Source organism: Streptomyces neyagawaensis (assembly GCF_023516595.1).
GTDB classification, from domain to species: Bacteria; Actinomycetota; Actinomycetes; order Streptomycetales; family Streptomycetaceae; genus Streptomyces; species Streptomyces neyagawaensis.
Genome location: NZ_JAMGBG010000121.1, coordinates 1 through 55,744 on the forward strand (window position 1 = coordinate 1; position 55,744 = coordinate 55,744).

The 55,744-nt window shown below is 70.6% G+C and carries 54 protein-coding genes, 2 tRNA genes and 1 riboswitch (1 of these 57 cut by a window edge); of the genes, 23 read left to right on the forward strand and 33 right to left on the reverse strand.

The window, feature by feature from the left end:
• Window positions 1-140: 140 nt before the first annotated feature.
• The gene (locus M8J73_RS35195; protein ID WP_055537118.1) at window positions 141-593 is read right to left on the reverse strand and encodes a hypothetical protein; all 453 of its coding nucleotides are present in this window, start codon (window positions 591-593) and stop codon (window positions 141-143) included.
• 138 nt (window positions 594-731) lie between these two features.
• Here M8J73_RS35195 and M8J73_RS35200 point away from each other — a divergent pair, with 138 nt between their 5' ends.
• A complete protein-coding gene (locus M8J73_RS35200) occupies window positions 732-1,703 on the forward strand; it encodes a diacylglycerol/lipid kinase family protein (RefSeq protein WP_055537117.1) in 972 nt (323 codons plus the stop codon).
• A gap of 318 nt (window positions 1,704-2,021) precedes the next feature.
• Entirely contained in the window at window positions 2,022-2,279 is a 258-nt protein-coding gene (locus M8J73_RS35205) for a WhiB family transcriptional regulator (RefSeq protein ID WP_003992873.1), read from the forward strand.
• 198 nt (window positions 2,280-2,477) lie between these two features.
• Here M8J73_RS35205 and M8J73_RS35210 read toward each other — a convergent pair whose 3' ends face one another.
• Window positions 2,478-3,953 (reverse strand): sensor histidine kinase, encoded by a 1,476-nt coding sequence (locus M8J73_RS35210; RefSeq protein WP_206187758.1) that lies wholly within the window; start codon window positions 3,951-3,953, stop codon window positions 2,478-2,480.
• 509 nt (window positions 3,954-4,462) lie between these two features.
• Window positions 4,463-5,095, reverse strand: a complete 633-nt coding sequence (locus tag M8J73_RS35215) for a TetR/AcrR family transcriptional regulator (protein WP_055537115.1) — start codon at window positions 5,093-5,095, stop codon at window positions 4,463-4,465.
• Window positions 5,096-5,191: 96 nt separating this feature from the next.
• Here M8J73_RS35215 and M8J73_RS35220 point away from each other — a divergent pair, with 96 nt between their 5' ends.
• Window positions 5,192-5,941 (forward strand): SDR family oxidoreductase, encoded by a 750-nt coding sequence (locus M8J73_RS35220; protein ID WP_055537114.1) that lies wholly within the window; start codon window positions 5,192-5,194, stop codon window positions 5,939-5,941.
• A gap of 148 nt (window positions 5,942-6,089) precedes the next feature.
• A complete protein-coding gene (gene nagB, locus M8J73_RS35225; protein WP_055537113.1) occupies window positions 6,090-6,875 on the forward strand; it encodes a glucosamine-6-phosphate deaminase in 786 nt (261 codons plus the stop codon).
• 164 nt (window positions 6,876-7,039) lie between these two features.
• Here nagB and M8J73_RS35230 read toward each other — a convergent pair whose 3' ends face one another.
• The 4 genes from M8J73_RS35230 to M8J73_RS35245 all read right to left on the reverse strand — a co-directional run bounded on the left by M8J73_RS35230 (window position 7,040) and on the right by M8J73_RS35245 (window position 11,951).
• The gene (locus M8J73_RS35230; protein ID WP_055537112.1) at window positions 7,040-8,572 is read right to left on the reverse strand and encodes a glycoside hydrolase family 3 protein; all 1,533 of its coding nucleotides are present in this window, start codon (window positions 8,570-8,572) and stop codon (window positions 7,040-7,042) included.
• Window positions 8,573-8,579: 7 nt separating this feature from the next.
• The gene (locus tag M8J73_RS35235) at window positions 8,580-9,422 is read right to left on the reverse strand and encodes a carbohydrate ABC transporter permease (RefSeq protein ID WP_055537111.1); all 843 of its coding nucleotides are present in this window, start codon (window positions 9,420-9,422) and stop codon (window positions 8,580-8,582) included.
• On the reverse strand, window positions 9,419-10,411 hold the full coding sequence (locus tag M8J73_RS35240; protein ID WP_055537110.1) for a carbohydrate ABC transporter permease: 993 nt from the start codon (window positions 10,409-10,411) through the stop codon (window positions 9,419-9,421). The genes M8J73_RS35235 and M8J73_RS35240 overlap by 4 nt, the downstream gene beginning before the upstream one ends.
• Window positions 10,412-10,673: 262 nt before the next feature.
• Window positions 10,674-11,951, reverse strand: coding sequence for an extracellular solute-binding protein (locus M8J73_RS35245; RefSeq protein ID WP_055537109.1), 1,278 nt, complete (start codon window positions 11,949-11,951; stop codon window positions 10,674-10,676).
• 368 nt (window positions 11,952-12,319) lie between these two features.
• Between M8J73_RS35245 and M8J73_RS35250 the strand changes: the two genes are divergently transcribed.
• The 7 genes from M8J73_RS35250 (at window position 12,320) to M8J73_RS35280 (ending at window position 20,804) form a co-directional block, all read left to right on the forward strand.
• Window positions 12,320-13,084, forward strand: coding sequence for a GntR family transcriptional regulator (locus M8J73_RS35250; RefSeq protein ID WP_055518975.1), 765 nt, complete (start codon window positions 12,320-12,322; stop codon window positions 13,082-13,084).
• Window positions 13,085-13,320: 236 nt separating this feature from the next.
• The gene (locus M8J73_RS35255; RefSeq protein ID WP_055537108.1) at window positions 13,321-13,602 is read left to right on the forward strand and encodes a DUF3311 domain-containing protein; all 282 of its coding nucleotides are present in this window, start codon (window positions 13,321-13,323) and stop codon (window positions 13,600-13,602) included.
• Window positions 13,599-15,227 (forward strand): monocarboxylate uptake permease MctP, encoded by a 1,629-nt coding sequence (gene mctP, locus M8J73_RS35260; RefSeq protein ID WP_055537107.1) that lies wholly within the window; start codon window positions 13,599-13,601, stop codon window positions 15,225-15,227. Before M8J73_RS35255 ends, mctP begins: the two co-directional genes overlap by 4 nt.
• 204 nt (window positions 15,228-15,431) lie before the next feature.
• On the forward strand, window positions 15,432-16,421 hold the full coding sequence (locus M8J73_RS35265; protein WP_055537106.1) for a nucleoside hydrolase: 990 nt from the start codon (window positions 15,432-15,434) through the stop codon (window positions 16,419-16,421).
• Between the two features lie 122 nt (window positions 16,422-16,543).
• Complete coding sequence (locus M8J73_RS35270) at window positions 16,544-17,050, forward strand: GNAT family N-acetyltransferase (protein ID WP_055537105.1); 507 nt, start codon at window positions 16,544-16,546, stop codon at window positions 17,048-17,050.
• Window positions 17,051-17,112: 62 nt separating this feature from the next.
• A riboswitch (cobalamin riboswitch) is annotated at window positions 17,113-17,236 on the forward strand.
• Between the two features lie 125 nt (window positions 17,237-17,361).
• On the forward strand, window positions 17,362-19,794 hold the full coding sequence (locus tag M8J73_RS35275; protein WP_055537104.1) for a ribonucleoside-diphosphate reductase subunit alpha: 2,433 nt from the start codon (window positions 17,362-17,364) through the stop codon (window positions 19,792-19,794).
• Window positions 19,794-20,804, forward strand: a complete 1,011-nt coding sequence (locus M8J73_RS35280) for a ribonucleotide-diphosphate reductase subunit beta (RefSeq protein ID WP_055537103.1) — start codon at window positions 19,794-19,796, stop codon at window positions 20,802-20,804. The genes M8J73_RS35275 and M8J73_RS35280 overlap by 1 nt, the downstream gene beginning before the upstream one ends.
• A 56-nt stretch (window positions 20,805-20,860) precedes the next feature.
• Here the strand turns inward: M8J73_RS35280 and M8J73_RS35285 are convergent, their stop codons facing one another.
• Window positions 20,861-21,661 (reverse strand): hypothetical protein, encoded by an 801-nt coding sequence (locus tag M8J73_RS35285; protein ID WP_055537102.1) that lies wholly within the window; start codon window positions 21,659-21,661, stop codon window positions 20,861-20,863.
• Window positions 21,662-21,727: 66 nt separating this feature from the next.
• The gene (locus M8J73_RS35290) at window positions 21,728-21,943 is read right to left on the reverse strand and encodes a hypothetical protein (protein WP_249829512.1); all 216 of its coding nucleotides are present in this window, start codon (window positions 21,941-21,943) and stop codon (window positions 21,728-21,730) included.
• 93 nt (window positions 21,944-22,036) lie between these two features.
• Here M8J73_RS35290 and M8J73_RS35295 point away from each other — a divergent pair, with 93 nt between their 5' ends.
• Window positions 22,037-23,002 carry a GlxA family transcriptional regulator gene (locus tag M8J73_RS35295; protein ID WP_055542199.1) on the forward strand — a complete coding sequence of 322 codons (966 nt, stop codon included), beginning with the start codon at window positions 22,037-22,039 and terminating at the stop codon, window positions 23,000-23,002.
• Between the two features lie 75 nt (window positions 23,003-23,077).
• On the opposite strand, the gene def is transcribed toward M8J73_RS35295, so the two are convergent.
• The 8 genes from def to M8J73_RS35335 all read right to left on the reverse strand — a co-directional run bounded on the left by def (window position 23,078) and on the right by M8J73_RS35335 (window position 30,120).
• Window positions 23,078-23,728: a peptide deformylase gene (gene def / locus M8J73_RS35300; protein WP_249829513.1), complete on the reverse strand. Its 651-nt coding sequence runs from the start codon at window positions 23,726-23,728 to the stop codon at window positions 23,078-23,080.
• 135 nt (window positions 23,729-23,863) lie between these two features.
• On the reverse strand, window positions 23,864-24,871 hold the full coding sequence (locus M8J73_RS35305) for a tetratricopeptide repeat protein (protein WP_055542094.1): 1,008 nt from the start codon (window positions 24,869-24,871) through the stop codon (window positions 23,864-23,866).
• Between the two features lie 125 nt (window positions 24,872-24,996).
• Window positions 24,997-26,253, reverse strand: coding sequence for an HD-GYP domain-containing protein (locus tag M8J73_RS35310; RefSeq protein WP_372504071.1), 1,257 nt, complete (start codon window positions 26,251-26,253; stop codon window positions 24,997-24,999).
• The gene (locus M8J73_RS35315; RefSeq protein WP_249829514.1) at window positions 26,250-27,704 is read right to left on the reverse strand and encodes an HD-GYP domain-containing protein; all 1,455 of its coding nucleotides are present in this window, start codon (window positions 27,702-27,704) and stop codon (window positions 26,250-26,252) included. The genes M8J73_RS35310 and M8J73_RS35315 overlap by 4 nt, the downstream gene beginning before the upstream one ends.
• A gap of 212 nt (window positions 27,705-27,916) precedes the next feature.
• A complete protein-coding gene (locus M8J73_RS35320; protein ID WP_249829515.1) occupies window positions 27,917-28,306 on the reverse strand; it encodes a roadblock/LC7 domain-containing protein in 390 nt (129 codons plus the stop codon).
• A 58-nt stretch (window positions 28,307-28,364) separates the two neighbouring features.
• Complete coding sequence (locus M8J73_RS35325) at window positions 28,365-28,547, reverse strand: hypothetical protein (RefSeq protein ID WP_249829516.1); 183 nt, start codon at window positions 28,545-28,547, stop codon at window positions 28,365-28,367.
• 392 nt (window positions 28,548-28,939) lie between these two features.
• The gene (locus M8J73_RS35330) at window positions 28,940-29,782 is read right to left on the reverse strand and encodes a DUF4388 domain-containing protein (protein WP_249829517.1); all 843 of its coding nucleotides are present in this window, start codon (window positions 29,780-29,782) and stop codon (window positions 28,940-28,942) included.
• Window positions 29,779-30,120, reverse strand: a complete 342-nt coding sequence (locus M8J73_RS35335; RefSeq protein ID WP_055542121.1) for a hypothetical protein — start codon at window positions 30,118-30,120, stop codon at window positions 29,779-29,781. The genes M8J73_RS35330 and M8J73_RS35335 overlap by 4 nt, the downstream gene beginning before the upstream one ends.
• Before the next feature lie 187 nt (window positions 30,121-30,307).
• Between M8J73_RS35335 and M8J73_RS35340 the strand changes: the two genes are divergently transcribed.
• Window positions 30,308-30,673 carry a hypothetical protein gene (locus tag M8J73_RS35340; protein ID WP_055542118.1) on the forward strand — a complete coding sequence of 122 codons (366 nt, stop codon included), beginning with the start codon at window positions 30,308-30,310 and terminating at the stop codon, window positions 30,671-30,673.
• Window positions 30,674-30,787: 114 nt separating this feature from the next.
• On the opposite strand, the gene rsrA is transcribed toward M8J73_RS35340, so the two are convergent.
• The 4 genes from rsrA to M8J73_RS35360 all read right to left on the reverse strand — a co-directional run bounded on the left by rsrA (window position 30,788) and on the right by M8J73_RS35360 (window position 33,604).
• The gene (gene rsrA, locus M8J73_RS35345; protein WP_055542117.1) at window positions 30,788-31,099 is read right to left on the reverse strand and encodes a mycothiol system anti-sigma-R factor; all 312 of its coding nucleotides are present in this window, start codon (window positions 31,097-31,099) and stop codon (window positions 30,788-30,790) included.
• Window positions 31,096-31,767, reverse strand: coding sequence for an RNA polymerase sigma factor SigR (gene sigR / locus M8J73_RS35350; RefSeq protein ID WP_055523577.1), 672 nt, complete (start codon window positions 31,765-31,767; stop codon window positions 31,096-31,098). The genes rsrA and sigR overlap by 4 nt, the downstream gene beginning before the upstream one ends.
• A gap of 375 nt (window positions 31,768-32,142) precedes the next feature.
• Window positions 32,143-32,778, reverse strand: coding sequence for an alpha/beta hydrolase family protein (locus M8J73_RS35355; RefSeq protein ID WP_055542120.1), 636 nt, complete (start codon window positions 32,776-32,778; stop codon window positions 32,143-32,145).
• A gap of 10 nt (window positions 32,779-32,788) precedes the next feature.
• Window positions 32,789-33,604 (reverse strand): SOS response-associated peptidase, encoded by an 816-nt coding sequence (locus tag M8J73_RS35360; RefSeq protein WP_055542119.1) that lies wholly within the window; start codon window positions 33,602-33,604, stop codon window positions 32,789-32,791.
• A 290-nt stretch (window positions 33,605-33,894) separates the two neighbouring features.
• Here M8J73_RS35360 and M8J73_RS35365 point away from each other — a divergent pair, with 290 nt between their 5' ends.
• The 4 genes from M8J73_RS35365 (at window position 33,895) to M8J73_RS35380 (ending at window position 37,606) form a co-directional block, all read left to right on the forward strand.
• Entirely contained in the window at window positions 33,895-34,617 is a 723-nt protein-coding gene (locus tag M8J73_RS35365; RefSeq protein ID WP_249829518.1) for a M50 family metallopeptidase, read from the forward strand.
• 134 nt (window positions 34,618-34,751) lie between these two features.
• Window positions 34,752-36,089 (forward strand): 3-phosphoshikimate 1-carboxyvinyltransferase, encoded by a 1,338-nt coding sequence (gene aroA / locus M8J73_RS35370; protein WP_055539797.1) that lies wholly within the window; start codon window positions 34,752-34,754, stop codon window positions 36,087-36,089.
• Window positions 36,090-36,105: 16 nt separating this feature from the next.
• The gene (gene rsgA, locus M8J73_RS35375) at window positions 36,106-37,119 is read left to right on the forward strand and encodes a ribosome small subunit-dependent GTPase A (protein WP_055539796.1); all 1,014 of its coding nucleotides are present in this window, start codon (window positions 36,106-36,108) and stop codon (window positions 37,117-37,119) included.
• Between the two features lie 163 nt (window positions 37,120-37,282).
• Complete coding sequence (locus M8J73_RS35380) at window positions 37,283-37,606, forward strand: DMT family transporter (protein WP_055539795.1); 324 nt, start codon at window positions 37,283-37,285, stop codon at window positions 37,604-37,606.
• Between the two features lie 14 nt (window positions 37,607-37,620).
• Here M8J73_RS35380 and M8J73_RS35385 read toward each other — a convergent pair whose 3' ends face one another.
• Window positions 37,621-38,241, reverse strand: coding sequence for a TetR/AcrR family transcriptional regulator (locus M8J73_RS35385; RefSeq protein WP_055539794.1), 621 nt, complete (start codon window positions 38,239-38,241; stop codon window positions 37,621-37,623).
• 257 nt (window positions 38,242-38,498) lie between these two features.
• Between M8J73_RS35385 and hisN the strand changes: the two genes are divergently transcribed.
• The 3 genes from hisN to M8J73_RS35400 all read left to right on the forward strand — a co-directional run bounded on the left by hisN (window position 38,499) and on the right by M8J73_RS35400 (window position 40,572).
• Window positions 38,499-39,299 (forward strand): histidinol-phosphatase, encoded by an 801-nt coding sequence (gene hisN, locus M8J73_RS35390; RefSeq protein WP_055539793.1) that lies wholly within the window; start codon window positions 38,499-38,501, stop codon window positions 39,297-39,299.
• Between the two features lie 193 nt (window positions 39,300-39,492).
• Complete coding sequence (locus tag M8J73_RS35395; protein ID WP_055539792.1) at window positions 39,493-39,885, forward strand: CBS domain-containing protein; 393 nt, start codon at window positions 39,493-39,495, stop codon at window positions 39,883-39,885.
• A gap of 270 nt (window positions 39,886-40,155) precedes the next feature.
• The gene (locus M8J73_RS35400; RefSeq protein ID WP_055539791.1) at window positions 40,156-40,572 is read left to right on the forward strand and encodes a Fur family transcriptional regulator; all 417 of its coding nucleotides are present in this window, start codon (window positions 40,156-40,158) and stop codon (window positions 40,570-40,572) included.
• 189 nt (window positions 40,573-40,761) lie between these two features.
• Here M8J73_RS35400 and M8J73_RS35405 read toward each other — a convergent pair.
• The 4 genes from M8J73_RS35405 to M8J73_RS35420 form a co-directional block, all read right to left on the reverse strand.
• Window positions 40,762-40,835, reverse strand: a tRNA-Met gene (locus M8J73_RS35405).
• Between the two features lie 122 nt (window positions 40,836-40,957).
• Window positions 40,958-43,156, reverse strand: a complete 2,199-nt coding sequence (locus M8J73_RS35410) for a tetratricopeptide repeat protein (RefSeq protein WP_206187895.1) — start codon at window positions 43,154-43,156, stop codon at window positions 40,958-40,960.
• Window positions 43,157-43,327: 171 nt separating this feature from the next.
• A tRNA-Met gene (locus M8J73_RS35415) sits at window positions 43,328-43,401 on the reverse strand.
• 44 nt (window positions 43,402-43,445) lie between these two features.
• Window positions 43,446-46,409, reverse strand: coding sequence for a UPF0182 family membrane protein (locus tag M8J73_RS35420; RefSeq protein WP_240501399.1), 2,964 nt, complete (start codon window positions 46,407-46,409; stop codon window positions 43,446-43,448).
• A gap of 164 nt (window positions 46,410-46,573) precedes the next feature.
• Between M8J73_RS35420 and M8J73_RS35425 the strand changes: the two genes are divergently transcribed.
• A complete protein-coding gene (locus M8J73_RS35425; protein WP_055539789.1) occupies window positions 46,574-47,116 on the forward strand; it encodes a PPA1309 family protein in 543 nt (180 codons plus the stop codon).
• A gap of 89 nt (window positions 47,117-47,205) precedes the next feature.
• Here the strand turns inward: M8J73_RS35425 and M8J73_RS35430 are convergent, their stop codons facing one another.
• The 4 genes from M8J73_RS35430 to M8J73_RS35445 form a co-directional block, all read right to left on the reverse strand.
• On the reverse strand, window positions 47,206-48,303 hold the full coding sequence (locus M8J73_RS35430) for a YlbL family protein (protein ID WP_055539788.1): 1,098 nt from the start codon (window positions 48,301-48,303) through the stop codon (window positions 47,206-47,208).
• Between the two features lie 117 nt (window positions 48,304-48,420).
• Entirely contained in the window at window positions 48,421-48,585 is a 165-nt protein-coding gene (locus M8J73_RS35435) for a hypothetical protein (RefSeq protein ID WP_169797864.1), read from the reverse strand.
• Between the two features lie 197 nt (window positions 48,586-48,782).
• Window positions 48,783-49,244, reverse strand: a complete 462-nt coding sequence (locus M8J73_RS35440) for a molybdenum cofactor biosynthesis protein MoaE (protein ID WP_055539787.1) — start codon at window positions 49,242-49,244, stop codon at window positions 48,783-48,785.
• A 141-nt stretch (window positions 49,245-49,385) separates the two neighbouring features.
• Window positions 49,386-50,498, reverse strand: a complete 1,113-nt coding sequence (locus M8J73_RS35445) for an SDR family oxidoreductase (protein ID WP_055539786.1) — start codon at window positions 50,496-50,498, stop codon at window positions 49,386-49,388.
• 189 nt (window positions 50,499-50,687) lie between these two features.
• Here M8J73_RS35445 and M8J73_RS35450 point away from each other — a divergent pair, with 189 nt between their 5' ends.
• Both M8J73_RS35450 and M8J73_RS35455 read left to right on the forward strand, forming a co-directional pair.
• Window positions 50,688-52,136: a zinc-dependent metalloprotease gene (locus tag M8J73_RS35450; RefSeq protein WP_055539785.1), complete on the forward strand. Its 1,449-nt coding sequence runs from the start codon at window positions 50,688-50,690 to the stop codon at window positions 52,134-52,136.
• Window positions 52,133-52,654: an NUDIX hydrolase gene (locus M8J73_RS35455; RefSeq protein WP_055539784.1), complete on the forward strand. Its 522-nt coding sequence runs from the start codon at window positions 52,133-52,135 to the stop codon at window positions 52,652-52,654. The genes M8J73_RS35450 and M8J73_RS35455 overlap by 4 nt, the downstream gene beginning before the upstream one ends.
• 110 nt (window positions 52,655-52,764) lie before the next feature.
• Here M8J73_RS35455 and M8J73_RS35460 read toward each other — a convergent pair whose 3' ends face one another.
• The 3 genes in view from M8J73_RS35460 to M8J73_RS35470 are tightly spaced (at most 27 nt apart) and all read right to left on the reverse strand, a layout consistent with a single transcriptional unit that may run on beyond the window.
• Complete coding sequence (locus M8J73_RS35460) at window positions 52,765-53,517, reverse strand: AIM24 family protein (RefSeq protein WP_055539783.1); 753 nt, start codon at window positions 53,515-53,517, stop codon at window positions 52,765-52,767.
• A gap of 27 nt (window positions 53,518-53,544) precedes the next feature.
• On the reverse strand, window positions 53,545-54,222 hold the full coding sequence (locus tag M8J73_RS35465) for an AIM24 family protein (protein ID WP_055539782.1): 678 nt from the start codon (window positions 54,220-54,222) through the stop codon (window positions 53,545-53,547).
• Window positions 54,223-54,230: 8 nt separating this feature from the next.
• Window positions 54,231-55,744, reverse strand: the 3' portion of a protein-coding gene (locus M8J73_RS35470; RefSeq protein ID WP_249829519.1) for a TerD family protein. It continues 115 nt past the right edge of the window; only the last 1,514 of its 1,629 coding nucleotides appear in the window; its start codon lies beyond the right edge, outside the window — the gene reads right to left on this strand; its stop codon occupies window positions 54,231-54,233.

Below are 55,744 nucleotides of genomic sequence, written 5' to 3' on the forward strand. Positions count from 1 at the left end.
CCCGGCCGGGATCAGACCCCGGCACGTCTCCCACACGTCTGGCCCGACCGTCTCGCCGACCCACTCACCCATCGCCACAAGACGAGTCTGGCCCTGCCGCTGACGCGGCAGGGCCAGAACCCAAGATCTTCATGAGCCTTCTAGCGCTTGCTCTCCTCCGTCCGACCAGGCCCTTGGATTCCGAGGGCCTGGGTCGTCGCCGGGTTGATCAGCAGCACCAGCGCCGCGATCGCGACCACGGCCAGGACGATTCCCGCGGGGATCGCGACGCTGTCCGCCCGGAGCAGGTTGTACGCCACCGGCAGCGCCATGATCTGCGTGATGACGGCGGGCCCCCGGCTCCAGCTGCGCCGCAGCAGCAGTCCGCGCGCGGCGATCAGCGGCAGCAGGGCCAGCGCGATCAGGGTGACGCCCCCGGTGACGCCGGTACTGAGGTCGCCGGAGTCGCCGGTGAAGCCCACGACCAGCATGGCGCCGCCGCCGACCAGCAGGGCGATCCCCTCCAGCGCGGCCAGTGCCGCCGCGGCGGTCAGCCGCCCGGGGCGGGGCTCGGCGTCGGAGGTGTCCGGCGTGGGGGTCTGCTGAGGGCTCACCCCTGAAGGGTAGCCCCGGCGCCCGGACGCACACCGGCGCCCCGTACGCCCCCACGTGCTCATCGTCACTACACGATCTCCCCCGTGATCCGCACCTCGGTATGGGACGAGTACCGCTCAGTAGGTACGCTGCAACTCATGCGTGCACTTCTCGTGGTCAATCCGGCGGCAACCACCACAAGCGCACGTACGCGCGATGTCCTGATCCACGCGCTCGCGAGCGAGATGAAGCTCGAGGCGGTCACCACCGAGTACCGCGGCCACGCCAAGGACCTCGCCCGCCAGGCGGCCGAGGGCAAGGACGACATCGAGCTGGTCGTCGCGCTCGGCGGTGATGGCACGGTCAACGAGGTCGTCAATGGCCTGCTGCACCACGGCCCCGACCCGGACCGCCTCCCCCGCCTGGCCGTGGTCCCCGGCGGCTCCACCAATGTCTTCGCCCGCGCCCTCGGCCTGCCCAACGACGCCGTGGAGGCCACCGGCGCCCTGCTGGACGCCCTCCGTGAGAACCGCGAGCGCACGGTCGGGCTGGGTATGGCCTCGGGCACCCCGGGGACGGAGGACGAGGCGGTCCCGTCCCGCTGGTTCACGTTCTGCGCGGGCCTCGGTTTCGACGCCGGTGTGATCGGCCGGGTCGAGCAACAGCGCGAGCGTGGAAGGAAATCCACACACGCTCTTTACCTGCGCCAGGCATTCCGGCAGTTCCTGGAAGAGCCTCACCGCAGGAACGGCACGATCACTCTGGAGCGGGCCGGCGAGGAGCCGATTTCCGATCTTGTGCTGTCCATAGTCTGCAACACGTCCCCGTGGACGTTTCTCGGCAATCGCCCGGTGTACGCGTCGCCTAAGGCCTCGTTCGATAAAGGTCTCGACGTGCTCGGCCTCAGCCGCATGTCGACGCCCGCGCTTGCCCGTTATGCGACACAGTTGCTCACTTCGTCCCCCGAGCGGGGACCCCATGGCAAGCACGCCACCACCGTGCACGACCTGACCGACTTCACCTTGCATTCGAAGGTGCCCCTCCCCCTCCAGATGGACGGCGACCACCTCGGACTGCGTACGAGCGTGACGTTCACAGGCGTACGCCGTGCACTGCGTGTGATTGTGTGAGCGGAACGGGCAAAAGTCCTTCCACTCGAACGTTTAGGCCAGGGTCCACCCCATGGAAGTACGGCTGTGACACAGTCGACACCGAGGAATCAAAAAAAACTTTCTGGAAGGGGTTGTATCCGCCGCTGAGGTTTGCGAGTCTCTACGTGGCGCTCGGGACAGCCCGCAACACCGGCTCAAGCAAGCGCCAGAACCCCTCCTCACAACAAAGGACCACACCAGTCCGTCTGGTGGTCGGCCCTTCACTTGTTGAGGGATTCGTGAAAGCGTTCACATTCACAAGCAACGTGCATGTAATACCAAGGAGAGGTAGCAGCCATGGACTGGCGTCACAACGCCGTTTGCCGCGAGGAAGACCCCGAGCTCTTCTTCCCCATCGGCAACACCGGTCCTGCGCTGCTGCAGATCGAGGAAGCCAAGGCTGTCTGCCGTCGCTGCCCGGTTATCGAGCAGTGTCTGCAGTGGGCGCTTGAGTCCGGCCAGGACTCCGGCGTCTGGGGTGGTCTCAGCGAGGACGAGCGCCGCGCCATGAAGCGCCGCGCCGCCCGCAACCGGGCCCGTCAGGCCTCCGCCTGACAATCCCACCCAGCAATAGCCTGAGCTTGGCGGCGCGTACAGCGAGTACGCATCTCCCGCCCCCGAGCCGCAGCGCGCAGTGCCCCCGGTGCGCCTAATCAGCGACGACACTGAGCCCCGGACCACATGATGGTCCGGGGCTCAGTGCTGTCCGCCGTGGACCGGCATCCGTGCCGGGGTCGTCCGTATGCCCCCGCCCTACTTCTGGGCGCGGACCGGGATGTCGAGGATGACCTGCGTTCCCCGCTCCGGAGCCGGGACCATGTCGAAGGTGCCGCCCAACTCGCCCTCCACCAACGTCCGTACGATCTGCAGGCCGAGGTTGCCGGAACGGTGCGGGTCGAAGCCCTCGGGCAGGCCCACGCCGTCGTCCTGGACGGTGACGAGGAGACGGGCCTCCTTGGTGGTCCCGCCGCGCACGGCCGACACCTCCACGGTGCCGGTCTCGCCCTCGCGGAAGCCGTGTTCGAGGGCGTTCTGCAGGATCTCGGTGAGGACCATGGACAGCGGGGTGGCCACCTCCGCGTCGAGGATGCCGAAGCGTCCGGTGCGCCGGCCGGTGACCTTGCCCGGTGAGATCTCGGCGACCATGGCGAGCACCCGGTCGGCGATCTCGTCGAACTCCACCCGCTCGTCCAGATTCTGGGACAGCGTCTCATGCACGATCGCGATCGACCCGACCCGCCGTACGGCCTCCTCCAGGGCCTCGCGGCCGCGCTCGGACTCGATGCGCCGGGCCTGGAGCCGCAGCAGCGCGGCGACCGTCTGGAGGTTGTTCTTCACCCGGTGGTGGATCTCCCGGATGGTCGCGTCCTTGGTGATCAACTCGCGTTCGCGACGGCGCAGTTCGGTGACGTCCCGCAGCAGCACGAGCGAACCGATGCGCGGGCCCTTGGGCTTGAGGGGGATCGCCCGGAACTGGATCACGCCTTCATTCGACTCGATCTCGAACTCGCGCGGCGCCCATCCGCTCGCCACCTTCGCCAGCGCCTCGTCCACCGGCCCGCGTGACGGGGCGAGTTCGGCGGTGGTACGGCCGAGGTGGCAGCCCACGAGGTCGGCGGCGAGACCCAGGCGATGGTACGCGGACAGGGCGTTCGGGGAGGCGTACTGGACGAGGCCGTCCGCGTCGAGCCTGATCAGGCCGTCACCGACACGTGGTGAGGCGTCCATGTCGACCTGCTGGTCGGAGAACGGGAACGCGCCGGCGGCGATCATCTGGGCCAGGTCGGACGCGCTCTGGAGGTAGGTGAGCTCCAGCCGGCTGGGGGTCCGTACGGTCAGCAGGTTGGTGTTGCGTGCGATGACGCCGAGGACCCGGCCCTCCCTGCGGACGGGGATGGACTCGACCCGTACGGGCACCTCCTCACGCCATTCCGGGTCGCCCTCGCGGACGATGCGGCCCTCGTCGAGCGCGACGTCCAGAAGAGGACGGCGACCGCGCGGGACCAGGTGGCCGACCATGTCGTCCTGGTACGAGGTGGGGCCGGTGTTGGGGCGCATCTGGGCCACGGAGACATAGCGGGTGCCGTCGAGGGTGGGGACCCAGAGGACGAGGTCGGCGAAGGAGAGGTCGGAGAGGAGCTGCCACTCCGACACCAGCAGATGCAGCCACTCCAGGTCGGAGTCGCTGAGAGCGGTGTGCTGGCGGACGAGTTCGTTCATGGAGGGCACGTGTGCGAGCGTACCTGGCGGTACGGACATGCCTGGAAACGGCGGGCTGTGCCCCGCTGGACCCCGGCCCGGGGGCTGACGCGCCGGCCCCGGAAGCACCCGCGGGCCGCGGCGCCTGAGAGGGACCCTCAACCCTCCCGGCACCGCAGCCCGGAGCAACATCGGCCGTGGGGTGTGCGGTCCCGCGACCGAAGGATGAGGAGCCGGAGCAGTCAGGGCAGAGAGCGCCGGTTCCTCGGTCCGCCTTCCTGTGCGGGGAAGACGGAGGCCTGTGGTGTTCACAACTGATCGCCAACGTCGGAGCGCTGATCGATCAGATGGCCTATCACGCCATTCTTGACTAGACCACTGCGTGTGTCCATGCGTTGGCGGATGTTTGTTGTTGTTCCCTGGCCGACCCTCCATCGAGGGCGGGGCAAGGGCTTATACGCAGCGTAGCCCGGTTCGGCGGGCCGCCGGACCGGAATGCCGTCGCCCGGCGGATTTCCAGCGGGGTGGGCCGAGGCGTGTCAGGCGTGGGTCGGGGTGTCGGTGCGGGCCGGGCGGGGCCAGATCGCCATCGCCAGGTCGGCCACCGCCTCCAGTTCCTGCCTGGTCGCGCCGTCCCGCGCCTGCTGGGACATGCCTTGAATGATCACGCCCGTGTGGCGGGCGAGTGCGGAGGCGTCCGTGTCGGCGGGCAGTTCGCCCGCCGCGATGTCCGCTCTTATCCGGCTCTCGAAGACGGTGATCCACGCGTTGCGCCGGGCGCGAAGGGATTCCTCGACCTCGCGGCTCGTGCAGTTGGTGGCCGCGTGGATGACCAAGCAGCCATGAGGGTGGGCAGGGTTCGTGTACTCGACGGCGGCCTCACGCAGTATCCGCTCGACGGCGGCCCGCGCGGTGGGCTCCTCCTCCAGGGCCCGGTCGGTGAACGAGCCGTAGCGGACGCCGTACTCGCGGACCACCTCTTCGAAGAGGGACTGCTTGTCGCCGAACGCCGAGTACAGGCTCGGTGCGCCGATGCCCATGACGCGGGTCAGGTCGGCGACCGAGGTGGCCTCATAGCCGTTCTCCCAGAACGCCAGGATCGCCTTCTCCAGGGCGGTCGCGCGGTCGAAGGAGCGGGGTCGGCCACGCTGCTTGCTCTCCTTGGTCACCATGGAACGGATTTTATAGCGGGCACTAGACAAATGTCAGCGGCCTGATCTACGGTGATTTTTGTAGCGACCGCTAGGAAATGTGGAGGGGGAGCCGACATGGGCGTGCTCACAGGCAGGACGGCGCTCGTCACCGGGGCGAGCAGGGGCATCGGGCGAGGCATCGCCGAGCGGCTGGGACGCGACGGCGCACGGGTCGCGGTGCACTACGGAAGGAACGAGGCCGCGGCGAAGGAGACCGTGGCCGCGATCGAGGCCGCCGGCGGCTCCGCGTTCACCCTCGGGATCGAGCTGGGCCTGCCGGGGGACGCCGAGGCCCTGTGGGAGGAGTTCGACCGGCATGCGGACGGGCTGGACATCCTGGTGAACAACGCGGCGATCGGCGACTCCCGCCCGATCGAGGAGATCGACGAGGAGGGGTACGACCGCCTCTTCGCGGTGAACGTGAAGGCGCCCTTGTTCCTGGTCAAGCACGGCATGCCCCGGCTGCGCGACGGCGGCCGTGTCATCAACATCTCGTCGGGGCTCGCACGGACCGCGGCGATGCCGCACAACATGGCCTACGCGATGACGAAGGCGGCGCTGGACGTCCTCTCCCGCGACCTGTCGAAGGTGCTCGGCCCGCGGGGCATCACGGTGAACTCGGTGGCACCGGGCCTGACGACGACCGACAACACCGCCGAGTTCCTGAGCACCGAGGCGGGCCGCGCGATGGCCGAGGAGATATCGGCACTGGGCCGGGTCGGGGCGGTGGACGACATCACGGACGTGGTCGCATTCCTGGCGTCGGACGAGAGCCGTTGGGTGACAGGCAGCTGGGTCGACGCCACGGGAGGTTCCCTGACGTAGGGCGGGCTCGTAACCGGGGAAGAAGGCCGTATCCACGTGACGCGGGACACATCCGTGCGAAGCCCGCTCTGCTGCTAGATTGGTCTAAACCACACAGTATCTCCCCCACTCCCAGTGGAGTCCCTCTCTCCAGATCGGCAGGGCCAGCGTGGAAGTTGTCATCGTTCCCGATGCCAAGGCGGGTGGCGAACTCATAGCCGAGGCGATGGCGCGGTTGCTCCGGCGGAAGCCCGACGCGCTGCTCGGCGTCGCCACGGGATCGACCCCACTGCCCATCTACCAGGCGCTGATCGCGAAGGCGCGATCCGGTGCCGTGGACGCCTCTCGGGCGCGGATCGCCCAGCTCGACGAGTACGTGGGGCTGCCGGCCGACCACCCCGAGTCGTACCGCTCGGTGCTGCGCCGGGAGGTGCTGGAGCCGCTGGGGCTCGGTATGGAGGCGTTCATGGGGCCGGACGGCACCGCCGAGGACATACCGGGGGCCTGCGAGGCGTACGACAAGGCGTTGGCCGAGGCGGGCGGTGTGGATCTGCAGCTGCTCGGGATCGGGACCGACGGGCACATCGGGTTCAACGAGCCGTGCTCGTCCCTGGCCTCCCGGACCCGCATCAAGACACTGACCGAGCAGACGCGGATCGACAACGCGCGGTTCTTCGGCGGGGACATCGAGCAGGTGCCGCACCACGTCATCACCCAGGGCATAGGCACGATCCTGGAGGCACGCCACCTGGTGCTGCTCGCGACGGGCGAGGGCAAGGCGGACGCTGTCGCGGCGACCGTGGAGGGACCGGTGGCGGCGGTGTGCCCGGCGTCGGCGCTGCAACTCCACCCGCACGCCACGGTGGTGGTGGACGAGTCGGCCGCGTCGAAGCTCAAGCACGCCGACTACTTCCGGCACACCTACAACAACAAGCCCGACTGGCAGGGGATCTGACGAGGCCGGCATGCGCGAAGGCGCCACGGCCCGGGGAGGAGGGGCCGTGGCGCCTTCGTGTCGTGCGGCTGGGGGCCACATGCCGGGGCCCGCATGCCCCGCCTTCGGTGGCGGGGCATGTCACCCCCGGCGGCCGCTCCGGGGCCGTCCGGCGGCAGGCCGCGCTACTCGGCGCTCATGATGACCTCGGCCGCCGCTCGTCCGCAGACCCGCGCCGCTCCGTGGGTGGCGACATGGAGGGCGCCGCGGGGCGGTGACTGGGGGACACCCATCTCGACGACGATGGTGTCGGGGCGGGTGGTGAGGAGGACGTCGAGGGCGTCACTCATCCAGGGATGGCGGTGCTCGTCGCGGACCACGGCGACGATGCGCCGGGTACCTGCCACCGCGAGGGCGGAGGCGCCGGCGCTGTCACCCGCGAAGGTGCCGGTCTCGGTGCCGGGAAGGAACCGCGCGAGTTCCGCGCCCACGCCCCAAGGGGTCTCGTCGCCGACGGCGATGTTCGCCACCGGGGTGAAGGCCGCGACATACAGGGGCTGGACGGGGGGCTCGTACGGCAGCGGGGCGAAGGTCGCCCTCAGCGCGCGTCGGGCGGCCACGAGGCCGACCTCACCCAGGTCGGCTCGCCCGGCGTCCGCTTCCCGGCCGTCCGCTCCCCCGGTCGCCCGGCGAGTCCACCCGGCCAGGGCCCGGACCCGGTTCGCCGCGTCCGCCAGGCGTTCCTCGGGGAGGGTGCCCGACCGCACGGCGGCGACCAGGGCGTCCCGCAGGCGCCGTACGGTCTCGTCGTCGGCGAGGCCGCCTCCCACGCAGATCGCGTCGGCACCGGCGGCCAGGGCGAGGACACTGCCGTGCTCAATGCCGTACGTACCGGCGATGGCCCGCATCTCCATGCCGTCCGTGACGATGAGGCCCTCATAGCCCAGCTCGCCACGGAGCAGATCGGTGAGGATGCCGTGGGACAGGGTGGCCGGGCGGTCGGGGTCGAGGGCCGGGACGAGGATGTGGGCGCTCATGATGGCGCGGGTGCCGGCGGTGATGGCGGCGTGGAAGGGAGCCAGTTCGCGGGCCTCGACCAGGGGGCGGTCGGCGTCGATGCGGGGCAGGGCCAGGTGGGAGTCGACGGCGGTGTCGCCGTGGCCCGGGAAGTGCTTGGTGCAGGCGGCGACCCCGGCGGCCTGGAGGCCGGTGACATAGGCGGCCGTGTGGCGGGCGACCAGATCGGGATCGGCGCCGAAGGAGCGGACGCCGATGACGGGGTTCGCCGGGTTGGAGTTCACATCGGCGGAGGGGGCCCAGTTGAAGGTGACGCCGCATTCGGCGAGGCGGCGACCGAGGGCGAAGGCCACGTCCCGCGTGAGGTCGACGTCGTCGACGGCACCCAGGGCGTGGTTGCCGGGGACGGAGGAGCCGGTGCGGACCTCCAGACGGGTGACGTCGCCGCCCTCCTCGTCGATCGCGACCAGGACGTCCTCGCGCTCGGCGCGCAACTGGGCGGTGAGAGCGGAGAGTTGTTCGGGGGAGGTGATGTTACGGCCGAAGAGGCCGACGGAGGCGAGGCCCTCGCCGAGGCGGCGCAGCAGCCAGTCGGGGGCGGCGGTGCCCGCGAATCCGGGCTGGAGGACCGTCAGCGCGTCCCGGGTGAGGGCGTCCGGCCCCGAGTGGGAGCCGGTCGAGCCGGTGGCGAATGTCGTCATCGGGTGGTTATCCCTTCACGGCGCCCGCGGTGAGGCCCGCGGCCATCTTGCGCTGGACGAGGAGGAAGAGGACGACGATCGGCACGGCCATCATGGTGGAGCCGGCCATCATCGGGGCGTATTCGGTGCCGTGTTTGGTGGTGAAGTTGCCGAGCCACACGGTGGCGGTCTGGTTCTGCTGGCTCATCAGCATCAGGGCGTACAGGTACTCGTTCCACGCCTGGATGAAGCCGTAGACCGAGGTCGCCACCATGCCGGGCGCGAGCAGGGGGAAGACCACGCGGAGGAAGGCGGTGGTGCGGGAGCAACCGTCGACCATGGCGGCCTCCTCCAGCTCACGCGGGATGTTGACGATGAAGCCGCGCAGGGTCCACACCGTGAACGGGAGGATGAACGTCAGATAGGTGATGATGAGGCCGGTGAGGCGGTCGTACTGGCCCAGGTCGTTCAGGAGCAGGAACACCGGGATGATCATCGCGACCAGCGGGACCATCTGTACGGCCAGGATGCCGACGATCACCACCTTCCGGCCGCGGAAGGCGAAGCGGGAGATGGCGAGGGCCGCCAGCATGCCGACGACGATACCGATCACGACGACCGTCAGGGACACCACGAGGCTGCGGCCCACGGGGCCCCAGAAGTCGGCGATGTCCAGCGCGCGGCTGAAGTTGGAGAAGGTGACGGACGTCGGCAGGAGGCTCGGGTCCGGGTCGATGGCGTCTTTGGCCGGTTTGAACGCGGTGTTCAGCATCCAGTAGACCGGGAAGCCGGCCGTGACGAAGACGAGGAGGCCGAGGAGGTTCCAGCCGAGCCTGGACCCGCGGCGACCGGAGGCAGTGGCTGTGCTCATTCGACCTCTCCGATCTTCAGCATCTGGCGCATGTAGACGCCGATCACGCCGAGCAGCAACAGCACGGTGAGGAGTGCGATCGCGGAGCCCTGCGCGTAGTCGTTGACCACGAAGGCCCTGTCGTACGAGTAGGTGGTGAGCAGTTGGAACTCGGCCTCCGGGTGGCCGTTGCGCATCACGAAGACCTGCGGGAAGACACCCATGTCCCAGATGACGGAGAGCGTCGTGAGCATCACGACGATCGGCTTCAGGATGGGGAGGGTGACGTAGCGGAAGACGCCCCACGCGCCGGCGCCGTCCAGGCGGGCGGCCTCCTCCATCTCCTTCGGCACCTGGGTGAGTCCGGCGCTGAGGGTGATGACCACGAACGGCACGGCGCCCCACACCACCAGCAGTGTGATGACGGCGAGTCCTTCGGGGCCGCTCGCGAACCAGTTGTGGCCGATCATGTCGACGCCGGGGAGCTTGCTGAGGAGCGCGTTGAAGATGCCGTAGTCGGAATCGAAGAGCCACTTGAAGACGGTGGTGGCCACGATGATCGGCATGCCCCAACTCGCCACGAGCGCGATGTTGATGAGGGTCTTCACCCAGCCGGAGACCCGCTGGAGCAGGAGCGCGATCAGCATGCCGATCACCATGGTGAAGATGACGCAGGCTGCGGCGAAGACGATGGTCCGTACGACGACCGTCCAGAACTCGCTGTCGCCCAGCACCTTGGCGAAGTTGTCGAAGCCGACCGACTCCGCCGGCTGGAAACCCCACAGCTGGGACTGGCCGAACGTCTGGAAGGAGAGGGTGACCAGACGGACCAGCGGATAGCCGAGGACGACGGCGAGGATCAGCAGGCAGGGGGCAAGGAGCGCCCAAGGGACAGCGGCGCCACCGGAACGCTTCGTGCCGGAGGCCCGGCCCGCGGCGGCGGGCGGCGCCGGTGGTACCTGCCGCGGTGGCGGCACCTTGGTCGGAGTGGTCGTATCTGCGGCACTCATCGCGCGCTCCTAAAGCAAATGAAGAGGGGGGCCGATCAGCGCCCCGCCCGCCTCGCCCCGTAGGGAGCCGGGCGGTGAAGCACCCGAAGAGAGGTGCGGGGAGCCGCGCGACCAGCCACGACGCACGGCCTGCGCCCCCGCGCCCCGTCGCGGCACTGTCGTGATGCACCCGCCGGTTCGCCTCATGGCACCCACCGGTCGGGGCTGTGGCACCCCCGGTCGGGCCCGGCCCACGACGCCGGGCCCGACCGGGGGTCGACCGTCACTTGGTGTTGATGACCTTGTCGATCGCGGCGTCCGCGTCCTTCGCGGCTTCCTCGACCGTCTTCTTGCCGGTGCCGATGTTCTGGAGCATGGTCTGGAGGATCTGGGCCTTCTCGACCTGGCCCCAGCCGGGCGCCATCGGGACGAACCAGTTGGACTCGGCCGCGGTGGCCGGGACCGCCGTCGCCTGGTCGTCCTTGAGGGTGGCGAGGTCGGTCTTGTTGTTGGGCAGGTTGCCCTTCTCCATCAGGCCCTTCTGGCCGGCGGGGCCGGTGAAGGCGTTGATCCATTCGGCCGCGACACCCTGCGCGTCGGACTTCACGGGGACGGCGAGGTCGGAGCCGCCGAGGAAGACGGGCAGGTTCTTGCCGGACGGGCCGGGCATCACGAAGTTCTCGACGTGACCGGCGAGCTTGCCGGTCTTGTCGTTCTCCTTGGCCGCGGCGGTCGCGCCCTCCCAGGCGGGAGCGAAGATCATGCCGGACTTGCCCTGGCCGTAGACGATGTACCGGTCCGACTCGTCCTTGGTCTTGTCGCCGTGCATGTAGCTGTCGACGACGTTCTGGAACTCCTTGAGGCCCTTGACGGACTCCGGGGAGGAGAGGCTGGCCTTCCACTGACCGCCCGACTCGACGGCGATGGAGCCGCCGGCGTCGTAGACGAAGGACATGGCCGCGTACCAGTCGCGGGTGGGCTGGTACCAGGCGCTGAACTTGTCGCCCCGCTTCTTCTGGACCTTGTCGAGGGCGGCGGTCAGCTCGTCGTACGTCTTCGGCGGGGACTTGACGCCCACGGCGGCGAAGACGTCCTTGCGCCAGTTGGCGACGCGGCCACCGGCGTAGTACGGGACGCCGTAGGTCTTGCCCTCGTAGGTCACGGAGGCCTTGAGGCCGTCGAGCCAGGCGCCGGAGTTGTCGAACTTCGCCGGGTCCACGGGGGCGAAGGCGCCCTTGACCATGTAGGCGAGCATCTCGGTGTTGCCCATCTCGACGACGTCGGGGGCCTTGTCGGTGGCGAGGACGGCGTCCAGCTTGGCGTTCTTGTCGGGCCAGCCGTAGTACTCGTGCTTGATCGTGATGCCGGGGTGCTTCTTCTTGACCGAGGCGTCGGCGGCCTTGACCAGTTCCGGCCAGTTGTTCTGCGCGTCGACCGTGAGCCAAACGGTCAGTTCCTTGGTGTCGGCCGCCTTGTCCGAGCCCCCGCTCTCGCCCCCGCACGCCGCGATGGAGACCATCATGCCCGCGATACAGATCGCGGTTGTCAGCTTGCGCTTCACGCCACCCTCCTCAGGGATGCCATTCCTCAGGGATGCCACAAACCCCCCTGCTCCCCGCGGTGACAGACGTACCGAGCATGGGGCCGGGACCTGGACCAATGGTGTAGACCAGTACGCCGGAGCTTGGCTCAGACCAATCGGCGTGTCAAGGGTGTGCGAACCCGCTCTCACCAGCCGTTATGCGACCTACATATGCAAGAACCTTTATGTAAGAAGGCAGCGAAAACCGAGCGCTTGAGTCACACTCGTCGGGTAGACCACTGCACCTTCCCGGAGTAGACCAGCGGAGCCCCCTCCATGGACTAGACCAGCGGGGGCTGTGCGGGTATACAGAAGGATCACGCCACTAGGAGCCGGGAAGGCGGAGCATGAGCACCGACGTCAGCAGTGCGGAGAACGAGAACGGGGCGAACGTCCGTACCGCGCGTGTGCCCAAGTACTACCGCCTGAAGAAGCACCTGCTCGACATGACCGAAACACTGCCGCCGGGCACGCCGGTCCCCCCGGAGCGGACGCTCGCCGCCGAGTTCGACACCTCGCGCACGACCGTGCGGCAGGCGCTGCAGGAACTGGTGGTCGAGGGGCGTCTGGAGCGCATCCAGGGCAAGGGCACGTTCGTCGCCAAGCCGAAGGTCTCCCAGGCCCTGCAACTGACCTCGTACACCGAGGACATGCGTGCCCAGGGTCTGGAACCGACCTCCCAACTGCTGGACATCGGCTACGTCACCGCGGACGACACCCTCGCCGGGCTGCTGGACATCACAGCGGGCGGACGGGTCTTGCGGATCGAGCGGCTCCGCATGGCGAACGGCGAGCCGATGGCCATCGAGACGACCCATCTGTCCGCCAAGCGCTTCCCCGCCCTGCGCAGGTCACTGGTCAAGTACACGTCCCTCTACACCGCGCTGGCCGAGGTGTACGACGTCCATCTCGCCGAGGCCGAGGAGACCATCGAGACCTCGCTGGCCACCCCGCGTGAGGCCGGCCTGCTCGGCACGGACGTGGGCCTGCCGATGCTGATGCTCTCCCGCCACTCCGTGGACAAGGAGGGACAGCCGGTGGAATGGGTGCGGTCCGTCTACCGGGGCGACCGCTACAAGTTCGTGGCACGCCTGAAGCGCCCGCAGGACTGACCGGTCCACGGCGATCGATCCTCGCGGCGGCGACCGATCCTCTGTGGCGGTCACCGATCCCTCGCGACGGCAGCCGTCCCGTGCGTCGTCTCCGGCGCACGGGCCGCGGTCGAGCCGCGGTAGGGACGCAGCACCTCCGCAAATCCGTTATGCGAACAGGGGTTACGCGCAGCGGAGCAGTCCCTTAGATTTCCTGCGCATTACTCAGGTGATCAGTGAGGGGACGGAGCCCTGGTATGTCCAATGCGCCCGACGTGAAATCACCGGAGACACCGGCGGTGACACCTGTCAGAGTGGTCATCGCCCTGTTCCTGTTCGCCCCGTTCGTGGCGATGCTCTGGGTCGGTTCGTACGCCAAGACGGACCCCGCGTTCATCGGCATCCCGTTCTTCTACTGGTACCAGATGGCCTGGGTGCTGATCTCCACGGCGCTCACGGCCACCGCCTACGTGCTGTGGCAGCGTGACCAGCGAGCCCGCAGGTCCGCGCGGTCCCAGGACGGGGGTGTCGCGCAGTGAAGGACGGCGTGAACGGCGTGGCACTCGCCGTCTTCATCTTCTTCTTCCTGGCCGTCACGGTGATGGGCTTCATGGCCGCCCGCTGGCGCAAGGCCGAGAACGAGCACAGCCTCGACGAATGGGGCCTGGGCGGACGGTCGTTCGGCACCTGGATCACCTGGTTCCTGCTCGGCGGCGACCTCTACACCGCGTACACCTTCGTCGCCGTACCGGCGGCGATCTACGCGGCGGGCGCGGCCGGCTTCTTCGCGGTGCCCTACACGATCCTGGTCTACCCGCTCATCTTCACGTTCCTGCCCCGCCTGTGGTCGGTGTCGCACCGGCACGGGTACGTGACCACGTCGGACTTCGTCCGCGGACGCTTCGGCTCGAAGGGCCTGTCGCTGGCGGTGGCCCTGACCGGCATTCTGGCAACGATGCCATACATCGCCCTCCAGCTCGTCGGCATCCAGGCCGTGCTGGACGTGATGGGCGTCGGCGGCGGCGAGAACACCAACTGGTTCATCAAGGACCTGCCGCTGCTGATCGCCTTCGGCGTCCTGGCCGCGTACACCTACTCCTCCGGCCTCCGCGCCCCCGCGCTGATCGCGTTCGTGAAGGACACGCTGATCTACATCGTCATCGCGGTGGCGATCATCTACATCCCGATCAAGCTGGGCGGCTTCGACGACATCTTCGCCAAGGCGACCGAGGCGTACGCCCAGACCAATCCGGCGACGGGCGCGCCGCGCGGGGCCCTGGTCCCGGGCGACGCCAACCAGTGGACGTACGCGACCCTGGCCCTCGGCTCGGCGCTCGCGCTCTTCATGTACCCGCACTCGATCACCGCGACGCTGTCCTCCAAGAGCCGCGAGGTGATCCGCCGCAACACCACGATTCTGCCGCTGTACTCGCTGATGCTGGGCCTGCTGGCGTTGCTGGGCTTCATGGCGATCGCGGCCGGAGTCAAGGTGCAGAACGGCCAGTTGGCGATCCCGCAGCTGTTCGAGACCATGTTCCCGGACTGGTTCGCGGGCGTGGCCTTCGCGGCGATCGGCATCGGCGCGCTGGTGCCGGCAGCGATCATGTCCATCGCCGCGGCGAACCTTTTCACCCGCAACATCTACAAGGACTTCATCAAGCCGGACGCCACGCCCGCGCAGGAGACCAAGGTCTCCAAGCTGGTGTCGCTGCTGGTGAAGGTCGGCGCGCTCGTCTTCGTCCTGACGATGGACAAGACGGTCGCCATCAACTTCCAGCTCCTCGGCGGCATCTGGATCCTCCAGACCTTCCCGGCCCTGGTCGGCGGCCTGTTCACCCGCTGGTGCCACCGCTGGGCCCTGCTCGCCGGCTGGGCGGTCGGCATGATCTACGGGACGGTCGCCGCGTGGAACGTCTCCTCGCCGACCCAGAAGCACTTCGGCGGCTCCTCCGCGGAGATCCCCGGCATCGGCGAGATCGGCTACATCGGCCTCACCGCGTTCGTCCTCAACGTCGCCGTCACCGTGGTCCTCACCTTCGTCCTCCGGGCGGCCAAGGCACCCGACGGCATCGACGAGACCAAGCCGAGCGACTACACGGCCGACGCGGGCGACGCGGGAGTCCAGGTGGAACTGCCTCCGGCGACGGCGGGTTCGAGCCACTGAAACTCTGACACGCAGACCCCGCGCCCCTTTGAAGGGCCGAAGGCCCACAAGGGGCGCGGGGAACTGCGCGAGCAACCACGACGAAGCCGCACCCGCCGACACAGCGACCCCCGATCTCATAGGCGCCCAAGGGGCCCGAAGGGGCACAGCCCCTGCTGACGCAAGGGCAGGGGCAGCACGCGCACCCCCGGCTACCCTGACCCGGTGACCGTCCCCACACCGATCGTCCTGGACAGCGACCCCGGTATCGACGACGCCGTAGCCCTGCAGTACCTCCTCGGCACAGGCCTCTGGGACCTCAAGGCCTACACCTCGGTCGGCGGCAACCTCCCCGCCGACGCCACCTACCGCAACGCCCGCGCACTGGCCCGAGCCCTCCGCATCGACACCGACGTCCCCGTCCACCGGGGCGCGGGCCGCCCCCTGTCCCGCCTCCCCTACCGCGAGGCATCCGCCTTCCACGGCCGGGCCGGCCTCGGCGAGGAGTCCCTGCCCGACTCCACCGCCCCGCACCCCACGGAGTCCTCCGCACAGGCCCTGCTGCGCCTGTCCCGCGCGTACGAGGGCGAGCTGACGGTGTGCGCCACCGGCCCGCTCACGAACGTCGCGATCGCCCTGCTGGAGGATCCCGGTTTCGCCCGCCGCGTCGCGAAGTTCGTGTTCATGGGCGGCGCCGCGCAGGTGCCGGGGAACTTCACCCCCGTCGCCGAGTTCAACATCTGGTCCGACCCGGACGCCGCCGAGGTCGTGCTCGCCTCCGGCATCCCGTTCACGATGGTCGACCTGGACGCCTCCCACGGCTGGCTGTTCCGCCCCGCGGACCTCGCGGCGCTGGAGGCGGCGGGCCCGGGCACGGCGCTCGCCGCCCGGCTGATGCGGACCTACATGCAGGCCTACACCCGCCACGGCGGGGACGGCACGTGCCCGCTGCACGATCCGCTGGCGGTGGGGGTGTGCGGGGACGAGGCGTTCGTGACGGCCGCCGAGGGGGCCGTGATCGTGGAGTGCGCGAGCGAACTCACACGCGGCCAGACCGTGTTCGTGCCGGCCGACGCCCGGCGGATCTACTACTCCGAGTCCCCCTCCCTGACGGCCCGCCTCCGCGCCACCGGCCGCGTCACCCTGGGCCCCGGCCCCCGCGACTTCAGCGAGCACTTCGTGACGACGCTGCCGCACTGGCCGGCACTGCCCTGACCGACCTGCCACCACCGCGGCCGCCGCCGCAACGCCGCCCGTTGAACCGACAATCACACAAGCAACCGCCCCTGTGGACAACCGCGGACCTGCCGACCGCCTCCTCGTGCAGACTGCGATCCATGGACATCACGATCAGGCACATCTCCCCCGACGAGTACACCCACCTCGGCGACATCACCGCACAGGCCTATCTGACGGACGGCTTGCTGGACTTCGGAGAGGGCGACGCATACCTCGGCGAACTACGGGACGTGGCGCGGCGGGCCGCCGCGGCCGAGGTGCTCGTGGCAGTGACGGAGGGACGGGTGGTCGGCGGTGTGACCTTCGTCCCGGCCGGAGGCGCCATGGCCGATATCGCCACCCCCGGGGAGGCCGAGATCCGGATGCTGGCGGTCGACCACGCTGCCCGCGGCCGCGGCATCGGCGAGGCCCTTGTGCGCGACTGCGTCGAGCGCGCCAGAGCCGTCGAGGGCTGTGTACGGGTCGTGCTGTCGACCCAGCGGACCATGCACTCCGCCCACCGCATCTACGAACGCCTGGGCTTTGTTCGAACGCCGGCACGCGACTGGAACCCCATCCCGCACCTCCCGGACCTGACGCTGCTCACCTATGAGTTGACGCTATGACACGCTCCGAAGTCACCGCGACACAACATCTGGGGGTGGACCGGCGACCCAACACAAGATGTATGCTCATGCTCGCTGTCGCCGCAGGGGAATCCGGTGCGAATCCGGAACTGTCCCGCAACGGTGTACTTGCGTTTTTTCGCACGCGAGTCCAGTCCGAGGACCTGCCGACAGTGCGCCCGGCCGTCCGGTCCGGGTGCCCTGACGTCCGGGCCTCGTGGAGTGGGCCGGTGGACGCGACGCCCCCGTGCGCTCGTGTGCTGCTGCCTGCCCTCCGCGAGGCCCCGTGCCGAGCGAGGGAGAGCCCCCACGTGACCATCGCGCCAGCCGACCCGGTTTCAGCCACCCCGGCCCCCGCCGGACCGGCTTCCGCCACCCCGGCGACGGAGACCGACGGTCCCGGTGCCGCGTTGCTGCGGACCCTGACCGAGCTGACCGCCGACCTGCCCGACGCCGACCCCGGCCGGGTCGCCGCCGCCGCGCTGCGCGGCCGGTCCGCTCGGGCGGACGAGACGGAGCTGCGCGAGCTGGCCACGGAGGCGGCCGCCGGCCTCATCTCCGAGGACCCCGCCTACTCGAAGCTGGCCGCCCGCCTGCTGACGATCTCCATCCGCGCCGAGGCCGCCTCCCAGGGCGTCACGACGTTCACGGAGTCCGTCGCCGTGGGCCACCGGGAAGGGCTCGTCGCCGACCGCACGGCGGAGTTCACGCGGCTGCACGCCGAGCGGCTCGACGCGCTCGTCGACCCGGCCGCCGACGACCGGTTCGGCTACTTCGGGCTGCGCACGCTCCACAGCCGCTACCTCCTCAGGCACCCGATCACCCGCAAGGTCGTGGAGACCCCGCAGCACTTCATGCTGCGCGTGGCCAGCGGTCTCGCCGAGGACGACACCGCGCGGTCCGTGGACGAGGTCGCCGCTCTGTACCGGCTCATGAGCCGCCTCGACTATCTGCCGTCCTCCCCCACCCTCTTCAACTCCGGTACGCGACACCCCCAGATGTCGTCCTGCTACCTCCTCGACTCCCCGCTGGACGAGCTGGACTCCATCTACGACCGCTACCACCAGGTGGCCCGCCTCTCGAAGCACGCCGGCGGCATCGGGCTGTCGTACTCCCGCATCCGTTCGCGCGGTTCGCTGATCCGCGGCACCAACGGGCACTCCAACGGCATCGTGCCGTTCCTGAAGACGCTGGACGCCTCGGTCGCCGCCGTGAACCAGGGCGGCCGGCGCAAGGGCGCGGCCGCGGTCTACCTGGAGACCTGGCACTCCGACATCGAGGAGTTCCTGGAGCTGCGCGACAACACCGGTGAGGACGCCCGCCGTACGCACAACCTGAACCTGGCGCACTGGATCCCGGACGAGTTCATGCGCCGGGTCAACGCGGACGAGCAGTGGTCGCTGTTCTCCCCGGCCGACGTGCCCGAGCTGGTCGACCTGTGGGGCGCGGAGTTCGACGCCGCGTACCGCAAGGCGGAGGCCGACGGGCTGGCGCGGAAGACCATCCCGGCCCGTGACCTGTACGGCCGCATGATGCGGACGCTCGCGCAGACCGGCAACGGCTGGATGACGTTCAAGGACGCCGCCAACCGCACCGCCAACCAGACGGCCGAGCCGGGCCACGTCGTCCACTCCTCCAACCTCTGCACGGAGATCCTGGAGGTCACGGACGACGGCGAGACGGCGGTCTGCAACCTGGGCTCGGTGAACCTGGGCGCCTTCGTCGACCTCACGACCGGCGACCTGGACTGGCAGCGGCTGGACGAGACCGTCCGCACGGCCGTGACCTTCCTGGACCGGGTCGTCGACATCAACTTCTACCCCACCGAGCAGGCGGGCCGGTCGAACGCCAAGTGGCGCCCCGTGGGCCTCGGCGCGATGGGCCTTCAGGACGTCTTCTTCAAGCTGCGGCTGCCGTTCGACTCGGCCGAGGCGAAGGCCCTGTCCACCCGGATCGCCGAGCGCATCATGCTCGCCGCGTACGAGGCGTCCACCGACCTCGCCGAGCGCAACGGCCCGCTGCCGGCCTGGGAGAAGACCCGGACGGCCCGCGGTGTGCTGCACCCCGACCACTACGGCGTGGAGTTCACCTGGCCGGAGCGCTGGGCGGCCCTGCGCGAGCGCGTCGCCGCCGTCGGCCTGCGCAACTCGCTGCTCCTCGCCATCGCGCCCACGGCGACCATCGCCTCCATCGCCGGTGTGTACGAGTGCATCGAGCCGCAGGTGTCCAACCTGTTCAAGCGGGAGACCCTCTCCGGTGAGTTCCTCCAGGTCAACTCCTACCTGGTGAAGGACCTCAAGGAGCTCGGCGTCTGGGACGCCCGCACCCGTGAGGCGCTGCGCGACTCGAACGGCTCCGTGCAGGACTTCGCATGGATCCCGGCCGACGTCCGGGCGCTGTACCGCACGGCCTGGGAGATCCCCCAGCGCGGCCTGATCGACATGGCCGCCGCCCGCACCCCGTATCTGGACCAGGCCCAGTCGCTGAACCTGTTCCTGGAGACGCCGACCATCGGCAAGCTCTCCTCGATGTACGCGTACGCCTGGAAGTCGGGGCTGAAGACGACGTACTACCTGCGCTCGCGCCCGGCGACCCGAATCGCCCGCGCCGCCCAGGGCCAGGCCCAGACGCAGACGCAGCTGTCCGCCCAGCCCGAGAAGACCATCCCCGTCCAGCAGGCCGCCGACCCCGATGCCGTCGCCTGCTCCCTTGAGAACCCCGAGTCCTGCGAGGCCTGCCAGTAATGCCCAGCAATCAGAACCTTCTCGACCCCGGCTTCGAGCTGACTCTGCGCCCCATGCGCTACCCGGACTTCTACGAGCGCTACCGGGACGCCATCAAGAACACCTGGACCGTGGAGGAGGTCGACCTCCACTCGGACGTCGCCGATCTCGCGAAGCTCAGCCCCTCCGAGCAGCACCTGATCGGCCGTCTGGTCGCCTTCTTCGCGACGGGTGACTCGATCGTCGCGAACAACCTGGTGCTGACCCTCTACAAGCACATCAACTCCCCCGAGGCGCGGCTGTATCTGTCGCGACAGCTGTTCGAGGAGGCCGTCCACGTCCAGTTCTATCTGACGCTGCTGGACACCTACCTCCCCGACCCGGAGGACAGGGCGGCGGCCTTCGCGGCCGTGGAGAACATCCCGTCCATCCGGGAGAAGGCCGGGTTCTGCTTCAAGTGGATGGACTCGGTCGAGAAGCTGGACCGCCTGGAGTCGCGGGCGGACCGTCGCCGCTTCCTGCTCAACCTCATCTGCTTCGCGGCGTGCATCGAGGGGCTGTTCTTCTACGGTGCCTTCGCGTACGTCTACTGGTTCCGCAGCCGGGGCCTGCTGCACGGTCTGGCGACGGGCACCAACTGGGTGTTCCGCGACGAGACGATGCACATGAGCTTCGCGTTCGACGTGGTCGACACCGTCCGCAAGGAGGAGCCGGACCTCTTCGACGACGAGTTGCAGCAGCAGGTGACGGACATGCTGCGGGAGGCCGTGGAGGCCGAGCTGCAGTTCGCCCGCGACCTGTGCGGTGACGGTCTGCCGGGCATGAACACCGACTCCATGCGGCAGTACCTGGAGTGCGTCGCCGACCAGCGGCTGACGCGGCTCGGCTTCGCGCCGGTGTACGGCTCGGAGAACCCGTTCTCCTTCATGGAGCTGCAGGGCGTCCAGGAGCTGACCAACTTCTTCGAGCGGCGTCCGTCCGCGTACCAGGTCGCGGTGGAGGGCACCGTCGACCTGGACGAGGACTTCTAGGACCCGCGAGCCGGCTCCGCCCCGAGGGCGGGCCGGCTCGGCCCGGCCCGCCGGGGTCACTTGAGCGTGATCGTGTCCCCGGCCGAGGTGACCCGCGCGGTCGACGCGAGGCCGGGGAAGTACCAACGCCAGCTGCCCGCCGCGTCGACGGTCACCTTGGTGCTGAGCCTTCCGGCGCTGCCCGACTTCACCGTCTTCACGGTGGTGTAGTGGGCGGCGCTGTTCTTCTTGAACTGGAGCCGCACCGACTGCCCCTTGAAGCCCTGGTACTTGAGGGTCTCCCAGTTGGCCCGGGACAGCGCGCCGGTGACGGTGACCTTCGAGCCCTTGGCGACCTTGTCGGGCGCGATGGTGGTGGTCAGCTTCGAGGCACGCTTGACCTTGTACCGGGCGATGTTGTCGGAGATCCAGTAGTCGCCGTCGTTGGCCTTGACGGTGGCGTTGACCTGCCAGACCCCGGCCGCCTTGTTGCTGTCGGCGTCGCTGTAGCCGGGGATCCAGGCCGGGGTGATCGACATCATGGCCGTGCACACCGACGTGGTCGACGACTTCTTCTTGCAGGTGGCGCCGGTCCAGTCGGCGAAACCGCCGCCCTGGGCGCTGTAGGCGTAGAAGGTGCTGACGCGGGTCAGTCCCTTGACGCCGGAGTTGTCCCGGACGGTGATGGCGACCGGGAACCTGATGGTCTTGGACGTCCCCACGATGACGTTGTGGCCGCCATTGACGACCGCCCTGGTCACCCGGACGTCGCCCTTCCCCTCGGCCTGGGCGCCCGTCGCCGCCAGCAGCACCAGGGCCGCCGCCCCGCCCGCGACGGCCAGGGTGCGGCCGTGCGCGGGGCGCGTTCCGTGTCTCATGATCCTCCCCTTGTGGTCGGGGAGAGGCTACACACGGAGGAAGGCAGGAGTCGTACGGATATGCGATCAGACCGTGCGGGCGAAGCGGCGCGAGGCGGAGCCGGACGTACGCCGCTCGGGCCGCGGCCCGTCGATGGCGGCCTGGCGTTCCGCCGCCTCCCTGAGCTGCCGGTCCACGCGCCGGTCGCGGAGGGCGCCGATGACGGCGGGCAGCGCGATCAGGACGAGCATGCCGAGGACGACCAGCGTTCCGATGAGTGCTTGCAGCTGTGTGGTGTTCATGGACACCACTGTCGCGCGGAACACTCCTTACCAACAGTGGCAGTACTGCCGCGCGCCCTCCAATTACTGCCACTTCCGAGGCACACTGGAGGCATGCTGACCAATGTGGCGGCCGTCCTCATGGACGGCGTGCACCCCTTCGAACTCGGTGTCGTCTGCGAGGTCTTCGGCCTGGACCGCAGCGACGAGGGCCTGCCCGTGTACGACTTCGCGGTCGCCTCGGCGGAGGGCCCGACCCTGCGGACGCACGCCGGGTTCACGATCTCGACGCCGTACGGTCTGGACCGGCTCGACGAGGCCGACCTGGTCGTCGTCCCGGCAGGTGAGAGCTATGTGCGGCGGATCTATCCGGCGGACCTGCTGGAGGCGCTGCGCCGGGCCGCCGACCGGGGCGCCAGGGTGCTGAGCGTGTGCTCGGGGGTGTTCGTGCTGGGTGCGGCCGGTCTGCTGGACGGCCGGCGCTGCGCGGTGCACTGGCGGCACTCCGACGAGCTGTCCCGGCAGTATCCGCGCGCGATGGTGGAACCGGACGTGCTGTACGTGGACGAGGACCCGGTGATCACCTCGGCGGGCACGGCGGCCGGTATCGACGCCTGTCTGCACATCGTCCGCAAGGAGCAGGGACCGGAGGTCGCCAACAGGATCGCCCGGCGGATGGTCGTGCCGCCGCACCGGGACGGGGGCCAGGCCCAGTACGTGGAGCGGCCGCTGCCGCGCTCCCAGTGCGACACGGTCGGCGAGGTGCTGGCATGGATGGAGCGCCACCTCGACGAGGAGGTCACCGTCGAGCAGCTCGCGGCACGCGCCCACATGTCGCCGAGGACGTTCGCCCGCCGCTTCCAGCAGGAGACGGGGACCACCCCGTACCGCTGGATCCTGCGGCAACGGGTGCTGCTGGCACAGCGGCTGCTGGAGGCGACGGACGAGACGATGGACGCGATCGCCTGGCGCACCGGTTTCGGCACGGCGGCGACCCTGCGCCATCAGTTCGTCCGGGCCCTGGGCACGACACCGCAGGCCTACCGCCGTACCTTCCGGGGGCCGGAGGCCGCCGCCTGAGAACGGCGCCGGGGCGCGCGTCCGGGCGGTCGACTGCCGCCCGGACGCGCGCCCGGGATGGGTCCGTGCGGTGGTTCAGTCGTTCGCGACGACGGGGTAGCGGGGCTCGTTCTCGGCCATCTGCCGCAGCGCGTCCTTGCGGTCGCGCTTCGAGAGCCGGTCGATGTACAGGTAGCCGTACAGGTGGTCGGTCTCGTGCTGGAGGCAGCGCGCGAAGTACCCGGTGCCGCGCACCTTGATCGGGTTGCCCTTCTCGTCCTGGCCGGTGACCTCGGCGTAGTCGGGCCGGGCGAGCGGCATGTACGCGGTCGGCACCGACAGGCAGCCCTCGTTGCTGTCGTCCAACCGGCGCTTGTCGGCGGGCAGTTCGACGAGCTTGGGGTTGCAGACGACGCCGGTGTGGCGGTTGCCCTCGTCGTCGGGGCAGTCGTACACGAACACCTTCAGGTCGACGCCGATCTGGTTGGCGGCGAGGCCCACGCCCTCGGCGGTGCGCTGGCTGGCGAACATGTCGTCCACGAGCTTGGCGAGCTCGTCGCCGAACTCCGTGACGTCCTTGCACTCCTTGTGCAGGACCGGGTTCCCGACGACGGTGATGGGCCGCGAGGTGCCGCGCTCGCGGTACGCCTGCTCGCGCTCCTCGCAGTCCTCCGTGTCGACGACGAACCCCTCGTCGTCGACGGGGAGCACGCCCACGTGCTGCTGTTCGGTGTCCTGCTGAGCCATGACAGACGTACGCCTTCCTCACAAAACAAGGGCTGAGTTGCTGATACAGGGTACGGGCAGCGGCGGAGGGGAGCGCGGGCAACCGCGTGACCGACCGGGCGCGGTCCGTGCCCCGGCGTACGACTGCTCGGCCCTCTAGCAGACCTCTTCGAGATCCCGCCAGGCCCTGGAATCAGGACTGTCGGCGACCCACCCGTCGAGCAGCCCCCGCACCAACGACGCCGGCGCGGCGATGCCGCACTCCCGCTCGGGCACCCACAACTGCCCGTCCGTGACATGCCCGAGCGGCCCGGGATGCCCGGGCTCGCTGTGGTCGTGCGGGTCCATGTGGTCCCCGTCGCCCTCGTCGGAGGGCATCCGGGACTCCGAGCACAGCCGACACAGCAGCCGCACCGACGACGACCAGTCCTCGGCGGCGAAGCCCGCGTCGGCAGCGAGCCGTTCCAGCGCGTCCCGGTCGGACTCCGTGGCGGCCTCCAGCAGCACCACCCAGGTCGGCACGGGCGACGGCGCCCACAGTTCGATCTCGTCGAACACCGGGTACGCGTGGCCGGCGGCCGTGGTCCGCTCGCCGTGCGGGACCCCGTCGTGGAGGACGACCTCGCCCCAGCGCCGGCCGGACGACGGCAGCGGAATGGAGAGCACCTCCATACGCGCCGGGTCGAGCCTGCGCCCCCACACGACCTCGGCCTCACCCTCCGGCGAGAGCCGCACGGCGGCGCTGCCCAGGTCCATGCCGACCGGCTCCCCGGTGTCGGCGACGCCGCCCCCGGGCTTCGGCCGGGCCGCGCCGCCGGGTACCCGCAGCCCGTACGCCTGCCAGGCGCGGCGCGCCAGCGGCCAGTCCTGCAGGGCGGTGGCGGCGATGCCCACGTTCCACCAGTCGGGCGCCCCGGCTTCCCTGTCGAGCAGCGCGACGGCCCTCAGCCCGGCCGCTCTGGCCTGCTCCCAGTCGTGCCGGAACTTGTGCAGCAGGGCGAGGTTGAACCAGGACTCGGACAGCCACGGCTCCAGGTCCGCGGCACGGGTCAGCAGGGCCCCCGCGTCCTCGTAACGACCGTCGCCGATGAGCGTGAACGCCTGGTCGGTGGCCTGCCGCCACGAGGCGGAGGGCCGATGCCGTCCCTTGCCGAAGATCCTCACGATTCCCGCCTGCCAGTTACGGTTCCCGCCTGCCGTTTCCGTGGAGTGGGCCGGCCGTCGCCCCCGGGCACCCTCTCCCTCGCATCCAACCACGGACGGAAGGAGAGCCGCTCATTACCCATGGGTTACCCCACCACGGGCACGGTCAGACCGTCTCGTGCGACCACCCTGGCAAGCGATTCGACCACCTCTGGCTGATAGTCGTGTGCTGTCGCGAGCCGCAGTTCCTCCAGTGCCCTGAGCGGCCCTGAGGGCCCTGCTTCCCGGGTCTTCTCCTCGTATGCGTTCACCGCCCGGACGATCCGCGCGCCGACCGGCTGCTCACGGAAGGGGTCGGCCTGGCGCTCCACCACCACGGCGACCTCGGTGTCCACCCCGGTCTGCCGGACGACCGCGCCGCCCAGCAGTGCGATCCGGCGCTGCTGGGCCGTCGGCAGGCCGGCGGTGGCGCCGGCGGGTACCGGGTCGAGCAGGCTGAGCTGCCCGATGTCGTGCATGAGGGCCGCGTACTCCAGGACGGTCAGCTCCCGCTCGCCGAGCCCCAGCTCCCGCCCCACCTCGCGGCTGAGGGCGGCGACCCTGCGGGCGTGGCCGGGCGGGGTGTACCCGGCGATCTCCGTGGCCCGGGCCAGCGAGGCGATGGTCTGCCGGTATGTGGTCCGTACGGCCGCGTACCGCCGGAACGACAGCTGGGTGAGCAGCAGCGGAAGCGACAACACGGGCAGCGCCCACAGCCCGGCGACCCCGACCGCGACGGCCATGACGACGCCGGTCGCGCACACCGCCGAGCCGATCCCGAGGAGGCCCCGCAGTTCGTCCCGCAGCAGCGGCCCGTACGGCCATCGTGTCCGGGCCCGTGCCAGGGCCGCCGCCAGGACGGCGTCGCACAGGGCGGTCACCACGAGCATCCCGACGAGCAGCAGCACGCGCGCGTGCCCGCTCCAGCCCAGCAGCAGTCCGCTGTCGTGCAGGGGCTGGAAGCAGACGGCGGCGAAGGTGACGGTGAGTACGCGCCGGGTGAGGTGGTCGGCGGTGGCCCCGCGCCCTCTCGCCGCGTGGGGCGCGCACCCGAGCAGCGCGCCCACGGCGACGACGGCCACGACCTGCGGCACCCCGTGCTCCGTCGAGCGCCCCGCGCACTCCCCCAGCAGCGCGTACGCGAGCCCTCCGGCCGCGCCCAGGGGCGCCTGCTCCCTGCCCTCCGCCCCGCGCCAGCGGGACAGTTCCCCCGCACCCACCAGCACACCGAACACGAGAGCGACTCCGGGCTCGTCGAGGCCGTACCGGAGGGTGTGTCCGAGCCCCGCGAGCACGAGCAGGGCGGCGAGGCAGCGGAGGAGGACGGGGAGGAGCGGGCCCCGAGGCCCACTCGGGGGACTCACCGGCCCCGCCTCCCGGCGGCATCGCGCTCGACGACTCCCCGATCAGCGGCTCCCCGCTCGGGCGCCCGCTGCTCAGCCGCTCCCCGCTCGGGCGCCCGTTGCTCAGCCGCCCCCCGATCAGCCGCTGCCCCCGTGGCACGCTCAACGCCAGGTGCCCGCGGCGCCGGTACGTTTCCGCGGGGTGCGGTGGTCACCAAGGGCTCCCAGCCGCAGCGGGACAGCGCCTGTCCCAGCGCTCCCACCATCACGGGGTCGAACTGCGTGCCGGCGCAGCGCTCCAGCTCCGCCAGCGCGGCGGCGACCGGGCGCCCCCGCCGGTAGGACCGGGTCGAGGTCATCGCGTCGAACGCGTCGGCCACCGCCACCAGCCGCGCGAACTCGGGGATCTCGCTCCCGACCAGCCCGTAGGGGTATCCGCTCCCGTCCATCCGCTCGTGGTGGTGCAGGACCGCCGCACGCGCCTCACCGAGGAAGGAGATTCCGCGCACCATCTCGTGCCCGTACTCGGGATGCAGTTCGACGATCCGCCGCTCCTCCGGGGTGAGCGGCCCGTCCTTGCGCAGCAGCCGCGTCGGCACCCCCAGTTTCCCCACATCGTGCAGGATCCCGGCGAAGCGCAGCACCTCTGCGCGGTCGTCGTCCATGCCCAGCTCGCGGGCGATCATCTGGGACGCCTGCCCGACCCGTTCGCTGTGGCCGCGCGTATAGGTGTCCTTGATGTCGACGGCCTGCACGAGCGCCCGGATGGTCGCCTGGTGCGCCGCCCGCTCACGGTGGTACTGCGCGAAGACCCAGCAGGACACGTACATCGGCAGCAGGACCAGCAGCGCGGCGGCGGGCCCGTACGGGCTGCGCCAGAGCACGGCCATCATCAGTCCGGCGAGCCCGTGCGCGGCGACCGGTGCGAGTGCCCGGAGGAGGAGCCCCCGCCAGGCGGTGCGCCACGGCACCCGCTCGGCGAGCGCCAGGATGCCGCCGTCGAGGAGGGTGAGCACGGCGCAGAACGTGAGCACGGCGGCCCCGGCGGGCAGCAGCGCGTAGGGGAAGTCGGGGCCGGCGACCGCGTCCCGGCCGCCGAGCGCCCCGTGCGTCCAGGACGCGGCCCAGACCGCGAGGACCAGCTGTGCCGCGCGCCAGACCCGCCGCAGCGCGCGCGGCCGCTGTTCGACGCGGGACATCAGCGCGCCCGGCACCGCGACCAGCGCGGCGACGGGGGGCGGCAGCAGGAAGGCGCCCGCGAGGAGCACCGGGAAGAAGGTGCCCATGCCCCGGGGAGCGAGGTGGCCGACGAAACGGCACCGGGTGATCTGCTCGCACCCGGCGTACAGCGCGGCGAGCAGGGCCACCGCCCACCAGGGGGCCCGTGGGCCCGGAAGGTCGGTGAGACAGGCGAGGGCCGCGAGCACCGTGCAGGCGACGTACGCACGTGCCCATGCCGGAACCGACCTCATGGCGCCCCTCCCGAGATTCAGCTTCCGGAGCGTAGGGCGGGATGGGCCGGGTGGGAGTGACTACGGGTGAATCCGCTGCGCAGCAAGGGCGGGATTAGCTCATTCGGGTGAAATCGGTTCCTGAAGGGAGGTCAGCGCACCGTGCCCGCCGGTGCGTCCGCTGCCCGCCCCGTCCACCCGCCGTCACGACCGGCCGTGTCGGCCCGCCCCTCTCAACCCGCCACGTCCGCCGCGAGGGCCTTGGTGAGTTGGTCCACGGTCGCCGGGGACTCGCGCTGGAACGCGGCGATGTCGAGGCCGTCGTCACCCATGACGGTCAGAAGGGTCCGTTCGCCGACGGCCACGACGATGACGTGGCCGGCTCCGCAGCGGACGACCACCTCGCGGAGCGCGCCGGAGCCGGACTGGTCGGCCATGCGGCGGCTGACGCCGAGCGTCGCGGCGGCCAGCGCGGCGACGGACTCGGGGTGCACCTTGTCGACGTCGGCGACGACGAGGAGCCCGTCCACGGTGGACAGGACGCTCTCGGAGACGCCCAGGACCCGGTCACGCAGCGAGGTCAGGATGCCGGTGAGCGTTTCGGTCGAGGCGTGTGCGGTCATGGGGACGTGCTCCTTGGTATGGATCTCTGCGGTGAGGAGTGTGGGGGTCCGTAGGGGCTCAGTCGGGCGGGTTCCGGTCCGACTCGGGGAGAGCCCGAAGCCCGCGGCGGACGCGCCGCAGCATGTCGAGGGAAGGCTGGTCGGCGAGGAGTTCCTCGGGCGACAGCAGGGACAGGGGAGGGAAGGGCGGCGGTGCGGCGGTCGTCTCCGACGCGTCGCCCCCGGCGGCTGCACCGGGCACGGGCCCAGTGCCGCGCGCGGCTCCGCGCACGGGTAACGGGGGCGGTTTCACAGGTGCGCTGCTCACTTCGGCCGAAGACTGCGTGAGGGCGCTGGGGTCGCGTTGAGCGGACGAGGGCGGTCGGGCGGCGGGATCGGACTCGGTGGGTGCGGCCTGGCTGAGTGCAGCCGGGCTGAGTGATGCCTGGCCGGGTGCGGCCTGGCTGAATGGGGCCTGGCCGGGTGCGGCCTGGCTGAATGGGGCCTGGCCGGGTGCGGCCTCGGAGGAAGGCGTGGGGTGGGTGGTGGAGACCGGCTGGTCGGGGCCCGGCGGGGTTCTGGGGGCCTGTCTCCGCCGGAGGCGGGCGGCCTTGGTGCGTCTGCGGCGCTTGCGGGCCGGGTCCTGGTCTGCGCTCACTCCCCGTCCTTCGCGCCGAAGTCGCCGGTGGGGAAGCCCCCGCCCGGCCTGCGTCTGGGCAGGGGCCCGGCCCTCTGTGACGGTTCGTCGGCCGACGTCGCCGTCTGCGGGGGCAACCGGGGTGCGGTGCTGGGCCGCCCCTCGGGCACGGTCATGGTCTCCCAGCGGACAGCGCCGAGCGCCTCCAGCCGGATCAGGTCCAGCATCACCGCGTAGAGTCCGCGCCCACGGGCGAAGGCGAGGTCGCGTGGGGTGCGACGCCCGTTGGCGCTGTCGACGAGCTCGCGATGACGTGGCGTCAGTCCGCCGCCGGAAGCGGGGTGCGCGCGGTCGACGACCGGGGCGGGCCGGCCCCGGGCGAGATCGCCCGCGGGGCCGCGGAGCCGGGACAGCAGCGCGATACGGCGAGTCGTCTCCTCGGCCAGTGGGCGGGGGTCGACTCCCGGCCGGGCCAAGAGGGTGGGCTCACGGTCGGTCAGTTCCCAGTCCCCCGGCGGGCTCAGCGCCATCGCGAACGCCCCGTCATAGACGGCCGCCGTGCAGACGACCTCCAGTTCAGCGGCGCCGATCAGACCCGCGGCCTCGAGATGGTGGCCCAGCCGGTCCGCGTCGGGCTCGGCCGCGCACGCGGCGAGCCAGGCGTCGTCGTCGATCCGGCCCGAGGCGAGCAGCGTGGACGTCGCGGTCGGCGCGCCCGGTGTCTCGATCGCGCCGACCCGGCCGTCACGGAGATGAATCGTGCCACCTGGGGCACCGGAGACCCGTACCGTGCCGGTGAAGCCCTCCTGGTGCAGTGCCTGGAGCAGGGCCGGCACATTGCGTGCCGAGGGTGTCTTCACGCCAGCACCTCTCGGGCCCGGTCACCGAGGCTGCGCAGCGCCAGGGCCATATTGGCCCGATCCCGGTCGAGGCCGGCCGCGAGCAGCAGCGGGTCGCCGGCCGACCGGGGCACGGAGAGCAGCACCTGATGGCGTCTCCTGCTGGTCATGACCACGCTCTCCAGCTCCCCCACGGCCCCCGCCTCGCCGAGCCGCTCGGAGATGAGGGCGGCGAGGTCGGAGACCTCCGTCCCCGTCCCGACCTGGGCGGCGTCGCCCGCGGTTGCGTAGGTGAGTCCGGTGACGGCGTCGATCAGGGCGACGCCGGTGACGCCCGGAGAGTCGAGAAGCCGGTCCAGGGAGTCCTGGAGCGCGGTCATCCTTTCCCCCATTCGCCCTCCACGTTCACGCGCCGCACAGTACTTTGAGCATCAACTTCCGCAACACGCAACAAAGTTGACGTTTGCGACCCAAGGATCGCTCGCGTTCGATCGTAGATGGCCGGACAGTGACCGGTCAGCAGCACTGAGGAATTGGGGCAGCAAGATGAACATCGAGACCGCACTCAAGGAAGCCATGACGGTCGACGGTGCGATCGGCGTGGCGCTGGTCGACTACGAGAGCGGTATGGCGCTCGGCACCCTCGGCGGCGGACAACACCTCGACCTCGAACTCGCGGCAGCCGGGAACACCGAGGTCGTGCGCTCCAAGATGCGCACCCTGGCCTCGCTCGACATGAACGACGTGATCGAGGACATCCTGATCACGCTGGGCAAGCAGTACCACCTGATCCGCCCGCTGAGCAGCAGCAAGGGCACGCTCTTCCTCTACCTGGCGCTCGACCGCTCCCGCAGCAATCTGGCCCTGGCCCGCCACAACCTGAAGCGCGTGGAGACCGGCCTGGAGGTCTGATCCCTTCCGGCACCGCACACGACTGAGCCCGTTCCGAGGGCGGCCGGACGGCCCTACCCGGAACGGGCTCGGTTCAGGCAAACAGCTTCAGACATACAGCTGATGCGCGGATGCTCAGGTCTCCTGCGGTGTCGCCGGCGAGGCCGTCACCTCGTGATCGGGGACCGCCTGCCCGGAGCGGATCAGATCGATCCGCCCCATGACCTTGGCCCGCAGGTCGGTCGGCACGTCGTCCTGCCCGCAGCACCGCTTGACCAGCTTCTTGACGGCCTGTTCGAGACCGTACTTCTCCAGGCACGGCGAGCACTCCTCGAAGTGGTGCTCGAACTTGGTGCAGTCGGCGTCGGGCATCTCACGGTCGAGGAACTCGTAGAGATGATCGAGGATCTCGCTGCAATCCGTCTCGTGCGGCTCTCCGCAGCTCATGAGCCCGAGCCTTTCGCTTCGTTCGACTCTCCGGCGCCGGCCGGGACCAGCCCGCGGTCACGGGCGTAGTCCTCGAGCATGCCGCGCAGTTGACGGCGGCCCCGGTGCAGCCGGGACATCACCGTACCGATGGGTGTCCCCATGATGTCGGCGATCTCCTTGTACGCAAAGCCCTCGACATCGGCGAGGTACACGGCGATGCGGAATTCCTCGGGGATCGCCTGCAGCGCTTCCTTCACGTCCGAGTCGGGCAGGTGGTCGAGCGCCTGCGACTCGGCCGAGCGCAGACCCGTCGACATGTGCGACTCGGCGCGCGCCAGCTGCCAGTCCTCGATCTCTTCGGCCGCACTGCGCTGGGGCTCGCGCTGCTTCTTGCGGTACGAGTTGATGAAGGTGTTCGTGAGGATGCGGTACAGCCAGGCCTTCAGGTTGGTGCCCTCGCGGAACTGGTGGAAGGACGCGTACGCCTTGGCATACGTCTCCTGCACCAGGTCCTCGGCGTCGGCGGGGTTGCGCGTCATACGCAGCGCGGCCGAGTACATCTGGTCGAGGAACTCCAGCGCGTCCCGCTCGAAACGAGCGTTGCGGTCCGCGGCGGTCTCCGTGCCCTCGGGCTGCTCCGCCTGGCCCCGTTCGGTCCCTGCGTCGGTCCCAGTGACCGGACCCACCTCCTCCAGTGTCTGTGCGGTACCGAAACCGGTACCACCAGATTCGGAGGATAGACGACGATCCGCACCCGCCGCCGCCCGAATAGGGGCGCTCTTCGCCGCGTGCAGCACCGTCCAGTCCAGGTCAGCGCGGCTGCTGCGGGTCGGGCAGATGGTCGAACCCATGCGGCGGACTTCCTCTCCTACGACGGTCAGCACGGTCTCGCGCTGTCTGATCGGCACAACAGGGGACCGTCACGCAACATTCCCGCCTTCCCACCGACTCCTTACCGAGTGACTCATTGCACTCGCCCCGACGGGCGACCTCAGCGCGCGCGTCCCGGCGGGCGCCCTCAGCGGCCCGGCAGGCGACCTCAGCTCGTCCCGGCGGCCGCCTCAGCTCGGGCGGCCCAGCGACGCGATCCACTCCACGACACCGTCGGTGATCACCTTGAGCGCCGCCTCCTGATCGAGGGGCGCCCGCTTCGGTACGGCGAACCCGTGGTCGCCGTACGGCACCTCCACGAGCGCGTGAGGGCCCTCCGGGAACTCCTCCGGCCTCCCGAACGTGTCGTTCCCGCCCTGCACGACCAGGGTCGGCACCCCGGCGCCGAGCAGTTCGTCGGCGCGCGACTTCTCCGGCTTGCCCGGCGGATGCAACGGGAAGCTCAGCGCGAGCACGGCCGCCGCGCCCAGTTCCCGCGCGGTACGGCAGGCCACCCGGGCCCCGGCGCTGCGCCCGCCCGCGATCACGGGCAGCCCCGGCCCCGTCAGCGCGGGCCACAGGCCCCGCCAGCCGACGTCCAGGGTCTTCGGCGCGGGTGCGAGCTTCTTGCCGGCCACCCGCCAGGGCTGCTCGACGAGCGCGACGGTCACCCCGTGCGCGGGGAGGACGGCGGCGAGGGCCTGGAGATCGCGCGCCTCGACGCCGCCGCCCGCGCCATGGCTCACGGCGAGCACCCATCGGGCGTCCCCCGCCTCGTGCCAGGTGACCCGGGCCGTGCCCGCCTCGGTGTCGATCTCTTCTCTGATCCCGTTCACGTCAGAAGAGTGTGCCCTCCTCGGGGCCCTCCAGCTCCTTCAGCAGCTCCGGGGCGTTGTTGCGGACGTTGCTGACGGCCGTGGAGACGGGGTAGGCCCGCATCAGTCCGGCGGGCGGCGGCTCCAGCAGACCGCGCAGATCGTCGGGGTCCGTCCGGGCCGGGTCCAGCCAGCTGTCCCACCGGTCGGGCGTGAGCATCAGCGGCATCCGGGGGTGAATCTCGGCCAGCGTGAAGGGGCCGTCCGCGGGCGCCACGGCCAGCGGGGTCGTCTCCGCCTCCGTCGTGATCACCGAGCAGGTGACCCACCAGGCCTGCGGATGGTCGTCCGGCAGGGTCTTGTCCCGCCAGAACTCGTACAGCCCGGCCATGGCGAACACGGATCCGTCGGCCGGGAGCACGAAGTACGGCTGCTTGCGCGGCCGCTTCTTCTTGCCCTCGACCTCCAGGTCCCGCTCGTGCTTGCCGGTGACCCACTCGTAGTAGCCGTCGGCGGGCAGGATGCAGCGGCGGGACGCGAAGGCGCGACGGTACGAGGGCTTCTCGTGGACGGTCTCCGCGCGCGCGTTGATCATCCGGGCGGCGCCCTCGGGGTTCTTGGACCAGGAGGGGACGAGCCCCCACTTCAGCTTGCGCAGCTGGCGGACCGGCCGCTTGTCGTCGGTGTCCTTGAGGGGGCGGTCGAGAACGGCGTAGACCTCCTTGGTGGGGGCCACGTTGTAATCGGGCTCCAGGGTCTCCTCCGGCTCCCACTTCTCGATCTCGAAGATTCCCGAGAGATCCTCCGGCCTGCGACTCGACGCATACCGCCCGCACATCTCGAACCACCCCTCCGACCCGCACACACCGGATCCTCCACCCGGACGTCTTCCAAGGGTGGCAGACCACGGACGGGGTACGGCGCGAACAGCTGCCCACCGGGCGCCCACCGGTGTCCCCCTCTGTGCCCCCCGTCGGGCCCAAACCCGGACCCCACCCCCGCCGCCACCGCTACGACCAGCCGGTTTCCCCTCAGGAACGATCCCCGGCACCCCGGCGTCTCTCCTACCGTCCGCCCCCGATGCCACACTTCCAGATCCGACGCGACCCGGAGGAGCAACCGCCGACCATGGAAAGCACCGCAGCCACCTCGCTGGCCAGCCTGTGGGACGAGGTCTTCGGCACCCAGCCCGACCCCGACACCTGGGTCGTCATCGCCACCGCGGTGGCCGCGCTCGCCGCGGTCGTCCCACACGGCGTCTGGCGGCTCTCGCGCAACGCGATCACCATCGCGCACGAGGGCGGCCACGGCCTGGTCGCCCTGCTCACCGGCCGCACCCTGACCGGCATACGCCTGCACTCCGACACCAGCGGCCTCACCGTCAGCCGCGGCAAGCCCACGGGCCTCGGCATGATCCTCACCGCGGCCGCCGGCTACACCGCTCCCCCGCTGCTCGGCCTCGGCGCCGCCGCCCTCCTCGGCTCCGGCCGCATCACGCTGCTCCTGTGGCTCGCCACGATCCTCCTGGTGGCCATGCTGATCATGATCCGCAACGCCTACGGCGCCCTCACGGTCGTGCTCACCGGTGGCACCTTCGTCGTCGTCTCCTGGCTCGCCGGCCCCCAGGTCCAGGCGGCCTTCGCGTACGCGGTGGTGTGGTTCCTCCTCCTGGGTGGTGTGCGCCCCGCCTTCGAACTCCAGGCCAAGCGCCGCCGGGGCGGGGCCGGCGACTCCGACGCGGACCAGCTCTCCCGTCTGACCCATGTGCCGGCGACGGTATGGCTGCTGATGTTCCACGTGGTGTCCGTGTGCGCGCTGCTGGGCGGCGGAAGGTGGCTCCTGAGGCTGTGACCGTCGGCTGTGACGGCCGTACGACGCGGCACCGCGCGATCGGCCACGAACCGCCCCGAACGGACGCGTACGCGACGAGCGACGCACGTCAACCGGCTGAGCCTGGCGGAGCGAACCCCCACTAAAGTGGGCCCATGGCCCTGAACGCACAGCCCGCCCTCTGGCCCGCCCCGCACGCGAGCGGAGCCGTCGACGCGACGGTCCACGTGCCCGGGTCCAAGTCCGTCACCAACCGCGCCCTGGTCCTGGCCGCCCTCGCCAGCGAGCCGGGCTGGCTGCGCCGCCCCCTCCGCTCCCGTGACACCCTCCTGATGGCGGCCGCCCTGCGGGCGATGGGCGTCGGCATCGAGGAGACGGTGTCGTCCAGTTCCTCGGCCACGAGCGGCTCCGCCGTCACCGGCGAGGCATGGCGCGTCCTGCCCGCGGGGCTGCGTGGCCCGGCCACCGTCGATGTCGGCAACGCCGGCACGGTCATGCGCTTCCTGCCCCCGGTGGCCGCCCTCGCCGACGGCCCCATCCGCTTCGACGGCGACCCGAGGTCGTACGAGCGCCCCCTGAACGGCGTGATCGACGGCCTGCGCGCGCTCGGTGCCCGGATCGACGACGACGGCCGCGGCGCCCTGCCGCTGACGGTCCACGGCAGCGGCGCCCTCGACGGCGGCCCGGTGGAGATCGACGCCTCGTCCTCCTCGCAGTTCGTGAGCGCCCTCCTGCTGTCCGCACCGCGTTTCAACCAGGGCGTGGAGGTCCGGCACATCGGCTCGACGCTGCCCTCCATGCCGCACATCCGGATGACCGTCGACATGCTGCGCTCGGTCGGCGCCCAGGTGGACACCCCGGAGTCGGGCGGCGAGCCCAACGTCTGGCGGGTCACGCCGGGCGCGTTGCTCGGCCGCGATCTGACGATCGAGCCGGACCTGTCCAACGCCCAGCCGTTCCTGGCGGCGGCCCTGGTGACCGGCGGCAAGGTCGTCGTCCCCGACTGGCCCACGCGCACCACTCAGCCCGGTGACCAGCTCCGGGAGATCTTCACCGAGATGGGCGGCTCCTGCGAACTCACCGAGTACGGGTTGGTGTTCACCGGTTCCGGCGCGATCCACGGCATCGACGTGGACCTCGGCGAGGTCGGCGAGCTGACCCCCGGTATCGCGGCGGTGGCCGCCCTCGCCGACTCCCCGTCGACCCTGCGCGGCGTCGCCCACCTCCGCCTCCACGAGACGGACCGGCTGGCCGCGCTCACCAAGGAGATCAACGAACTCGGCGGCGACGTCACCGAGACCGCCGACGGCCTCCACATCCGCCCGCGCCCCCTGCACGGCGGTGTCTTCCACACCTACGACGACCACCGCATGGCCACCGCCGGTGCGATCATCGGCCTGGCGGTGAAGGACGTGCGCATCGAGAACGTGGCGACGACGGCCAAGACACTGCCGGACTTCCCCGAACTGTGGGCCGGGATGCTCGGGAACTGACGGGCGGACGACGATCATGCGCCGCTATGGCAAGCACACCGACGAGGACGACATCCGGAGCCGTCCCAACCGCAAGGGCAACCGCCCCCGCACGCACATCCGTCCGAAGCACGAGGACGCCGCCGACGGCATGGTCCTCACCGTCGACCGGGGCCGGCTGACCTGCCTCGTCGAGGACCGGATCGTGATCGCGATGAAGGCCCGCGAACTGGGCCGCAAGGCCGCGGTCGTCGGCGACACCGTCGCCATCGTCGGAGACCTCTCCGGCAAGAAGGACACCCTGGCCCGCATCGTCCGCATCGCCGACCGCTCGTCGGTGCTGCGCCGCACCGCCGACGACGACGATCCGTACGAGCGCGTCGTCGTCGCCAACGCCGACCAGCTCGCCATCGTCACCGCCCTCGCCGACCCCGAGCCCCGCCCCCGGCTGATCGACCGCTGTCTGGTCGCGGCGTACGACGGCGGCCTCGAACCCCTCCTCGTCCTGACCAAGTCGGACCTCGCCTCACCCGACAAGCTCCTGGAGCTGTACGGGGCCCTCGACATCCCCTTCGTGGTGACGAGCCGCGAGGAGTTGGAGCAGGGCGGCGCGGCCGACCGGGTGCGGGCGCACCTCGACGGCAAGGTCACGGCGTTCGTGGGCCACTCGGGCGTGGGCAAGACGACCCTGGTCAACGCGCTCGTCCCCGAGGACCGGCGCCGGACGACCGGCCATGTCAACGCGGTGACGGGTCGCGGCCGGCACACCACGACCTCGGCGCTGGCCCTGCCCCTCGCGGACTCCGACGGCGGCTGGGTGGTGGACACCCCCGGCATCCGCTCCTTCGGCCTCGCCCACATCGACCCGACGCGGGTCATCCAGGCCTTCCCCGACCTGGAGGCCGGCACCGAGGGCTGTCCGCGCGCGTGCAGCCACGACGAGCAGGACTGCGCGTTGGACCAGTGGGTCGCCGACGGGCACGCGGACCCGGCGCGGCTGTATTCCCTGCGCAGGCTGCTCTCGACCCGCGAGCGACGGGAAGGCGACTGACCCCGCGGACGGGAAGGCGACTGACCTCCGCGTTGTTTGCGCCCCCCTCCACCCGGTAAGTGCATAATCGCACCAAGTCTGATCCAGACCAGATGAGACCTGAAGAGATCAGGCGAGATCGGACGAAGCGGTCACGGAACGTGGGGACACGGGAGGACGAGACATGGCGTGGCTGCTGGTGGTCGTGGCGGGCCTGCTCGAGACCGGCTTCGCCGTCTGCCTGAAGCTCTCGCACGGGTTCACCAGACTCTGGCCCACCGTCGCCTTCTGCGTCTTCGCCCTCGGCAGCTTCGGCCTCTTGACCCTCTCCCTGAAGAAACTCGACGTCGGCCCGGCCTACGCGGTCTGGACGGGCATCGGCGCGGCCGGTACGGCGATCTACGGGATGATCTTCCTCGGCGACGTGGTGTCCACCCTGAAGATCGTCTCGATCACCCTCGTCATCGCGGGCGTCATCGGCCTCCAGCTCTCGGGCTCGGCCCACTAGGGACTGTGCCTCGGCTAGACCAGGGGCCTGCTCAGCTGGCGTGGCAGTGCGGTCCGTACCAGATCGGTGACCCCGCCCTCGCGCGGGGGCGCCGCAACGCAGGACAGGGCGAGCCGGACGGCGAGTTCGCAGGAACGGGCCAGTTCCACCGTGTCCGCCCTGGCGGTGCCGGGCGGCGACAGTGCGGCGACGGCCCGGTCCCGCACGAGCGCCACGAAGTCCGAGGGCGCGGGCAACGGCCCGTCCGCGCGGCGCTGCGCGGGCACCACGGAGGACGAGGGCACCGCCGAGAGTGTGAGCGCCGGCAGGCGCTCGCTCCAGCAGCCGGTGAGCATGGCCCGTACGAGCAGATTGCTCCGGGAGACCGTCACGGTCCACTCGGCGGTCGCGGCGAGCCGTTCCCGGCTGTCCACGGGGGTGGCCAACGCCCGTTCGACCCCTGCGAGATAGCCGTCCGCCTCCCTGCGGACCAGGGCCCGGGCGAGCCCTTCCTTGCTGCCGAACTCGTTGTACAGCGTCTGGCGTGACACTCCGGCCACCGCCGCCACGTCCACCATCCGCACGGTGGACCACGGGCGGCGCACCAGCGCCGTGTAAGCGGCGTCCAACAAGGATTCCCGCGCTGCAGGCATCATCGCCTCCCTGATACGAGCGGGCGGCTCTGGCCCTCAGATTTGACGCGCATCAACCCACTGTCAAGGGTTCGCGAGAGCGCCTACGGGCGCACTCCGGCCAACATGCGCGGGCCGACGGAACACCCGGGGGGATCCCGTCGGAGTCAGCTACCCACAGCGCCGCTCCGCACTCCCGGGGGCGCCCCGAACCTCTCCGGGCGCTCCTGCCCCGGACCCCCTATGGCCCCGCACCGACCTCGGCGGATACCGTTCGCCCCATGGCCGACTACCTCGACGACCTCCGCTTCGCCCACGTCCTCGCGGACGCCGCCGACGCGAGCACCATGTCCCGCTTCAAGGCCCTCGACCTCAAGGTGGAGACGAAGCCCGACATGACTCCGGTGAGTGAGGCCGACAAGGCCGCCGAGGAACTCATCCGCGGCCATCTCCAGCGCTCCCGACCCCGGGACGCGATCCTCGGCGAGGAGTACGGCGTCGAGGGCACCGGCCCGCGCCGCTGGGTGGTCGACCCGATCGACGGCACCAAGAACTACGTCCGCGGCGTGCCCGTATGGGCCACCCTGATCTCGCTGATGGAGGCGGGCGAGGGCGGCTACCAGCCCGTCGTCGGCGTGGTCTCGGCGCCCGCCCTCGGCCGCCGCTGGTGGGCGGCGAAGGGCCACGGCGCGTTCACCGGCCGCAGCCTCAGCTCGTCCTCCCGCCTCCACGTCTCCCGTGTCTCAAAGCTGTCGGACGCGTCCTTCGCGTACTCCTCGCTCAGCGGCTGGGAGGACCGCGGCAGCCTGAACGGCTTCCTCGACCTCACCCGCGAGGTGTGGCGCACGCGCGCGTACGGCGACTTCTGGCCGTACATGCTGGTGGCCGAGGGCGCGATCGACCTGTGCGCCGAACCCGAGCTGTCGCTGTGGGACATGGCCGCCAACGCGATCATCGTCACCGAGGCCGGCGGCACCTTCACCGGACTCGACGGCCGCCCCGGCCCGCACAGCGGCAACGCGGCAGCCTCGAACGGCCTGCTCCACGACGAACTGCTGGGGTACCTGAACCAGCGCTACTGAATCGCTGGTGTGCGTGCGGCTGTGGAGTGATCCCGAGGCGCCCCTGAACTGACCACGCGCGCCCCCTTGTTGACCCTCTCTTTGCCTGGGAAGCTGGCAGTCCCCCCACTTGTGAACTTGTGCAGTGCTCAACAGGCGCGCCGGTGCGCCGTCATGACGACTGCCGTGGTTCTCCAGGAGGTGACCGCACTCCATGCTCGTACGCGACGCCATGAGCACGGTGGTTCTCACCATCGGCCCCGACCACACGCTCCGCCAGGCCGCCGCCCTGATGTCCGCACGCCGCGTGGGCGCGGCCGTGGTTCTCGACCCCGACGCCGGCGGACTCGGCATCCTCACCGAACGCGACGTCCTCAACTCCGTCGGTCTGGGCCAGAGCCCGGACATCGAGCGCGCCCACGCCCACACCACCAACGACGTCGTGTTCGCCGCGCCGTCCTGGACGCTGGAAGACGCCGCCCGCGCCATGGCACACGGCGGCTTCCGGCATCTGATCGTGCTCGACGAGGCCGCACCCGTCGGCATCGTCTCCGTCCGCGACATCATCCGTTGCTGGGCCCCGGCGCGACAGCCCGCGCCGGCATGACCCCGGCCGGGCCGGGACCCCTACGAGTCCCGGCCCGTCCCGACGGCAAGCGGTCCAACCCTGGTTGACCACACAGAGCCTGGACAACGGCCCACCAGGCACTTGCCGAGGTCCGGGCGGTGCCGTCCGCCACTCTCCGGCCGAGGTCGGCACGGCCTTCACAGCACCGCTTTACGCACCAGATCCTACATTGGACGAAGTCCAGGTCAACACTCATTCCAAAGTCACACCTGTTCGGAATCTGTCCCCCTTGCTGTTACGCTGACCTGTATGAGTGACCTTCTGGAGCGGCTGCGCGGACGCGGATGGCGTATGACCGCGCAGCGTCGTGTCGTGGCCGAGGTCCTCGACGGCGAGCACGTCCATCTGACGGCCGACGAGGTACACGCGCGTGCCGTGTCCAAGCTGCCGGAGATCTCCCGGGCGACCGTCTACAACACCCTGGGTGAGCTGGTCTCGCTGGGGGAGGTGCTCGAGGTAGCGACGGACAAGCGCGCCAAGCGGTACGACCCGAACGCGCACCGCCCGCACCACCACCTGGTCTGCGCCCAGTGCGGCACGATCCGCGACGTCCACCCGACCGGCAATCCGCTCGCGGACCTGCCTTCATCGGAGCGTTTCGGCTTCACCGTCTCCGACGTCGAGGTGACCTACCGAGGCGTCTGCCCGAACTGCGCGACAGTGTAGGGCCCCACCACTTCGCTTCACACCACGTCACACGACACGACAGCCCTCGGCGGATTCTGCTGCCGGGGGCTTCGCCGTCCCTTCGGCCGCGCGCCCTGACCCTGTTCCTTCGGCCGCACCCTCATCTCAGCCGTGGCCACACGCACCGAAGGCCCGGAACCTGATCGGTTCCGGGCCTTCGGCCTTCAGTAGCGGGGACAGGATTTGAACCTGCGACCTCTGGGTTATGAGCCCAGCGAGCTACCGAGCTGCTCCACCCCGCGTCGGTAAACGCAACCTTACGTGGCCCCGTCGACCAGCGCAAATCGCTTGAGTGTCGAGACGGGACGCACGGGCGTCACGCCCTTCCAGTGTCCTGCCCGTGCTCCGCCCTCGCCACCGGCTACTACGCCGACAGCTCCTGCCGCAGCGCGTCCCGCAGCCGCGCCGCCCGCTCGGTCACCTCGGCCGGCCCGAGCGCCACCGCACGGTCGGCCCACCGCTTCCCTTCGACCAGCTCACCCCGACGCGCGTAGACGAGGGCGAGCCGCAGCGCCGCCCGCCCGTGCCCCGCGTCGGCGGCCCGGGCCCACCACACGGCGGCCTCCGGCTCACTCCCCTCACGCGCCAGCAGCAGCCCCAGATTGAACGCGCCGTTCCGCGAACCGGCCTCGGCGGCGATGCGGTACCACCGCGCCGCCTCGACGACGTCGCCCCGCCCCGCGGCCAGCATCCCGACGCGCACCTGCGCCCGCCGGTGTCCCTGCGACGCGGCCCTCTCGTACCACTCCTCGCACTCGTTCTTCTCGCGCACCGGCTCCCCCAGCTCATGCGCGGGCGCGGGCGGCCGGCGCGCGTCGAGGACGGCGGCGAGGCGGTACGCGGCCTCCGCGCTGCCCCCACCGGCCGCACACCGCAGATGCCGCTCGGCGGCCCGCTCGTCCCCCTCCCGCAGGCGCGCGATGGCGACCTGGAGCGCCGCCTCGGTGTGCCCGGCGGCGGCCGCCCGCTCGTACCAGACGAGCGCGGTCACGTCGTCGCCCCGCCCGGCGTGCAGGATGCCGAGGTTGAACGCGGCGTCCACGCTGCCGGCCTCCGCGGCCTTGGAGAACCACGGCTCGGCACCGGCCGCGTCACCGACCTGGAGCAGCAGGATGGCCAGCGCGTTGGCCGCCTCCCGGTGCCCGGCGTAGGCGGCCTGCCGGTACCACTGCTCGGCCTGCGCGGTCCGCCCCTGCTCGGCGCAGAGCAGCCCCAGGTTGTACGCGCCGTTCACGTCACCGGCGTCCATCGCGGCCCGGTACCACCGCTCGGCGGTCTGGGTCTCGCCGCGCTCGGCGTGCAGCGCCCCGAGGGCGTTCGCGGCGTTGCCGTCGCCGTCCTGGGCGGCGCGCAGCCACCACACGGCCGCGCTCTCGGTGTCGCCCGCGTCGCGCAGCAGGAACCCGAGCGCGCACGCGGCCCGGGGCTCGCCGTCCTTGGCGGAGGTCAGGTACCAGCGCCCGGCCTCCTTGAGCTCGCCGCGCCGCTCCAGGATCGCTCCGAGGTGCAGCGCGGCCCGCCGGTGGCCGCGCGCGGCGGCCTGGCGGTACCACTGCTCGGCCTCCTCGGCGGCGGTCGGTGCGACACCGTTGTCAGCCCCCGGCCCCCCCGCTCGCACGGCGGAACGCCCGTCTCGTACGCCGTCCCGGCCTTCCCGGACCGCCGTGCCGCGGCCGCCCCGTCCGCCGTCACGACCGTCCCGCGCGGCCTCCCTGGCGTCCCGAGCGACCCGTCCGTCCCGCGCCTCCCGTCCGTCCCGCGCCTCCCGTGCGTCCCGCGCCTCCCGTGCGTCCCTGACGACCTCGCGGCCCGCGCCGCCGATCTCCAGGGCGGCGCGGGCGATCCTGCGCCCCTCGCGCACGGCCGCGCGCTCCTCGCGCTCGGCGCGGTGGTCGAGCGTCCGGGCAAGGCGGTACGCGGCCTCGCGGTGACCGCGTTCGGCGGCGACGCGCATCCACTTCTCGGAGGCGGCGTCGCTGCGGTGCTCGAGCAGATCGGCGAGGGCGTACGCGCCGAGCGCGTGGCCCTGCTCGGCGGACTGACGCAGCCAGTACTCGGCGGCCGGCTCGTCGCCGCGCTCGCGGTGGTGGCGTCCGAGCGCGTGGGCGGCGGCCGCGGAACCGGCGACGGCGGCGATCCGCCACCATCCGGCGGCCTCGTCGGGGTATCCCCTCTGGTGGAGCAGAACGCCCAGGTTGTTGGCGGCCGCGCGGTCCCCGGCCGCCGTGGCGGCACGCAGGTACGGCTCGGCCCCGTCGAGGTCGCCGCGGCGCAGCAGCATGGCTCCGAGGACGCTCATGGCCTCGGAGTCACCGGCTTCGGCGGCGAGCCGCTGACGCGCCTCCTCGACGGCTTCCCCGGCCTCGTCCGGGTCCACGGCCTGCGCGGAGTCACCCGCGGGGCGCGGACGGCCGATGGTCATCTCGGGCTCGGTGGTCAGGACGGACTCCCCCGACGGCTCGGACTCCGCGGGCAGGACAAGGTCGGCAGACAGCGCAAAGTCGACAGACTGCGCAAACCGCCCTGTCTCCAACAGAGTTGCCTTGTCCCCCATAACGTCCATCGTCGCACCACCTGCAACCTGGGTACACCTGGTATACCGCAGCCATTGAGGTCACTACAGCGTTTTGTCGACATGCCCACAGAGCGACAAGTCAAACACAGATCTCCTCATGTCCCCAGGCAACACGTCGAAGGCCCGGATCCTTTGGAGGATCCGGGCCTTCAACTTCAGTAGCGGGGACAGGATTTGAACCTGCGACCTCTGGGTTATGAGCCCAGCGAGCTACCGAGCTGCTCCACCCCGCGCCGTTGCTCGGCAACCGTATCACGGCGCGGAGTGGAGCCTTGAATCACCCGTTCCCAGAGCCCTTGTCGGCGTCCTGGTCGCTCTTGTCGGGCTGGTCGCCCTTGTCGTTGTTCCCGCTGCCGCCGGTGCCGCCGGCCCCGTCGGCCTTGGACTGCGCGTCCTCGGCCCGCTTCAGCGCGTCCTCGAGGTCCTGCTGGGCGCGGCCGTACGCCTCCCAGTCGCCGTCCTTGAGGGCCTTCTGACCCTCGTCGAACGCCTTCTGGGCGTCCTGCAACGCCTGTTGGACCGTCGGGTCGCCGGACGTCGGCGGCTCGTCGGTGCCTTCGTCGCCGTCGTCCTTGGGGGGCTCGGGGGTCGGACCCGCCGTCTCGAACACCTTGTTGAGCGCGGCGTCGAGGGTGTCCTCGAAGGCGGTGTTGCCGCCGTACGTGACGAGAACCTTGCGCAGCAGCGGGTACTTGAGGCCGCCGCCTCGCACGTAGACGGGTTCCACGTAGAGCAGGCCGCCGTCGAGCGGGACCGTCAGGAGGTTGCCGTACTCGACCTGGGAGTCACCTCTCTTGAGGAGGCTGATGGTCTCGGCGATGTCCTGTTCGGAGTTGAACTGGCTCTGGACCTGCTTGGGGCCGTCGATCGGTTCGCTCGTCGGCAGTTTCAGGACCGTGATCTTGCCGTAGTCCGGTGTCCCCGCCTCGGCGTTGACCGACACGAAGGCGCTCAGGTTGTCCCGGCCGTTCGGCGTGAGTGTCGTGGTCAGCGAGAACGCCTGCGCCTGCTGACCCGGCAGCTTCATGCTCAGGTAGTACGGCGGCACCGCGTTGCCCGAGGTGTTGGTCGGGTCGTCCGGGACCTGCCACACCTCGCTGCCGCTGAGGAACGTCTCCGCGTCCTTCACGTGGTACCGGGTGAGCAGTTCACGCTGGACCTTGAACAGGTCCTGCGGGTACCGCAGATGGGCCTCCAGCGACTTGGAGATCGCTGTCTTGGGCTCCACCGTGTCCGGGAACGCCTTCATCCAGGTCTTCAGGACCGGGTCCTTGGTGTCCCACTGGTAGAGCTTGACCTCACCGGTGTACGCGTCGACGGTCGCCTTCACCGAGTTGCGGATGTAGTTGACCTGGTTCTGCTGGGCCACCACCGCGCGCTGGCTGTTGTCGGCGGTCAGCGAGTCGGCCGTCGTGTCGCCGAGGGTGGTGCGCGAGGCGTACGGGTAGCCGTTGGTCGTCGTGTACGCGTCGACGATCCACTGGATCTTCCCGTCGACGACGGCCGGGTAGGCGTCGCCGTCGATGGTCAGCCAGGGGGCGACCGCCTCGACGCGCTCCTTGGGCGTGCGGTTGTAGAGGATCCTCGAACCCTCGCCGATGGCACCGGAGTAGAGGATCTGCGGCTCGCTGAACGCCGCCGCGTACGCCGCCCGGTTGACCGGGTTGGAGAGGTTGACCCCGCTGTCGCCCTTGTAGCTGGTGGTCTTCTCACCGCTGTCGTCGGAGTAGTCGATCTCCTTCTGGGGACCGCCGACGATGGAGTACTGGGTGGTCTTCTCACCGTAGTAGATGCGCTGCTGGTACTCGCCCAGAGTGCCCTGGGACGGCAGGTCGGACTCCGTGAACACCGGACGGCCGCCGGAGGTGGCCTCGGTGCCCTTGGCGGCGACGACGCCGTAGCCGTGGGTGTAGCGGAAGTGGTCGTTGATCCAGTTGTTCTTCGGGATGCCGGCCAGGTTCAGCTCGCGCAGACCGATGACCGTGTCCTGCTCCGCGCCGTCCTCACCGCTGTACCGGTCCACGTCCAGGTTGGTGGGGAACGCGTAGTAGTTCCTCATCTGCTGGAGCTGCTGGAACGTCGGAGAGACGATGTTCGGGTCGAGCAGGCGGATGCTGGCGGCGCCGTCGGCGTCCTTGCGCAGCTTGGCCTTGTCGGTGGTGTCGCCCGTGCCCGAGTACTCCTGGACCGTGGTGCCGTCGATCCCGTACGCCTGGCGGGTCGCCTTCAGGTTCTCCTCGACGTACGGCGCTTCCTTGGCCTGCTCGTTCGGCTGGACCTGGAACTTCTGCACGATCGCCGGGTACAGCCCGCCGATGAGGATCGCGGAGAGCACCATCAGGCCGAAGCCGATGACAGGCAGCTGCCAGGTGCGCCGCCAGATCGTGGCGAAGAACAGCAGCGCGCAGATCACGGCGATGCAGAACAGGATGGTCTTGGCCGGCAGATACGCGTTCGCGTCGACGTACCTCAGGCCCGTCCAGTTGCCCGTCGCCTTGAAGTCGCTGGACTTCACGGCGAGGCCGTACCGGTCGAGCCAGTACGCGACCGCCTTCAGGGCGACGAAGATGCCGAGGAGCACCGACAGATGCCCGGTGGCCGCCGCCGTGGCACGCGCGCCCGGGGAGGTGACCCTGAGGCCGCCGTACAGGTAGTGGGTGAGCGCGGCGGCGATCACGGAGAGCACGGCGGCGGCGAAGCCGAAGCCGAGCAGGAAGCGGTACCAGGGCAGGTCGAAGGCGTAGAAGGAGACGTCCAGGTGGAACTGGGGGTCCTTCTGGCCGAAGGACACGCCGTTGACCCACATCAGCCATGTACGCCACTGCCCTGAGGCGGAGGCGCCGGCGATCAGGCCGACCAGGGCCGTGATCCCGAGGAGCAGCCACTTCTTGTAGGGCGCGATGCCCATGCGGTACCGGTCGAGGCTCTGCTGCTCCATCGACATGGCACTCAGCGGCGGGCGCAGCCGGTGCGCCAGCCAGATGTTGAAGCCGACCGCGGCCGCCATCAGCAGACCGAAGACGAAGAAGAGCCCGATCTTCGTCCACAGCGTGGTCGTGAAGACGGACGAGTAGTTCACCGACCGGTACCAGAGCCAGTCCGTCCAGAACCCCGCGAACATGACGAACGCCATGCCGAGCGCGGCAAGGACGCCCAGCGTCATGAGCAGGGTCCGGACACGCCGGGACGGTCGGCCGACTCTGATCCGCGGCCCCGTCGGGCCTCCGCCGCGGTCCGGCATCTGGAAAGCCAAGGTGTGCACCTCGAAAATCGCTGTCGACATGTCGGGGCCGCGTCTACGGACCCTTCAGCGGGCTCCCTGGTCGTAGGAGCCTCACCTATTGCAACTTACTCACGCTTTACTCGGTTCCCGCTTCGGGTAACGAACGAGGCAGGATTGTGACCATGTCCAACACTCCCATGGCAGCGAACCCGCTCACCCGGGCCGTACTCGAGATCGACGAGTACGCCTCGGGCCTCGGCTGGGACCAGCCCGCTCGCCTCTTCGCCCTCGTAGACACCGCGCGCCTGAAGGCCCAGGAACCCGCGCTCGCGGCACAGCTCGGCCTGGAGGACGCTTCCGAGACCAGCGGCCTCACCCCGATCGAGCAGGAGGAGATCCCCACCGGCAAGGCGCTGGACGAGTTCCTCGGCACGATCGCCTGGCCCGACGCGGTGGTCGGCTGCGCATTGACCGTGGAGCGGCTCATGCTGCCGCCGTCCGTCGAGGCGTCCGTCCCGGACCACCTCGACGGGGCCCGCCTCACCGAGTGGGTCGCCTCCCACCCGGAGCGTCAGGAGGTCCGCATGACCGTCGCGGTCCTGCGGGACGGCTCCCGCGACTCCGCGCTGCGCCTGCGCGAGAAGGACTCCCCGACCGAGGTCCTCACCGGCCCCGAGCTGGTGCCGGGACTGGCCGAGGCGCTGACGGCGACGTTCGCGGACTGATCACTCGGAGGCGGTCGCGCGGCGGACCTCCGCCCTACGGCGGCGGGGGCGCCCCTTGGTGACAGAGCGCCCCCACGCGCGCGTGGCCGTCAGCCCTTGGTCGTGCACTTCGGCAGGTCGGAGGTGTCTCCGGAGCGGATGTCCTTCAGGGCGCCGAGGGCGTCCTCGATGGTGTCGACCTTGACGAGGGTGAGTCCGTCGGGGGTGTCCTTGGCGGCCGCGGCGCAGTTGTCCTTGGGCGTCAGGAAGTACTGGGCGCCCTTGCCGCGCGCGCCGACCGTCTTCATCTCGATGCCGCCGATGGGGCCCACCTTGCCGTTGTCGTCAATCGTGCCGGTGCCGGCGACGAACTTGCCGCCGGTGAGGTTGCCCGGCGTCAGCTTGTCGTAGATACCGAGGGCGAACATCAGACCGGCGCTCGGGCCGCCTACATCGGCGAGTTTGATGTCAATGGTGAACGGGAAGGTGTGGTCGGTCCCGGCGGAGATCCCTACGATCGCCCGCTCCGCGCCCGAGTCCTCGGACTTGGCGGTCGTGATCGTGATCTTCTGGGTCTCGGTCGCCGTGGTGTTCTTCTTCTCGGCGGCGGCCTGCGCCTTGGCGGGCACGATGACGAAGTCGACGTTCTCGCCCGGTTTGTGCTTGGTGACCTGTTTCGCGACGTCCTCGGGGGCCTTGATCGCCGTGCCGTCGACGGACTTGATCACGTCGCCGGCGTGCAGCTTGCCCTCGGCCGGGGAACCCTTGACGACGGTGGAGACGATCACCCAGGACTTCACCGGGATGTCCAACTGCTTCAGGGCGGCGACCTTGGCGCTCTCCTGGGACTGGCTGAACTCCTCGGCGTTCTCCTGGGTGGACTGCTCCTCGGTCTTGCCGTCCGGGTACAGCGTGTCGTGCGGGACGACCTTGTTGTCGTGTGCCAGCCAGCCGTAGACGGCCTCGACGAGGTTCATCTTGTAGTCGGCGCTCGTGACCCGGACCGTGGTCATGTTCAGGTGCCCGGTCGTCGGATAGGTCTTGCGCCCCGAGATCTGCAGCACCGGCTCGCCGTCGTGCTTGCCCAGCGTGTTCACCGTCGGCCCCGGCGACATCTCCGAGTAGGGCACGGGAATGAGCACTCCCGCGCACAGGATCGCGATCAGCGTCAAGGTGGAGGCGAGCATCGTCGCGGTGCGGCGTGGCATGGAACGACAGTACGGGACAGGCCTGTAAGTGCACTGTCGGGGCCGCCGTCCGGAGCGACGGCGAGCGGGGGCGACGCCGCGCGGGACGGGTGTGCCCGCGCGGGGGCGCAGGCGGAGTCAACCGCCGGTGTGGGACTTTTCCATGGCCTCACGGAACCGTGAGTAGCCGGCGAGTTCGGTGCCGTCCTCGATGCTCTTGCGGTTCCGGCTGGCCCAGCCGCCCCAGAGTCCGGCGCCGATCGCAGCCACAAGTGGAATCAGCAACCAGGCGAGCGCCGCCATGCCGACCTCCCAACCCCATTCACATGACCGCAACTGACTGATCAGCAGATTATCCGTCCGCTCCGTCAACGCTCACGCTGGGGGGCGGGTTACGCAACCGGAACGCGAATGGCCCCATCTCGGTCACGCCACCCGGGTGTTCTCGGGCCCCCGACCCGGGTCCTTCAAGACTGTCCGGAGAGGCTCTCGGGAAAGGCTCAGCAGGCCCCGACCCACTCCTCCGTACCGTCGGAGAACTTCTGGTGCTTCCAGATGGGCACCTCGTGCTTCAGGTCGTCGATGAGCTTGCGGCACGCCTCGAACGCCTCACCGCGGTGCGGGCACGACACGGCGACGACCACCGCGAGATCCCCGACCTTCAGACTTCCCACCCGGTGCACGGCCGCGAGCGCCCGCACCGGATAGTCGGCGACCACCTTCTCCGCGATCCGCCGCATCTCCGCCTCGGCGGTCGGATGGCACGAATAGCCCAGCTCGTCGACATCGGCTCCCCCGTCGTGGTTCCGCACCGTCCCCACGAACAGGGCGGTCCCACCGGCCGCGTCGTCCCCGACGGCCCGGAAGACCTCGTCCACGGAGAGCGCGGTCTCCCGGACACCGATCAGCTTGATGGGCTCCTCGGCCCTCTGCTCACCGGGATGATCGTTCATCGCTGCCATACCTCCATCGTGCCCCACCCGCCCCCGGCCCGACATGGTCGGATCAGCAGGCACGCGCGCGTACGTGCTTGTCACGTCCTACAGGGCGCGCGCCTTCGTGCCGGGTCGCGCCCTCGTCCCAGCGTCCCGCCGGGCACGCCGTCACAGACGGCGGCGAGCCTTCCGGGCCCGCCGCACCAGCGCCGCCGTACCCAGCAGCGCGACCGTCGCGCCCGCGGCGCCCGCCGCCGTCGCGTCCTTCCGCCCGAGCCGGCGTCCGGCCACGGTGTGCCGCCCGGACACCTCCTCCAGCAGTTCGGCGAGCACTTCCTCGTTCGTCCACCGCGGCCGCCACCCGGCCTCGTGCAGTCGGCTCCCGCTGACGACCCAGGGGTACATCGTGTAGGCCAGGTCCCCGGCCGGCGACGGGGTGAGCCCGATGCGGTGCAGCCGGGCCGCGGCCCCCAGGGCCACCGCGGACGGCAGCTCCATGCGTCGGATCCCGCTGAGCTCCTCGACCTCCTCCTGCTCCAGCCAGCCCTCGCACCCGACCGCCAGCTCTCCGTCGACCTTCTCCAGGACGGCGTACTCCAGCGCCCCGCACAGGTCCTCGACATGGCAGAACTGCCAGGCGGGCCGTGATCCGGCCACCACCAGCAGTCGAGGCGACTCGAAGTACCTGGTCAGCGCGGTGTCCGTACCGCCGACGAGGACGGCGGGCCGGACGACGGTGACATTGAGGCCCGGGTGGGCGCGCGGCGCCCGGCGTGCGAGGCGCTCGATCTCCAGCAGGTCGCCGACCCCGGTGGCCTCCGCGGTCGCCCGCAGCTCGGCGTCCTCGGAGAGCGGCAGCTCGTTGTCGGGCAGCGCTCCGTAGACCATGGCCGACGTGCACAGCACGACCCGGTGCACGCCGGCCGCGGCGGCCGCCGTGAGGACGGTCTGCGTGCCCCGCACGTTGTACGCGCTGCGTGCCGCCGGGTCGGTGCCCAGGTCGAGGTCGACCGCGAGGTGCACCACCACGTCCGCGCTGCGCAGCTTGTCGGCGATCGCCGGGTCCCGCACGTCCAGGATGTGCCACTGGGCGGCCGCGCACTCCCCCCGCCGCTCGTCGATCGCGATGACCTGCCGGATCTCGTCGGACTCGGCGAGCCGCTCGGTGAGCAGCGCGCCCACCCCGGACGCGGCACCGGTGACCGCGACGACGGGTCCGCGCAGGGCGGAGCTGGTTGAGTGGTTTCGCGCTGCGCGAACCTGCGGATCTGGGGAACTCACCGGGCGTCTCCAGCGGTTGTCTTCAGTACGAACGCGGGTGACGCGTACGTACCAGGTGGCATCCATCCTGCCGCAGGCCATCGGTCGGCGGAGCACCGAGGCCCGAACCCGCCACGGTGTCTAGGCTGGGTGGTGTTCGGGCAGCCGTGCCGTCGGTGGAGCCGACGGCCCTATCAGCCGAGGAATCCCGTGAGTGACACCCCATTCGGATTCGGCCTTCCGCCGGAGGAGCCGGACGACGGCGACGAGGGCAAGAAGAAGGACCAGCAGAGCGGTGGTGGTCAGGGCCCGGCCAACCCGTTCGGTTTCGGGTTCCCCGGGGCCGGGGGCCCCGGCGCCGACAATCCGTTCGCCGCGATGTTCGGTTCCATGAACCCCACCGACCTGGGCGCAGCCTTCCAGCAGCTGGGCCAGATGCTCTCCTACGAGGGCGGCCCGGTGAACTGGGACATGGCCAAGCAGATCGCCCGCCAGACGGTCGCCCAGGGCACCGCCGACGGCACCAAGGACGCGAGCGTCGGTCCCGCCGAGCGCACCGCCGTCCAGGAGGCCGTCCGCCTGGCCGACCTGTGGCTCGACGACGCGACGTCCCTTCCGTCCGGTGCCGGATCCGCCGTGGCGTGGAGCCGCGCGGAGTGGGTGGAGGCGACCCTGCCCGCCTGGAAGGAGCTCGTCGACCCGGTGGCCGAGCGTGTCGGCGGCGCCATGGGCGACATCCTGCCGGAGGAGATGCAGGCCATGGCGGGCCCGCTGATCGGCATGATGAAGTCGATGGGCGGCGCCATGTTCGGTCAGCAGATCGGCCAGGCCGTGGGCGTGCTCGCGGGCGAGGTCGTCGGCTCGACGGACGTCGGCCTGCCCCTAGGCCCGGCCGGCAAGGCCGCCCTCCTCCCGGTCAACGTGGAGGCGTTCGGCAAGGACCTGGGCATCGGCCAGGACGAGGTGCGGCTCTACCTGGCGCTGCGCGAGGCCGCCCACCAGCGGCTCTTCGCCCATGTGCCGTGGCTGCGCTCGCACCTGTTCGGCGCGGTCGAGGGCTACGCGCGCGGGATCAAGGTCGACACGGCCAAGCTGGAGGACGTGGTCGGTCAGTTCGACCCGCAGAACCCCGAGGAGCTGCAGCAGGCGCTCCAGCAGGGCATGTTCCAGCCGGAGGACACCCCGGAGCAGAAGGCCGCCCTGGCCCGACTGGAGACGGCACTGGCGCTGGTGGAGGGCTGGGTCGACGCGGTGGTGCACGCGGCCGCGAAGCCTCGTCTGTCGTCCGCCGACGCGCTGCGCGAGACCCTGCGCCGCCGCCGCGCCACCGGTGGCCCGGCCGAGCAGACGTTCGCCACGCTGATCGGGCTGGAGCTGCGTCCCCGCCGGTTGCGCGACGCGTCCCGGCTGTGGGCCTCCCTCACCGACGCGCGCGGCGTCGACGGCCGGGACGCCTTGTGGGCCCACCCGGACATGCTGCCCAACGCCTCCGATCTGGACGACCCCGACGGCTTCGTCCACCGCGAGCAGCTGGACTTCTCGGAGCTGGACAAGATGCTCGGCGAGGCCGCGTCCGGGTCCGGGTCCACCGGGCAGCCGGACCTGAAGAAGTCCGACGAGCAGCCCGACCAGAAGAAGAAGGACGACGACACCGAGTGAGCCTGCACGACGACGCGGTCCTCGTACTGAAGGGCTACGAGGACCAGCCGGAGCTGCGCCAGGCCTACCTCGACCATCTGGCCGAGCATCCGGACGGCATCTGGAAGGCCTGCGGCGCCGGGCACATCACGGCGAGTGGGCTGGTGATCGACCCTGAGGGCGGGCGGGTCCTGCTGACGCTCCACAGGAAGCTGCGCATGTGGCTCCAGATGGGGGGCCACTGCGAGCCCGAGGACACCACCCTCGCTGCCGCCGCCCTGCGGGAGGCGACGGAGGAGTCCGGCGTCACCGGGCTGACCCTGCTTCCCGGCGGGCCGGTGCGCCTGGACCGCCACCCGATCCCGGCGCCCTGCCACTGGCACTACGACGTCCAGTACGCGGTGCTGGCCCCGTCGGACGCCGAGCACCTGGTCAGCGACGAGTCCCTCGACGTGCGCTGGTTCCCGTACGCCGAGGTGGCGGACGTGGCGGACGAGTCGGTCGTACGACTGCTGGAGGCGACACGGGCGCGGCTGTGACCGCGCGCCGGTCCCTCACGGGGCTCACGGGGAGACAAACACCGTAAGGGGCGTCCGCCATGGCGGACGCCCCTTACGCATGACGCGTGCCTGTACTGGCCCCGCCGGGATCAGGCGCGGCTGCCGCCGAGGTTGTTCCCGCTCAGACCGCCCGCGCCCATGCCGAACTGCCCGAGCACCCCGGACGTTCGGACATGCTGCGGCGGCAGCAGCTCGCTCGGCTGCACCAGGACGTGTCCGCTGCCGGAGAAGTGCATCTCCCAGCCCTCACCGGTGGAGCCCCTGCGGCGCCACACGGCGGACGTCGAGGTCGGCGCCTGGAGCTGGGTGCGCAGCGAGGTGGACCAGGCGATGACGGCGTCGGAGTCGACACAGATGTTCTTCTCGGGCGTCACCTCGAGCGCCAGCGGCTCACCCGAGGTCATCAGGACGACCTTGCCGCCGCCGGACAGCTCCAGGTTGTACGCCCCCGCCGAGGCGACCTCGACGGCGCTGTCCACGGCGACGATGCCGACGTTCAGGGAACCGTCGAACGCCAGGACGGAGGAGGAGTCCACGGTGATGCCGCGGCCGACGTCCATGATGTGCAGGTACTGCGCGAAGTTGGCGAGATACACGATCCCATTGCCCTTGCAGCGCATCAGTTCCAGGCGCTCACCGGTCATCCGCTCGGCGTTGCGCCAGCTGCGGTTGCGGTACTGGCTGTCGAACTCGACCTGACCCTCGAAGGCGACCATGGCGCCCTGGCGAGCCAGGACGGGGCTGCTGCCGATGGTGACGTCGGTCTTGAGTAGCTGCGGGTTCTGCAGCGTGTAGCGCTCGGTGTGCTCCACCGGGATGTGCGCGAAGAGTGTGCTGTGCATGGTGTGCTGTTCTCCTCTCGGCCCCGGTCAGCCACGGACCTTGAAACGGTCACCGGTGTCCTCGCTGGGCTGGACGACCACGAAGCCCTGCCCCTTGAACCCGATCTGGAAGGCCTCCCCGCTGCCCCGGCCGATGAGCGCACTGGCCTTGATGGTGCGGCGGGCCTTCATGTCGAGGCCGTCGGTCCAGGCGATCAGCGCGTCCGGGTCGACGTACGTCTCCCGTTCGGCGCAGTCGAGGGAGATCGGCACGCCCCGGCTGACCAGGGCGACCCAGCCGGTGCCCCGGACGACCAGGTTGGTCAGGCCGGAGCCGGAGAGCTTGGCGAGGCCCTTGACCGGTTCGATGGTCAGCTGAAGGGAGGCGTCGCAGGCCAGCAGGGTGGGGCCGTTGACGGACAGCGCCTCGTTGTTCAGGTGGACGATGAGGACGTCACCGCCGTAGTCGGCGAGGTAGAGGTCGCCGTCGCCGCGGCAGAGCATCAGCTTGCCGCCCTCTCCGGTGACCATCTCCTCCGCGCTGCGGCGCAGCGAGGCGGGCGCGGCGTCGAACTGCACGAACCCGTCGTAGGCGATCATCGAGCCGGCCTTGGCCAGGAGGTCCTGGCCGGTGACCATGGTGACCTTGAGCGTCTTGGAGCTGTGCACGCTCATCCGGACGCCGGTGGCCGCGGAGCGGTGCGCGTGGAGTGTCTGGAGGTCCATGCTCTGCCTCACACCTCGAAGGGCTGGACGACGACGAAGTTGCCGGGGGCACCGCGGAACTGGAGGTTGATCGCCTCCTGGGTCTGCCGGGCGTACCCGGAGCGGCGCAGCCTCAGCGAGGTCGTGGTGACGGCCTGCGCACCGGCGGACCAGGCGATGACGGCGTTGCCGTCGACGTAGGTGGCCGGGCCGACGGGCAGGACGACGGGGACGCCGCGTGTCTTGACGACGACCGCTCCGGTGCCGGAGAAGAGCATGCTGAACAGGCCGCCGCCGGGCAGGCCGGCGCCCTCGATGCGGCGGATCTCGGTGTCCAGCGCCTCGTCGAAGGCGAGGACTCCGCGCGCGCTGGTGTAGAGCTGCTCGTTCTGGAGGCGGATGACGAAGAGCCTGCTGCCCTCGTCGGCGAGGAACACCTCGCCGTCGCCGGAACACCGCATGAGGGCCATGCCCTGCCCGGTGAGCTGGCCCGTCAACTTGCCGAGCAGGCCGGAACCCTTGTGGGCGAAGTCGATGTCGCCCTGGTAGGCGACCATGCTGCCCTGCTTGGCGAGGATGTTGGCGCCCTTGGTGAGGGTGGCCCGCACCATCTGCGGGTTCTGCTCGGTCCAGCGGTCACCGACGGGTGCCTCGGAGTACTTCGTCAGTACGACGCGGAGTCCGGCCTCCGGCGGCACGGGGGCGAGCTGCGTCCCGCCGCCGAACGGCTGTCCCTGTCCCGGGAAGACCGCCGGGGCGCCCGGAGGCGTGAACGGGCCGCCCTGCGGAGCCGCGCCGGGCGGCGGCGTGAAGGGCCCGCCCTGCGGCGGGGCGCCGGGAGGGGTGAAGGGTCCGCCCTGGGGCGGGGCGCCGGGCGGCGTGAAGGGTCCCGCCGGCGGTGCGGCCGGGGGCGGGACGGTGCCACCGGGGGGCGTGTGCAGCGGCGCGGCGATGGTCGGAGCGGCGTGCACGGAGGGGGAGGGCGCCGGGGGCGCGTATGCCTGGGAGGGAGCCGGAGACGGCGCCGGGACAGGGGCAGGCGCCGGGGCGGCGGGGGCGCCGAACGCGGGCGGGGCGAAGCCGGGGGCGGCGTCCGCCCGCGGCTGCTGGGGCGGGGCGGCCGGCTCCTCCTCGGCGACCTCGCCGCCGAAGTTCTTCAGCAGCGCGTCCAGGCCGCCGTCGAAGCCCTGGCCGACGGCCGCGAACCGCCAGACGTCCTTCAGATAGAAGTCGCCCAGCATCACGGCGCGCTCGGTGGAGAACTCCGAGCCGTCGAACGGGTACCGGGCCACCTCCTCGCCGCCCGCGACGATGCGCAGGTAGCCGGGGGAGATCTGCGACATCTGGCCATTGCCGTCGATCGTCGCCGTGAACGACAGCTTCTGGATCTGTGGCGGGATCTTGTCGAGCGTGACCCGGAAGGACTCCGTGTCGCCCGCCTGGGAGCCCAGGAGCTGGATGGCTTCCTCGGGGGTCTTCGGCTGGTTGAAGAAGACGAAGTAGCGGTCGTCCGAGAGACGTTCGTCGGCGTCCAGCCCGAAGC

Bases quoted from the DNA above. Each gene is read 5' to 3' on its own strand.
- M8J73_RS35270 (WP_055537105.1), top strand. From the start codon at position 16,544: ATGGACATCACGATCAGGCACATCTCCCCCGACGAGTACACCCACCTC.
- M8J73_RS35240 (WP_055537110.1), bottom strand. From the start codon at position 10,411: ATGAGTGCCGCAGATACGACCACTCCGACCAAGGTGCCGCCACCGCGG.
- M8J73_RS35395 (WP_055539792.1), top strand. From the start codon at position 39,493: ATGCTCGTACGCGACGCCATGAGCACGGTGGTTCTCACCATCGGCCCC.
- M8J73_RS35435 (WP_169797864.1), bottom strand. From the start codon at position 48,585: ATGGCGGCGCTCGCCTGGTTGCTGATTCCACTTGTGGCTGCGATCGGC.
- M8J73_RS35250 (WP_055518975.1), top strand. From the start codon at position 12,320: ATGAGCACCGACGTCAGCAGTGCGGAGAACGAGAACGGGGCGAACGTC.
- M8J73_RS35430 (WP_055539788.1), bottom strand. From the start codon at position 48,303: ATGCCACGCCGCACCGCGACGATGCTCGCCTCCACCTTGACGCTGATC.
- M8J73_RS35255 (WP_055537108.1), top strand. From the start codon at position 13,321: ATGTCCAATGCGCCCGACGTGAAATCACCGGAGACACCGGCGGTGACA.
- M8J73_RS35315 (WP_249829514.1), bottom strand. From the start codon at position 27,704: ATGAGGTCGGTTCCGGCATGGGCACGTGCGTACGTCGCCTGCACGGTG.
- M8J73_RS35400 (WP_055539791.1), top strand. From the start codon at position 40,156: ATGAGTGACCTTCTGGAGCGGCTGCGCGGACGCGGATGGCGTATGACC.
- rsgA (WP_055539796.1), top strand. From the start codon at position 36,106: ATGCGCCGCTATGGCAAGCACACCGACGAGGACGACATCCGGAGCCGT.
- M8J73_RS35385 (WP_055539794.1), bottom strand. From the start codon at position 38,241: ATGATGCCTGCAGCGCGGGAATCCTTGTTGGACGCCGCTTACACGGCG.
- M8J73_RS35360 (WP_055542119.1), bottom strand. From the start codon at position 33,604: ATGTGCGGGCGGTATGCGTCGAGTCGCAGGCCGGAGGATCTCTCGGGA.
- M8J73_RS35465 (WP_055539782.1), bottom strand. From the start codon at position 54,222: ATGGACCTCCAGACACTCCACGCGCACCGCTCCGCGGCCACCGGCGTC.
- M8J73_RS35230 (WP_055537112.1), bottom strand. From the start codon at position 8,572: ATGACGACATTCGCCACCGGCTCGACCGGCTCCCACTCGGGGCCGGAC.
- M8J73_RS35420 (WP_240501399.1), bottom strand. From the start codon at position 46,409: ATGCCGGACCGCGGCGGAGGCCCGACGGGGCCGCGGATCAGAGTCGGC.
- M8J73_RS35440 (WP_055539787.1), bottom strand. From the start codon at position 49,244: ATGGCAGCGATGAACGATCATCCCGGTGAGCAGAGGGCCGAGGAGCCC.
- M8J73_RS35235 (WP_055537111.1), bottom strand. From the start codon at position 9,422: ATGAGCACAGCCACTGCCTCCGGTCGCCGCGGGTCCAGGCTCGGCTGG.
- M8J73_RS35425 (WP_055539789.1), top strand. From the start codon at position 46,574: ATGTCCAACACTCCCATGGCAGCGAACCCGCTCACCCGGGCCGTACTC.
- M8J73_RS35460 (WP_055539783.1), bottom strand. From the start codon at position 53,517: ATGCACAGCACACTCTTCGCGCACATCCCGGTGGAGCACACCGAGCGC.
- M8J73_RS35285 (WP_055537102.1), bottom strand. From the start codon at position 21,661: ATGAGACACGGAACGCGCCCCGCGCACGGCCGCACCCTGGCCGTCGCG.
- M8J73_RS35220 (WP_055537114.1), top strand. From the start codon at position 5,192: ATGGGCGTGCTCACAGGCAGGACGGCGCTCGTCACCGGGGCGAGCAGG.
- rsrA (WP_055542117.1), bottom strand. From the start codon at position 31,099: ATGAGCTGCGGAGAGCCGCACGAGACGGATTGCAGCGAGATCCTCGAT.
- M8J73_RS35280 (WP_055537103.1), top strand. From the start codon at position 19,794: ATGCCCAGCAATCAGAACCTTCTCGACCCCGGCTTCGAGCTGACTCTG.
- M8J73_RS35215 (WP_055537115.1), bottom strand. From the start codon at position 5,095: ATGGTGACCAAGGAGAGCAAGCAGCGTGGCCGACCCCGCTCCTTCGAC.
- M8J73_RS35320 (WP_249829515.1), bottom strand. From the start codon at position 28,306: ATGACCGCACACGCCTCGACCGAAACGCTCACCGGCATCCTGACCTCG.
- hisN (WP_055539793.1), top strand. From the start codon at position 38,499: ATGGCCGACTACCTCGACGACCTCCGCTTCGCCCACGTCCTCGCGGAC.
- aroA (WP_055539797.1), top strand. From the start codon at position 34,752: ATGGCCCTGAACGCACAGCCCGCCCTCTGGCCCGCCCCGCACGCGAGC.
- M8J73_RS35365 (WP_249829518.1), top strand. From the start codon at position 33,895: ATGGAAAGCACCGCAGCCACCTCGCTGGCCAGCCTGTGGGACGAGGTC.
- M8J73_RS35200 (WP_055537117.1), top strand. From the start codon at position 732: ATGCGTGCACTTCTCGTGGTCAATCCGGCGGCAACCACCACAAGCGCA.
- M8J73_RS35340 (WP_055542118.1), top strand. From the start codon at position 30,308: ATGAACATCGAGACCGCACTCAAGGAAGCCATGACGGTCGACGGTGCG.
- M8J73_RS35205 (WP_003992873.1), top strand. From the start codon at position 2,022: ATGGACTGGCGTCACAACGCCGTTTGCCGCGAGGAAGACCCCGAGCTC.
- M8J73_RS35290 (WP_249829512.1), bottom strand. From the start codon at position 21,943: ATGAACACCACACAGCTGCAAGCACTCATCGGAACGCTGGTCGTCCTC.
- M8J73_RS35380 (WP_055539795.1), top strand. From the start codon at position 37,283: ATGGCGTGGCTGCTGGTGGTCGTGGCGGGCCTGCTCGAGACCGGCTTC.
- def (WP_249829513.1), bottom strand. From the start codon at position 23,728: ATGGCTCAGCAGGACACCGAACAGCAGCACGTGGGCGTGCTCCCCGTC.
- M8J73_RS35410 (WP_206187895.1), bottom strand. From the start codon at position 43,156: ATGGACGTTATGGGGGACAAGGCAACTCTGTTGGAGACAGGGCGGTTT.
- M8J73_RS35295 (WP_055542199.1), top strand. From the start codon at position 22,037: ATGCTGACCAATGTGGCGGCCGTCCTCATGGACGGCGTGCACCCCTTC.